Origin of the sequence: Mesorhizobium escarrei (assembly GCF_935825525.1) — a bacterium.
Taxonomy (GTDB): domain Bacteria; phylum Pseudomonadota; class Alphaproteobacteria; order Rhizobiales; family Rhizobiaceae; genus Mesorhizobium; species Mesorhizobium escarrei.
In genome coordinates, this window is record NZ_CAKXZT010000135.1 from 1,361 (window position 1) to 58,172 (window position 56,812).

At 63.1% G+C, this 56,812-nt stretch carries 52 protein-coding genes and 1 riboswitch (1 of these 53 only partly in view); of the genes, 23 read left to right on the forward strand and 29 right to left on the reverse strand.

All coding sequences use genetic code 11. The features are described from left to right. The first annotated feature begins 167 nt into the window (after positions 1–167). Positions 168–1,157 (forward strand): glycosyltransferase family 2 protein, encoded by a 990-nt coding sequence (locus NMG80_RS19925; protein WP_254019675.1) that lies wholly within the window; start codon positions 168–170, stop codon positions 1,155–1,157. Further along, positions 1,154–2,968 carry an ABC transporter ATP-binding protein gene (locus NMG80_RS19930; RefSeq protein WP_254019676.1) on the forward strand — a complete coding sequence of 605 codons (1,815 nt, stop codon included), beginning with the start codon at positions 1,154–1,156 and terminating at the stop codon, positions 2,966–2,968. The genes NMG80_RS19925 and NMG80_RS19930 overlap by 4 nt, the downstream gene beginning before the upstream one ends. A gap of 59 nt (positions 2,969–3,027) precedes the next feature. Here the strand turns inward: NMG80_RS19930 and galE are convergent, their stop codons facing one another. The 3 genes from galE to NMG80_RS19945 all read right to left on the reverse strand — a co-directional run bounded on the left by galE (position 3,028) and on the right by NMG80_RS19945 (position 6,548). Further along, a complete protein-coding gene (galE, locus tag NMG80_RS19935; protein WP_254019677.1) occupies positions 3,028–4,002 on the reverse strand; it encodes a UDP-glucose 4-epimerase GalE in 975 nt (324 codons plus the stop codon). Continuing rightward, positions 3,999–4,973, reverse strand: coding sequence for a UDP-glucuronic acid decarboxylase family protein (locus NMG80_RS19940; RefSeq protein ID WP_254019678.1), 975 nt, complete (start codon positions 4,971–4,973; stop codon positions 3,999–4,001). The genes galE and NMG80_RS19940 overlap by 4 nt, the downstream gene beginning before the upstream one ends. Positions 4,974–5,345: 372 nt before the next feature. Further along, the gene (locus tag NMG80_RS19945; protein WP_254019679.1) at positions 5,346–6,548 is read right to left on the reverse strand and encodes an MFS transporter; all 1,203 of its coding nucleotides are present in this window, start codon (positions 6,546–6,548) and stop codon (positions 5,346–5,348) included. Positions 6,549–6,761: 213 nt separating this feature from the next. Here NMG80_RS19945 and NMG80_RS19950 point away from each other — a divergent pair, with 213 nt between their 5' ends. Continuing rightward, positions 6,762–7,181 (forward strand): VOC family protein, encoded by a 420-nt coding sequence (locus tag NMG80_RS19950; protein WP_254019680.1) that lies wholly within the window; start codon positions 6,762–6,764, stop codon positions 7,179–7,181. A gap of 44 nt (positions 7,182–7,225) precedes the next feature. On the opposite strand, the gene NMG80_RS19955 is transcribed toward NMG80_RS19950, so the two are convergent. Next, positions 7,226–7,750 (reverse strand): substrate binding domain-containing protein, encoded by a 525-nt coding sequence (locus NMG80_RS19955; protein WP_254019681.1) that lies wholly within the window; start codon positions 7,748–7,750, stop codon positions 7,226–7,228. Beyond that, positions 7,692–8,120 carry a LysR family transcriptional regulator gene (locus tag NMG80_RS19960; RefSeq protein ID WP_254019682.1) on the reverse strand — a complete coding sequence of 143 codons (429 nt, stop codon included), beginning with the start codon at positions 8,118–8,120 and terminating at the stop codon, positions 7,692–7,694. Before NMG80_RS19960 ends, NMG80_RS19955 begins: the two co-directional genes overlap by 59 nt. A 97-nt stretch (positions 8,121–8,217) precedes the next feature. Here NMG80_RS19960 and NMG80_RS19965 point away from each other — a divergent pair, with 97 nt between their 5' ends. Next, positions 8,218–8,967, forward strand: a complete 750-nt coding sequence (locus NMG80_RS19965; RefSeq protein ID WP_254019683.1) for an SDR family NAD(P)-dependent oxidoreductase — start codon at positions 8,218–8,220, stop codon at positions 8,965–8,967. Between the two features lie 157 nt (positions 8,968–9,124). Beyond that, positions 9,125–9,508: a YybH family protein gene (locus tag NMG80_RS19970; protein WP_254019684.1), complete on the forward strand. Its 384-nt coding sequence runs from the start codon at positions 9,125–9,127 to the stop codon at positions 9,506–9,508. Positions 9,509–9,613: 105 nt separating this feature from the next. Here NMG80_RS19970 and NMG80_RS19975 read toward each other — a convergent pair whose 3' ends face one another. Next, the gene (locus NMG80_RS19975) at positions 9,614–10,075 is read right to left on the reverse strand and encodes an Lrp/AsnC family transcriptional regulator (RefSeq protein ID WP_254019685.1); all 462 of its coding nucleotides are present in this window, start codon (positions 10,073–10,075) and stop codon (positions 9,614–9,616) included. Between the two features lie 159 nt (positions 10,076–10,234). Here NMG80_RS19975 and NMG80_RS19980 point away from each other — a divergent pair, with 159 nt between their 5' ends. Continuing rightward, positions 10,235–11,242: an ornithine cyclodeaminase family protein gene (locus NMG80_RS19980; RefSeq protein WP_254019686.1), complete on the forward strand. Its 1,008-nt coding sequence runs from the start codon at positions 10,235–10,237 to the stop codon at positions 11,240–11,242. A gap of 69 nt (positions 11,243–11,311) precedes the next feature. On the opposite strand, the gene NMG80_RS19985 is transcribed toward NMG80_RS19980, so the two are convergent. Together NMG80_RS19985 and NMG80_RS19990 are read right to left on the reverse strand one after the other, a co-directional pair. Next, positions 11,312–12,244 (reverse strand): dimethylarginine dimethylaminohydrolase family protein, encoded by a 933-nt coding sequence (locus tag NMG80_RS19985; RefSeq protein WP_254019687.1) that lies wholly within the window; start codon positions 12,242–12,244, stop codon positions 11,312–11,314. Positions 12,245–12,266: 22 nt separating this feature from the next. Next, the gene (locus tag NMG80_RS19990; protein ID WP_254019782.1) at positions 12,267–13,862 is read right to left on the reverse strand and encodes a zinc-binding metallopeptidase family protein; all 1,596 of its coding nucleotides are present in this window, start codon (positions 13,860–13,862) and stop codon (positions 12,267–12,269) included. A gap of 75 nt (positions 13,863–13,937) precedes the next feature. Here NMG80_RS19990 and NMG80_RS19995 point away from each other — a divergent pair, with 75 nt between their 5' ends. The 5 genes from NMG80_RS19995 (at position 13,938) to NMG80_RS20015 (ending at position 18,985) form a co-directional block, all read left to right on the forward strand. Further along, complete coding sequence (locus NMG80_RS19995; RefSeq protein ID WP_254019688.1) at positions 13,938–14,834, forward strand: LysR substrate-binding domain-containing protein; 897 nt, start codon at positions 13,938–13,940, stop codon at positions 14,832–14,834. Positions 14,835–15,023: 189 nt separating this feature from the next. Continuing rightward, a complete protein-coding gene (locus tag NMG80_RS20000) occupies positions 15,024–16,118 on the forward strand; it encodes an ABC transporter ATP-binding protein (protein ID WP_254019689.1) in 1,095 nt (364 codons plus the stop codon). Between the two features lie 91 nt (positions 16,119–16,209). After that, positions 16,210–17,322 carry an ABC transporter substrate-binding protein gene (locus NMG80_RS20005; RefSeq protein WP_254019783.1) on the forward strand — a complete coding sequence of 371 codons (1,113 nt, stop codon included), beginning with the start codon at positions 16,210–16,212 and terminating at the stop codon, positions 17,320–17,322. Between the two features lie 23 nt (positions 17,323–17,345). Beyond that, a complete protein-coding gene (locus tag NMG80_RS20010) occupies positions 17,346–18,179 on the forward strand; it encodes an ABC transporter permease (RefSeq protein WP_254019690.1) in 834 nt (277 codons plus the stop codon). Then, a complete protein-coding gene (locus NMG80_RS20015) occupies positions 18,179–18,985 on the forward strand; it encodes an ABC transporter permease (RefSeq protein WP_254019691.1) in 807 nt (268 codons plus the stop codon). Before NMG80_RS20010 ends, NMG80_RS20015 begins: the two co-directional genes overlap by 1 nt. Before the next feature lie 180 nt (positions 18,986–19,165). Here NMG80_RS20015 and NMG80_RS20020 read toward each other — a convergent pair whose 3' ends face one another. The 3 genes from NMG80_RS20020 to NMG80_RS20030 form a co-directional block, all read right to left on the reverse strand. Then, positions 19,166–20,230 (reverse strand): glycosyltransferase family 2 protein, encoded by a 1,065-nt coding sequence (locus NMG80_RS20020; RefSeq protein WP_254019692.1) that lies wholly within the window; start codon positions 20,228–20,230, stop codon positions 19,166–19,168. Positions 20,231–20,382: 152 nt separating this feature from the next. Beyond that, positions 20,383–20,616 (reverse strand): hypothetical protein, encoded by a 234-nt coding sequence (locus NMG80_RS20025; RefSeq protein ID WP_436798641.1) that lies wholly within the window; start codon positions 20,614–20,616, stop codon positions 20,383–20,385. 146 nt (positions 20,617–20,762) lie between these two features. Then, complete coding sequence (locus NMG80_RS20030; protein ID WP_254019694.1) at positions 20,763–22,094, reverse strand: dicarboxylate/amino acid:cation symporter; 1,332 nt, start codon at positions 22,092–22,094, stop codon at positions 20,763–20,765. A gap of 224 nt (positions 22,095–22,318) precedes the next feature. Between NMG80_RS20030 and NMG80_RS20035 the strand changes: the two genes are divergently transcribed. The 4 genes from NMG80_RS20035 (at position 22,319) to NMG80_RS20050 (ending at position 29,101) form a co-directional block, all read left to right on the forward strand. Then, a complete protein-coding gene (locus tag NMG80_RS20035) occupies positions 22,319–24,193 on the forward strand; it encodes a sensor histidine kinase (RefSeq protein WP_254019695.1) in 1,875 nt (624 codons plus the stop codon). 13 nt (positions 24,194–24,206) lie between these two features. Further along, positions 24,207–25,562 carry a sigma-54-dependent transcriptional regulator gene (locus NMG80_RS20040; RefSeq protein WP_254019696.1) on the forward strand — a complete coding sequence of 452 codons (1,356 nt, stop codon included), beginning with the start codon at positions 24,207–24,209 and terminating at the stop codon, positions 25,560–25,562. A 91-nt stretch (positions 25,563–25,653) separates the two neighbouring features. Continuing rightward, a complete protein-coding gene (locus tag NMG80_RS20045) occupies positions 25,654–28,236 on the forward strand; it encodes a tetratricopeptide repeat protein (RefSeq protein ID WP_254019697.1) in 2,583 nt (860 codons plus the stop codon). A 139-nt stretch (positions 28,237–28,375) separates the two neighbouring features. After that, positions 28,376–29,101 (forward strand): 3-keto-5-aminohexanoate cleavage protein, encoded by a 726-nt coding sequence (locus NMG80_RS20050; RefSeq protein ID WP_254019698.1) that lies wholly within the window; start codon positions 28,376–28,378, stop codon positions 29,099–29,101. A 50-nt stretch (positions 29,102–29,151) separates the two neighbouring features. On the opposite strand, the gene NMG80_RS20055 is transcribed toward NMG80_RS20050, so the two are convergent. After that, positions 29,152–29,982, reverse strand: coding sequence for an NAD(P)H-dependent oxidoreductase (locus NMG80_RS20055; RefSeq protein WP_254019699.1), 831 nt, complete (start codon positions 29,980–29,982; stop codon positions 29,152–29,154). Positions 29,983–30,075: 93 nt separating this feature from the next. Between NMG80_RS20055 and NMG80_RS20060 the strand changes: the two genes are divergently transcribed. Further along, positions 30,076–30,999 carry a LysR family transcriptional regulator gene (locus tag NMG80_RS20060; RefSeq protein WP_254019700.1) on the forward strand — a complete coding sequence of 308 codons (924 nt, stop codon included), beginning with the start codon at positions 30,076–30,078 and terminating at the stop codon, positions 30,997–30,999. Positions 31,000–31,037: 38 nt separating this feature from the next. On the opposite strand, the gene NMG80_RS20065 is transcribed toward NMG80_RS20060, so the two are convergent. From NMG80_RS20065 to NMG80_RS20075, 3 genes are all read right to left on the reverse strand, one after another. Further along, entirely contained in the window at positions 31,038–32,096 is a 1,059-nt protein-coding gene (locus tag NMG80_RS20065; protein WP_254019701.1) for a Gfo/Idh/MocA family protein, read from the reverse strand. A 77-nt stretch (positions 32,097–32,173) separates the two neighbouring features. Next, positions 32,174–32,959 (reverse strand): ThuA domain-containing protein, encoded by a 786-nt coding sequence (locus NMG80_RS20070; RefSeq protein ID WP_254019702.1) that lies wholly within the window; start codon positions 32,957–32,959, stop codon positions 32,174–32,176. A 249-nt stretch (positions 32,960–33,208) separates the two neighbouring features. Beyond that, complete coding sequence (locus NMG80_RS20075; RefSeq protein ID WP_254019703.1) at positions 33,209–34,720, reverse strand: tlde1 domain-containing protein; 1,512 nt, start codon at positions 34,718–34,720, stop codon at positions 33,209–33,211. Positions 34,721–35,246: 526 nt separating this feature from the next. On the opposite strand from NMG80_RS20075, the gene NMG80_RS20080 reads away from it, so the two are divergent. Then, positions 35,247–35,528, forward strand: a complete 282-nt coding sequence (locus NMG80_RS20080; RefSeq protein ID WP_254019704.1) for a hypothetical protein — start codon at positions 35,247–35,249, stop codon at positions 35,526–35,528. Positions 35,529–36,019: 491 nt separating this feature from the next. Next, positions 36,020–36,319, forward strand: coding sequence for a hypothetical protein (locus tag NMG80_RS20085; RefSeq protein ID WP_254019705.1), 300 nt, complete (start codon positions 36,020–36,022; stop codon positions 36,317–36,319). Between the two features lie 56 nt (positions 36,320–36,375). Here NMG80_RS20085 and NMG80_RS20090 read toward each other — a convergent pair whose 3' ends face one another. Genes NMG80_RS20090 through NMG80_RS20100 form a run of 3 tightly spaced genes read right to left on the reverse strand, consistent with a single transcriptional unit; the run spans position 36,376 to position 39,460 of the window. After that, a complete protein-coding gene (locus NMG80_RS20090; protein ID WP_254019706.1) occupies positions 36,376–37,686 on the reverse strand; it encodes an NAD(P)/FAD-dependent oxidoreductase in 1,311 nt (436 codons plus the stop codon). Beyond that, positions 37,683–38,396, reverse strand: a complete 714-nt coding sequence (locus NMG80_RS20095) for a methyltransferase domain-containing protein (RefSeq protein ID WP_254019707.1) — start codon at positions 38,394–38,396, stop codon at positions 37,683–37,685. The genes NMG80_RS20090 and NMG80_RS20095 overlap by 4 nt, the downstream gene beginning before the upstream one ends. Continuing rightward, positions 38,393–39,460, reverse strand: a complete 1,068-nt coding sequence (locus tag NMG80_RS20100) for a type III polyketide synthase (RefSeq protein WP_254019708.1) — start codon at positions 39,458–39,460, stop codon at positions 38,393–38,395. The genes NMG80_RS20095 and NMG80_RS20100 overlap by 4 nt, the downstream gene beginning before the upstream one ends. 805 nt (positions 39,461–40,265) lie before the next feature. On the opposite strand from NMG80_RS20100, the gene NMG80_RS20105 reads away from it, so the two are divergent. Continuing rightward, positions 40,266–40,934 (forward strand): phytochelatin synthase family protein, encoded by a 669-nt coding sequence (locus NMG80_RS20105; protein ID WP_254019709.1) that lies wholly within the window; start codon positions 40,266–40,268, stop codon positions 40,932–40,934. A 32-nt stretch (positions 40,935–40,966) separates the two neighbouring features. Here the strand turns inward: NMG80_RS20105 and doeB are convergent, their stop codons facing one another. The 10 genes from doeB to ehuR all read right to left on the reverse strand — a co-directional run bounded on the left by doeB (position 40,967) and on the right by ehuR (position 51,039). Further along, a complete protein-coding gene (doeB, locus tag NMG80_RS20110) occupies positions 40,967–41,968 on the reverse strand; it encodes a N(2)-acetyl-L-2,4-diaminobutanoate deacetylase DoeB (RefSeq protein ID WP_254019710.1) in 1,002 nt (333 codons plus the stop codon). A gap of 5 nt (positions 41,969–41,973) precedes the next feature. Next, the gene (gene doeA / locus NMG80_RS20115; RefSeq protein WP_254019711.1) at positions 41,974–43,164 is read right to left on the reverse strand and encodes an ectoine hydrolase DoeA; all 1,191 of its coding nucleotides are present in this window, start codon (positions 43,162–43,164) and stop codon (positions 41,974–41,976) included. 38 nt (positions 43,165–43,202) lie between these two features. Beyond that, complete coding sequence (eutC, locus tag NMG80_RS20120; protein WP_254019712.1) at positions 43,203–44,195, reverse strand: ectoine utilization protein EutC; 993 nt, start codon at positions 44,193–44,195, stop codon at positions 43,203–43,205. Further along, positions 44,192–45,178, reverse strand: a complete 987-nt coding sequence (gene eutB, locus NMG80_RS20125) for a hydroxyectoine utilization dehydratase EutB (RefSeq protein ID WP_254019784.1) — start codon at positions 45,176–45,178, stop codon at positions 44,192–44,194. The genes eutC and eutB overlap by 4 nt, the downstream gene beginning before the upstream one ends. Before the next feature lie 219 nt (positions 45,179–45,397). Then, positions 45,398–46,174: an ectoine utilization protein EutA gene (eutA, locus tag NMG80_RS20130; protein ID WP_254019713.1), complete on the reverse strand. Its 777-nt coding sequence runs from the start codon at positions 46,172–46,174 to the stop codon at positions 45,398–45,400. A gap of 55 nt (positions 46,175–46,229) precedes the next feature. Continuing rightward, positions 46,230–46,889: an ectoine/hydroxyectoine ABC transporter permease subunit EhuD gene (ehuD, locus tag NMG80_RS20135; protein WP_027155679.1), complete on the reverse strand. Its 660-nt coding sequence runs from the start codon at positions 46,887–46,889 to the stop codon at positions 46,230–46,232. A gap of 16 nt (positions 46,890–46,905) precedes the next feature. Continuing rightward, positions 46,906–47,565 (reverse strand): ectoine/hydroxyectoine ABC transporter permease subunit EhuC, encoded by a 660-nt coding sequence (gene ehuC, locus NMG80_RS20140; RefSeq protein WP_254019714.1) that lies wholly within the window; start codon positions 47,563–47,565, stop codon positions 46,906–46,908. A gap of 236 nt (positions 47,566–47,801) precedes the next feature. After that, a complete protein-coding gene (gene ehuB / locus NMG80_RS20145) occupies positions 47,802–48,653 on the reverse strand; it encodes an ectoine/hydroxyectoine ABC transporter substrate-binding protein EhuB (protein ID WP_254019715.1) in 852 nt (283 codons plus the stop codon). A gap of 93 nt (positions 48,654–48,746) precedes the next feature. Beyond that, positions 48,747–49,532, reverse strand: a complete 786-nt coding sequence (gene ehuA, locus NMG80_RS20150) for an ectoine/hydroxyectoine ABC transporter ATP-binding protein EhuA (protein WP_287238644.1) — start codon at positions 49,530–49,532, stop codon at positions 48,747–48,749. 121 nt (positions 49,533–49,653) lie between these two features. Further along, the gene (gene ehuR, locus NMG80_RS20155; protein WP_254019716.1) at positions 49,654–51,039 is read right to left on the reverse strand and encodes a MocR-like ectoine utilization transcription factor EhuR; all 1,386 of its coding nucleotides are present in this window, start codon (positions 51,037–51,039) and stop codon (positions 49,654–49,656) included. A 92-nt stretch (positions 51,040–51,131) separates the two neighbouring features. Here ehuR and NMG80_RS20160 point away from each other — a divergent pair, with 92 nt between their 5' ends. The 4 genes from NMG80_RS20160 to NMG80_RS20175 all read left to right on the forward strand — a co-directional run bounded on the left by NMG80_RS20160 (position 51,132) and on the right by NMG80_RS20175 (position 55,982). After that, positions 51,132–51,614, forward strand: coding sequence for an Lrp/AsnC family transcriptional regulator (locus tag NMG80_RS20160; protein ID WP_254019786.1), 483 nt, complete (start codon positions 51,132–51,134; stop codon positions 51,612–51,614). A gap of 331 nt (positions 51,615–51,945) precedes the next feature. Further along, positions 51,946–53,439, forward strand: coding sequence for an NAD-dependent succinate-semialdehyde dehydrogenase (locus NMG80_RS20165; RefSeq protein ID WP_254019717.1), 1,494 nt, complete (start codon positions 51,946–51,948; stop codon positions 53,437–53,439). Positions 53,440–53,492: 53 nt separating this feature from the next. Then, positions 53,493–54,872: an aspartate aminotransferase family protein gene (locus tag NMG80_RS20170; RefSeq protein ID WP_254019718.1), complete on the forward strand. Its 1,380-nt coding sequence runs from the start codon at positions 53,493–53,495 to the stop codon at positions 54,870–54,872. A gap of 9 nt (positions 54,873–54,881) precedes the next feature. After that, the gene (locus NMG80_RS20175; RefSeq protein WP_254019719.1) at positions 54,882–55,982 is read left to right on the forward strand and encodes an alcohol dehydrogenase family protein; all 1,101 of its coding nucleotides are present in this window, start codon (positions 54,882–54,884) and stop codon (positions 55,980–55,982) included. A 153-nt stretch (positions 55,983–56,135) separates the two neighbouring features. Here the strand turns inward: NMG80_RS20175 and NMG80_RS20180 are convergent, their stop codons facing one another. Continuing rightward, positions 56,136–56,744: a Ykof family thiamine-binding protein gene (locus NMG80_RS20180; RefSeq protein WP_254019720.1), complete on the reverse strand. Its 609-nt coding sequence runs from the start codon at positions 56,742–56,744 to the stop codon at positions 56,136–56,138. Further along, positions 56,735–56,812, reverse strand: a riboswitch (TPP riboswitch); it runs 36 nt beyond the window's last position. Its footprint overlaps the gene before it by 10 nt.

A 56,812-nucleotide genomic window follows, 5' to 3' on the forward strand; every position in this document is an offset into this window, starting at 1 on the left:
GACCGACGGCTTGGCCGGCTGGCCAAGGAGTGCGGCTATCGGATCGGCTTCGGCGGCAGACACGGACCGGCGGACCTCGATTGCGATTCCATCGACCTTCCGCGCATCGAGGTTCGCGGGGATCGCTCACTCGATGACTTTGTTGCCGGTGTCGAGGCCGTGCTCGAATGAACGGTGAACTTGTCAGTGTCGTTATTCCCGCTCACAATGCGCAAGATACAATCGACGAGACGCTCCGCAGCGTGCGCTCACAGTCCTATCGTGCGCTCGAGATTATAGTTGTTGACGATGGCTCCCGCGACCAGACTGCCGCGATCGCCCGATGTCACGCGGAGATCGACACGCGGGTGCGGCTGATCGAGCAGGCAAACGCCGGTGTGGCCGCCGCCCGCAATACCGGCTGGCGAGCGGCGCGATCCAACCTGATCGCATTCGTCGATGCCGACGATCTCTGGGCGCCGACCAAGATCGAGCGTCAGCTGGCTGTGATCGATCGGACAGACGAGAAAGTAGGACTCGTCTACTGCTGGTATTTGGTGATCGATGCACAGAGCATGATAATTGATCGTCAGCACCGGCCAAACTGGCGGGGCGATGTGCTTGAGCGCCTCTTCCACGGTAATTTCGTCGGCAACGGCAGCGCCGCCCTGGTCCGCCGGCAGGCATTGATCGACGCCGATGGGTTCGAGAGTCGGCTGCGCGAGGCAGGCGCGCAGGGTTGCGAAGATATCCTGTTTTATTGTCGTGTCGCCGAAAGGTACCACTTCGAAGTCGTCGAGGAGCCGCTGATCGGGTATCGCCATTTGCCGGGAAACATGTCGAGCGACATGAGCCGCATGCTGCGATCCTGGATGCTTGTGGTGGACGAGATGCTCGGCCGCCACCCGGGTGCGGCACCGACGTTGTGTGAGGGCCTGCATTTCTATTCGGCGTGGCTCCTTGAGCGGACGTTGCACCAGAGGCAACCACGCTATGTCCTTCCGATCATGTCGCTGCTGCTTCGCCATCATCCCGCTATCGCCATGCGGATAATCGCCGTCGATTTGCCTCGGGTCGGCGCGCAGTGGGCCAAGCGCGTCGTTACGAGGCTGGTGCGTGGTCGCCGGCCGGCCCCCCCGCAGGTGACGGCGCGCTTTCCCGCGGGGGAGCTGAAATGAGCGAAGCCGGTGGCGTCATACGACGCGGTGCAGTCCGTGCTTCGTTGCGCGATCTGTCGCACCTGCTGCGCATCGTTGGCAAGCCGCGCTGGGCGACGCCAGCATTGCTCGCGCTCGGCTTTCTGTCGTCCGTGGCCGAAACCCTGGGCATCACGCTGATCCTGCTGTTTCTGTATCTGGTGTCCAACCGGGAAACAGGAGATGGCTTTCAGGGTCGAGCGCTGGGCGAGGCAATTGCCTCGTTGGGTAGCCCTACCCGGCTCGCGGTGGCGATCCTCCTGCTCATTCTCGCGCGTGGAGCACTGGCGCTGGTATACTCCTTGATAAGCTCCAGCATCGGCGAGCGGATCAGCGAGCGCACGCGCAATCTAGTCCACGAGCAATATCTCAGAGTCGCCTTCGGATTCGTCCAGCAGCGCGAGCAATCGCAGCTCATGGAAGTGCTCGGGACCGAATCATGGTTGGTTGCGCAAGCCTATGGGGCGGTCACCCGCCTTATCATAAACAGTTGCTCGATCTTCGTGTTCGCCGTCTTTCTGCTCACGATCTCGTGGAAGATCTTGCTGATCGCGGCTGTCGGCTCAATCGCAATTTCGGCAATCTTGCGCATATTTTCGCGGCCCGCTCGTGATCTGGGGCGTCAGGTGAAGAAGATCCATCAATCGCTAGGCGAGCACATGCTCATGACGCTCCAGGCATTGCGCACTATCCGCGCCTATGGACAGGAGGCGCTTCATCAGCGCCGTTTCGTGCAATCGTCGGCGGCCGCACGCAACGCCTCGTTGTCCCTTATCCGCCTTTCGTCATGGATCGGTCCGACCACCGAGATCGGCTATCTGGGAATGTTGGGCTCTATCGTCCTGGTTTCCGGGTGGTGGCACATCAGCTTCGAGGTGACGCTGGCCGCTGTCGCACTGCTGTATCGGTTACAGCCGCATACGCAGGAGTTCGAAAGCAACCTGCTGTTGCTGGCGCAGATGCAGCCGCAACTGCGCTCGGTCTTGGAGATGATCCAGTCCGAGGACAAGGAATATCCATCGCAGGGTATTGTCGCGCTCAGCAATCTGGACGCGAGCATCGTCTTTGAGCACGTAAGCTTTGGATATGATCCAGACGCGCTGGTGCTCAATGACCTGTCGTTTGAGATTCCAGCCGGAGTAACCACGGCGCTGATTGGCGCAAGTGGCGCAGGCAAGACTACGATCGTGAACCTCCTCCTGCGGCTATATGAGCCGACCTCCGGCGACATAAAGATTGACGGTACCCGGCTGGAAGACGTCAAGCGGGACGATTGGCTGTCCAGGATCGCCGTAACGGGTCAGGACGTCGATCTCGTCGAGGGCACGGTGACAAACAACATCCGAATGGCCAAAGCCGATGCGACCGAAGACGAGATCATTGCCGCCGCCCGCAGTGCCGGCGTCGCTGAATTCGTCGAGGGCCTCCCGGAGCGCTATGACACCTGGATCGGGCAGGAGGGGCTGCGATTTTCGGGCGGCCAGCGGCAGCGCATCGGCCTCGCACGAGCTGTTTTGCGCGATCCGGACTTCCTGATCTTGGATGAGGCGATGAACGCACTTGATACCGCGCTTGAGGACCAGGTGCGGCGTGCGATTGGTCGACAGCTTGGCAACCGGACAATTTTGTTGATCACGCACCGCATCGAAACGGCGCGTGATGCCGCAAATGTCATTTGGATCGAGAACGGCAGAGTGAGGAGGCAGGGGCCCGCCTCCCTCGTTGTTCCTCAATATCAACAGCACCAGCAAGAAATTGTATCTGCCACTGACGATCAGAGTAAGGGCCGGTAACCTCCTGCGGTTTCTTCAGTTGGCCGTTTCTTCAGTTGACGGGGGGCGGTGGCATGTCCTCACAACCGGCGGCGATACCAGGCCAGCGCCGTTTCGACGATCCGGTCGATTCCGGATTGCTCAGGCATCCAGCCGAGTTCCCGGGCCGCCTTGCCGGCCGCGGCCACAAGCGCAGGCGGGTCGCCTGCCCTGCGCGGACCGTAGGCCACGGGGAGGCGCGTTCCCGACGCCCGGCTCACCGCATCGACCAACTCGTTCACCGTCGTTCCGGTTCCGGTGCCGAGATTGTAAACATGGACTCCCGGATCGTGTAGAAGCTTCTCCCCTGCCAGAACGTGAGCGCGGGCGAGATCGGTGACGTGGACATAGTCCCGCACCGCGGTTCCGTCTCTTGTGTCGAAGTCGGTGCCATTGATGGTAAAAACCCGGCCCGACCTGATCGCCGCGTCGACAGCGAGCGGAATGACATGCGTTTCCGGTTCATGCCGCTCACCGACATCGCCGTCGGGATCACATCCGCCCGCGTTGAAATACCGCAGAACAACCGCGTTGAGGCCATGGGCATCGGAAAGATTGTCCACCATTCGTTCTATGATGAATTTCGACCACCCATAGGGATTGATGGGCGACTGCGGATGCGTTTCGTCGATCGGAGAACGAACGGGAACGCCGTAAGACGCGCAGGTGCTCGAAAAGATCAGCTTGTCGACGCCGGCCTTCAGCATTTCCTCGAGCAAGACCAGCGTCCCAAAACTGTTGTTTCGGTAGTAGAGTTCCGGGCGCTCGACGGACTCGCCGACATAGGCGTAGGCGGCGAAATGCGCGACCACATCCGGCCGATATTGGTGCAGCGCTGCTGCCACTGCTGCACCGTCGCCAACATCGCCCTCGACAAGCGGTCCCCATTTGACCGCGTCGCGCCAGCCGCGCGAGAGGTTGTCATACGCAATGACCGACCAACCGGCACCGGCGAACGCCTTGCAACAGTGTGAGCCGATATAGCCCGCCCCGCCAGTGACCAAGACTGTTTTCATTCGGCTGCAGCGGAGTGGGCATATCCCGATGAGACCAAGTCATCGAAATAGGCAATCGTCTTGGCGAGACCATCGCGCAATGCGATTCCTGGCTTCCAATTGAACTCGCGCAAGGCACACCCGATATCGGGCTGTCGCTGCCTTGGGTCATCGACGGGCAAAGGTAAAAACCTGATCTTGGATCGGCTTCCGGTAAGCTCGGTTATCAGTTTGGCGAGTTCGAGCATCGTGAATTCGACAGGGTTGCCGAGATTGATTGGGCCGGTCACATCGTCGGCCGTGTTCATCAGGCGAACCAGACCGTCGATGAGGTCGTCGACGTAGCAGAATGAGCGTGTCTGCTCGCCGGTGCCGTACACAGTTATCGGCTTGTTTTGCAGTGCCTGCACGATGAAGTTGGAAATGACGCGGCCGTCGTCCGGACGCATCCTCGGACCGTAAGTGTTGAAGATGCGCGCTACCTTGATTCGCAGCCTGTGTTGCCGCCAATAGTCGAAAAACAGGGTTTCGGCACACCGCTTGCCTTCGTCGTAGCAGGAACGGGGCCCTACCGGGTTTACCCTGCCCCAATAGTCCTCGGTCTGCGGGTGAACCTCGGGATCGCCATAGACTTCAGACGTGGACGCCTGAAGGATCTTTGCGCGAACCCGCTTGGCGAGCCCCAGCATATTGATCGCTCCATGGACATTGGTCTTTGTCGTCTGGACCGGATCGAACTGGTAGTGAACGGGGCTTGCTGGGCAAGCAAGGTTGTATATTTCGTCAACTTCTATGTAGAGCGGAAATGTCACGTCGTGGCGAATGATCTCAAAGGATCTGTGGTCAAGCAAATGCGAGACGTTTTTCCGACTTCCTGTGAAGAAATTGTCGACGCATACGATCTCGTGGCCTTCAGCAAGCAATCGCTCGCATAAGAATGATCCCAGAAAACCTGCGCCCCCGGTCACCAAGACTCGCTTTGCCCGCTGCATTTTGGGACCCTCACGCCAGTTGTTCATGCTATCGAATGCCCAATGCCCCAAGGCGAGGATAGGAAAGAAATGCTGCGTCGCAACACAATATGTCAACGCGCTTGAAATAGTCGCGTGAGGCGTGGCGCAAAATAGCGAAACCGGCTGAATTTGTGGATTTTCGGCAATTTTGCTTTCGAACCTCAGCCTGACGGCAATCGGCGTTGAACGCGAATGCGCTGCAATGCAGCATGATTGATTGCCAATCAGGGGGGAACTTGGGTCCCTGCGACGTGCTCCATAAGGCTCCTATCGTTGCCGATGAACGCACCTGGGGTCGAACGCTGACATGGCTGATGTCCACTTTCGACCCCTTGCGTTCTTCGCCAACCCCTAAGCCGGTTGCAATTCCCTGCGCGGCAGCCGCGGAAAGGCGATCGCCACCGCCACCGCGCCGAGCCCGACAAGGGCCGAGCCGATGAACAGCCAGGAATAGCTGGCATAGGCGTCGAACACCATGCCGCCGGCGAGCGGGCCGAAAGCCATGCCGATGCTGGACAGCATGGTAACAGCACCAAACACGGTGCCGAGGATGCGCTGGCCGAAATATTCGCGCGCCAGCACCGCATAGAGCGGCATCACGCCGCCATAGGTGGCGCCGAAGATGACGGCGAGCGTGTAGAATTGACCAAGCTCGCTGACGGCAAGATAGGCTGCAATGACCACCGACTGTATCGCCAGACCGGTAATTAGCACCGGCTTGACCCCCAGCCGGTCGGCAAGCACGCCGTATAAAAGCCTGCCGCCCAGCCCCGCCAGGCCCTCGATGCTGTAAATGCTGACCGCCGCCATCGGCGCTATGCCGCACAGCATCGCATAGCTCACCATGTGGAAGATAGGCCCGGAATGCGCCGCGCAGCAGGCAAAGAAGGTCAATGCCAGAACGATGAATTGCGGCGAGCGCAGCGCCTGTGGAACCGACATGCCGGTATCGTCGGCGGCAAGATCGGAGGCGGCGTCGTCCGCGGCAGGCTTGGGCGGCTGTCGCACCAGCAATGCGGCCGGCACCAGCAGCGCCCAGGCCGCGATACCGATGACGAACATGGCGGTGCGCCAGTCATAGGCCGAGATCAGCCAGCGCGCGAAGGGCGAGATCGTCATTGGTGCCACGCCCATCCCGGCCGAAACCAGCGAAACCGCCAGGCTGCGGTTCTTGTCGAACCACGCCGTGGTCAGCGCGATCATTGGGGCGAAAAAGGCGCTTGCCGCGAGGCCAACGAGAACGCCATAGGTGATCTGGAAGACAAGCAGCGAGCCGGTGCGGCTGGCCAGCACCAGCGCCACCCCGAGCAGCACCGCGCCTGTCATCACCACGATCCGGGCGCCGTAGCGATCGTAAATGGCGCCCCAGGCGAAACCGCCGAGGCCCATCACAATGAAGTTCAGCGTCATCGCGCTCGATATGCCGGCGCGCGACCAATCTGTGTCGAGCGCCATCGGTTCGAGGAAGATCGCCAGCGAGAACATCGCCCCAAGGGCGACACAGGTCATCAGGGCGCCAGCCGCGACGATGACCCAACGATAGGAAAGGCTCATGCTTTTTCTCCCGAGATCGTTTGGACACGGCGCGACTTCTTTCGAGATTTGTCACACCGCTTGCGTCCGAAGGACGATGGCGACATTTCGAATCCTACAATCCGGTTGCATTTTTTAGCCAGTCGGGAAATCGCGCCACTCGATTGCCCCATTGCATTGACCGTGCGCCGTCCTGGGCTAGATTTCCAACCTGGCGATCAGGAGCTATCAGGCATGGAACTTCATCGCGGCCGTCTCATCGACCACGTCCAGTTGGTGGTCAGCGACCTTGCGGCAAGCCGACGCTTCTACGAGGCGGTTTTCAAGGTGCTCGATGTTCCCATCGGCGGCAGCGCCGAGGATTATTTTTGGGCCGACGAGTTGTTCGTCTCCAGCATCGACAGCCGGGCGGCCAGCGGGCAACTGACGGGCCGCCACCACCTTGCCTTCCAGGCCAAGGACCGCGCCATGGTCGACGCCTTCTACAAGGCCGGCCTCGACGGCGGCGGCGTGGACAACGGCGCGCCGGGCGAGCGGCCCTACCATCCCGGCTACTATGCCGCCTTCCTGCTCGATCCCGACGGCAACAACATCGAGGCCGTCTTTCACGGGCCGGCCAACCGAAGCGCCGCTTCGGTGAAGATTACGTTCTGATGACCGGGTGATGGATCGGCGCCGGAGGCCATCCCGACCCTATCCTATTGCGTCAGCGTCGCCATTTGGCCCACCGGGAAGTCGACGAACAGCCGGGCGCGGACCGGTAGCTGTCGCCCATACGCATGGACGATGTGCACCGGCATGGTCGGCATCGCCACCTCGGGCAGGATGCGGACCAGGCGGCCGGTGTCGAGATCGTCCTGCACGGCAAACTGCATCAGATGCGCGATGCCGGCTCCGGCAAGCGCCGCTTGCCGGATGGCGCCGCCGTCGTCCGTATCGAACCGCCCGTTCGGCACGATTGTTGTGCCGTCGGCCAATATGACCGGATAGGGACGGCCGGCCATCTGGTAGCGGACGAAGTCGTGGCTCTGCAACGCCATGATCGAGGCCGGCCGGCCACGCTGTTCGACATAGGCCGGCGAGGCCACCAGCACAATCGGCAGATTGGCGATCTTGCGCGCGATGAGCCCGGTGTCCGACAGCGCCCCCATGCGCACCGCGACGTCATAGCCTTCGCGGATCAGGTCGGCGTGGCGGTCGGTAACGTTGAGTTCCAGTTTCACCTCGCTGTGCTGAGCCAGGAACGCTTGCGCCCAAGTGGCGATCAGGCCGCGCCCGAGCATCCACGGATGCCGTGACGCGCAGCAGGCCGCGCGCTGTATCGGCCATCTGGACGATGTCCTCGGCATCATCGAGCGCTCTGAGCAAAGGCGCGATCCGCTCGTAATAGGCGAGGCCTTCGCTGGTCAGGCCCAGCCGGCGGGTCGAGCGCTGGATCAGCCTGACGCCTAGCCGGCGCTCGAGCCGCGCCACGCTCTTCGACACCGCCGACGGGCTGGAGCCGACCAGCCGGCTGGCGGCATGGAACGAGCCCGCATCGACCGTGCGCACGAAGGCGACGAGACCGGCGGTCTTTTCGAGAATTGTGGTCATTCAAGAATTCCAGGCTCGAAAGAACCGATCGAGGTGATCCTAATACGCCATCCGATCACTATTAAATTCCGCCCATCATCGACAAAGGAGAAATTTGATGAGCAAGCTGAACGGCAAGGTCGCAATCGTCACCGGCGCCTCCAAGGGTATCGGCGCCGGCATAGCCAAGGGTCTTGCAGCGGCCGGTGCCGCCGTCGCCGTCAACTACGCCTCATCGCGGGAAGGCGCGAACCGCGTCGTTGCCGAGATCAAGGACGCAGGCGGCCGAGCCATCGCCGTCCACGGAGATGTGTCGCAAGCGGCCGATGTGCGCCGCCTGTTCGAGGCGGCCAAATCTTCGTTCGGCGCGGTCGACATACTGGTCAACAATGCCGGCGTGTTCGCGTTCGAGCCGCTGGAAGCGGTGACCGAGACCGAGTTCCACCGCGAATTCGACACCAATGTGCTGGGCACCATCTTGACCATCCGGGAGGCGGTGAACCATTTCGGTACCAAAGGCGGCAGCGTCATCAACATCAGCTCGGTCGCCAGCCTCAACCCGCAGCCGAACTCGCTCGTCTACGCCGCCACCAAGGGCGCGGTGGATTCGATCACGCTGTCCATGTCGAGAGAACTGGGCGACCGCAACATCCGCGTCAACGCCATTGCCCCGGGCGGCGTCGACACCGAAGGCCTGCAGCGGATCGGCATGGTCGGCAGCGAGTTCGAAAAGCAGATCATCGCCATGACCCCGCTCGGGCGCTTCGGCCAGCCCGACGACATTGCCCGGATCGCGGTGTTCCTCGCCTCCGACGAGGCATCGTGGCTGACCGGCGAGCGCATCACCGCCTCGGGCGGTTGGCGGTAGGCATAGAGGGGCGCGGACCGGTCGTTCACGGACCCTGCCCCACGCAGCGCGACGTCGATAAACTGCAATCGATGACGGTAGCGATCTAAGCCCTATATTGCGGCGAGGAGGAGCGCCGTTCGGTACCGATGACGGCGAGAAGCCAGGAAGATAACGGATGACGGACGACGAAAGAGCAATCCGAAAGCTGGTCGAGACGTGGATGGATGCAAGCAAGCGTGGAGACACCGCGACCGTCCTCAGCTTGATGACGGACGACGCGATCTTCATGGTTCCCGGCCGGGAGCCCTTCGACAAGGAGATCTTCGCGGCGGCCGCGCAGGAGATGGCCGGCGTTCATGTCGACGGCACGAACGAGATCGTTGAACTGCAGCTTCTCGGCGACTGGGCCTTCATGCGCGGTCGTATCGATATGACCGCGACGCCGCCAAATGGGGAGCCGGTGCGTCAATCAGGATATACGCTGACGCTCCTGCACAAGGAGGCTGATGGTGAGTGGCGGCTCGCGCGCGATGCAAACCTGCTGACCCAGCAAAGCTAGAGCCGGTCTCCGGCATCTCTGCACCGGAAGGCGCGCAGGGGGAGCGATAAGACGGCGAAGATGCGATGCAGGTCGCCCTGAACAGCGTTCCCCTCCTGCACCTGATCACACCGGCAACAGCGCGTTCGGCTTGACATCGGCGATGGAGGCGAAAGTGTGCGTTTCGCGCACGCCGGGCAGTGGCAGGATGACCCGCTGCAGGAAATCCTGGAACACCGCCATATCGGCGATCCGCGCCTTGACTAGATAATCGAAGCCGCCAACCACCATATGGCACTCCAGAACCTCCGGAGCTTTCGCCACGGCTTCGGCGAAGCGGTCGAAGATATGCGGCGCCGTGTGGTCAAGCCGGACCTCGATGAACACCAGCGTTCCCCGGCCGACCTTGCGCGGGTCGAGCACGGCCCTGACAGCGGTGATGAACCCGTCGCGGAACAGGCGCTTCACCCGTTGGCTGGTTCCGGTCGGCGACAACCCGACACGCCCGGCAAGATCAAGCGTCGTCCGACGCCCGTCCTCCTGCAGCAGCCGGAGCAGGCTGCGGTCTATCTGGTCGAGATCGCCCATTTCACAATCCACGCTATCCCAGAGATTTGTGTGCTGATTTCACGCAGAGTGGTCAAAATCAACGTATTTCATCACATGAAACCTCGCAATAGCCTGCGCTTGCCTCACCCGCTCAAAGCAAATGTGGTGAGCCGATTTCGACGAACACAGGAGTGCAGGATGACCAAGCAAGCGTTCAGCCCAGCCGGCAAGAGTGCGGCGGAAATCAGCAAGGGAGTGACCGAGATCCTGGTGCTGAGCGAAGCCGACGTGACGACGTGCATCGACCTCAGCCAGCTTCTCGATGTTCTGGAAGACGGCTTCAAGGCGCTGTCACAAGGCAAGGTCGTCAATCCACCCCGACCACAACTTGACATCCCCGGGGCCGGCTACAGCCTCGCCATGCCGGCCTGGATGGAGGGCATGAACCTGACCGTCAAGATCGTCAACGTATTCGAAGGCAACCTGGCAATCGGCCTGCCCAGCCACCTGGCCACCATCAGCTTGTTCGATCCGCTGTCCGGCTTGCCGGTCTGCATCATGGACGGCACCTTCATAACCGCGGTGCGAACCTCCGGCTCCGCCGTGCTTTCGGTGCGCGCGCTTGCGCGCCGGGATGCCAGGATAGCGACGGTGGTCGGCGCCGGCGTGCAGGCCAACCAGCACCTGCATCTGTTGCCGCTTGTGCGCGACTTTGCCGAAATCCGCGTCACCTCGAAGAGTTTCGACGATGCGGCAGCGCTTGCCCGGCTTCATCCGTCGGTGGTGGCGGTCGCCGATCTCGAGGCGGCAGTGCGCAGTTCCGATGTGGTGTGCCTGGCGACCCACTCCTATCAGCCGGTTATCGACGCAGGCTGGGTTCGGCCGGGCACGCATGTTTCGTCGGTCGGGGTGGCGCCGCCCGGCGGTGAAATGCCGATCGAGCTCATCGGCAAATCCAGTCTTTTTGTCGAGACCAAGGATGCATTCAAACCGACCCCGATCGGTTCTTGCGAGCTTGCCGACATCGACCCGGATTTCGGCACCGAGCTTGGCGCCATGCTGCTCGACCGCGCGCCGGGCCGCGTTTCGGATCAACAGATTACCACCTACAAGGCGATGGGCATTGCGATGGAAGACATGGTCGCCGCCGACCTCGCCTATCGTTGCGCCAGGCGTCTGCGCAAGGGAAAGCTCATCGTGCTGTAGGCGCGTGCCGCGAGCCAGGCGGGATCGACGTTGCTGACATTGGCGCTTTCGCGGAAGCGGCCAGGCCCCTCAGGCCGGCTCGCGCTTTAGCGCCTGCGCCATGCAGTGGATGCCGCCGCCGGTCTTCGAGATCTCGCTCATGTCGACCGCCGCCACTTCGAAGCCGCGCGCCTTGAGCTGACCGATCAGCGTCTGGCTGGATGTCGGCGCGATCACCCTGTCCTTGCCCAGCGACATGAAGTTGCAGCCGAGCGCCATCGTGTCCTGGAACGGCACGTCGATGATCTCGTGGCCCTTGCCCCTCAGCCAGTCGACGATGCCCGGCTCGGTGCAGGCGAGGCAGACGGCGGTCAGTTTCTCGGCGATCGGCACCACCATAAGATCGATATGGACATAATATTCGTCGATGAAGGCGATACGGGTTTCCCAGCCCTCCTTGTCGAACCAGGCCTGGACTTGGCGCGCGCCCTCCTCCTGGGTGCGGGCGCCGCCACAGCCGATCAGCACCACGCCGTCCTCGATGACGTTGAAGTCACCGCCCTCAAAAGTGCCCGCGGTGACCATGTCGTAGATCGGGATGCCGAGCTTCTCATAGGTGCGGATCGCCGCATAGTTCTCGCCGCGCCGCCACCATTGGGACATCGCGGTGATGATGGCGCCATACGGCGTCATGACGCTGGAATCGCGCGAATAGACCTGCATCGGCAGCTCCGGCGTCGGCTCGTGCCAGTGGATGTTGACGTCGAAATGCTCGTAAGCGGCGACCAGGTCCTTGTGCTGCGCCTGCGCGATCTGGACGTTGCACGGCGCCTCGCGCAGATGCTTGCGCGACAGCGAACTGGTCGAGAGGTGGCGCAGGAAATTCGGCGAGCCGAGCAGCACGTCGGTCAGGACGTCGGTCTCGTTGGCAAAGCCCCAGGCGGTCAATGGCTTGGTGCCGCCGGCCGGATTGCGGCGCTGCAATGAAAACGGTTCTGCTACGATGCGGTCATGGACGGTCATGGGGTTCTCCTGGCTTGAATGATCACGCGGCTTGCGGATTGTTTGGTATCCACCAGTCCCGTCCGCGCGGGGTGGTGACATATTCCGGCCAGCGGAAGTGGATCGGCGGCTCATAGTCGCAGAGCGGCGCCAGCCAATTGCTGCCGCCGATGCCGCCACCGGTGCGGGCGACGAATTCGTCCATCGCCGCATCGCGGGCGGCCTTGTCTTCCAGCAGGCGAAGGGCTGCCAACGCAATCGTCTTCGACGCGCAGGCAACCATCGGATCGATGGTGGCGGAAATGCCGCCCAGCGCGTTCATCGCCCAGGACGGGTAGGCGTGGCCACTCTCGCAACGCAGCGCCGGCCGGGCGACGTAGAACCGCGCCGTCGGCGTCTGCCACGACATGTCGGTGTAATCGTCGGAGGTGGAATTCAGCTGCGCCGGCGGCAAGTCGCGGCGCAGCAACGCCTCCGCCTCCTCAGGCGCAATCAGCCGCTCCAACTCGGCGATGAACGGCTCGTCGGTCGCCGCGCCGCCGGCATTGACCTGGATTTTGCGAGCAATCGCCTTGGCCGTCTCGTCCCAGCGCGGCGGCCCGATCATCGACAGCGCATCGTAGGCAATGTCAGCCATGGCATGATTGGCGAGCCCCGGCCGCGACTTCGACACCCAGTGCCGCTCATGGCGGCAGCCGCTCATCTTCGCGGCGGCCTCCGCGTTGCGGTCGAGCACGGCGACAACCTGCTCGGCCATCGCAAGCGTCGGCACGCGGATCATGTACTGGATCTCCGCCAGTCCGCCCGGCAGATTGTCGGCGGTCGCCTGCCCCGCCGTCAGGATCGCCTCGCTGATCGACCAGCCGCCCTGATGCGGCAGCATGGAATCGCGCAGCGCCTTGGACGCCATGTACATCATGACAAGCGCGTCGTTGGCGCCGGGCGCCCGCACCGCCGAATGCGCCTGCGGGATCGGGGCGCCATCGCATGCGCGAACCCAATTTTCGGGTTGGTCGCACACAAAACGATAGATCATCGCGTAGGCCGCGCCGCAATGCGTGTCCCAGCGTGCCGTGTTGCAGAGCGGCAGCATGTAGAAGGGATGGAAGGAGATCATGCCAGCAAGGCCGTCATAGTAGCCTTTTGCGGCATGGATCGGCTTCGACCCCCGTACCTTCTCCGCCGGCTCGCCGGTAAAGCGCAGCGTGCCCGATATGCCGTGGCGCTGCATCGCCGCCTTGGTCGCCAAAAGCCCGCCCAAGCTGGCAATGCCGAGGCCGGAATGCGGATCGGTGTGGCCGCCGGCCTCAGCGCCTAGACCCGGACGCGGTCGCTTGACGGTCGCCGCGTCCTGGCAATTGCCCGGCACCGCATCAAACTCGGCATACAGGCCGATGGTCGGCCCGGCGCCATTGGTCCAATGGGCGCAGAAAGCGGTGGGCATGCCGCCGGAGCCTTCCTCGACGGAAAAACCTTCATGCTTCAACTGCTCGACATACCAGGCGGCCGACTGGTATTCCCGCCAGGCGGTCTCGCCGAAGTCGAAGATCGTCCGCGTCCACGCCGACAGCGACGGCTGGATATCATCGAGGCAGGCAAGCGCGGTTGTTTGGGCCGAAGTGGTCACCGGTTCCTCCATGCGTGAAAGAAAGCAGTGAAGCGCCTCGCCAAAAAGTGATATGTTTTCCCGGCTCATGCAAATTCGGTTCACCTCTTGAGAATTCCATCGACGCAGGCGCTGCGCGCCCTCGACAGTTTTGCCCGCCATGGCAGCGTCTGGCGCGCCGCCGACGAACTGCATCTGACCCGCAGCGCGGTCAGCCATCAATTGCGGCTACTCGAACGCGATCTCGGCTTCGACCTGCTCGAGCGCATCGGCAAGGGCGTCGCGCTGACGCCGCGCGGCCAGCGTTACGCCAGCGACGTGCGCAAAGCGCTGACGGTGCTCGGCGATGCGGTGACGCGCCATGCCGGCACCGGCGTCGGCGGCTCGTTCAGCGTCAGCTGCACGCCGGGCTTCGCCTCGCTGTTCCTGTGCACGCACATCGGCGAATTCCGGCAGATGTACCCCGATGTCGCGCTGCGCATCCTGACGCCGCGGCGGCTGGACGACGTCAGCAACGCCGACGCCGACGCCTTCATCGCCTTCGGCGTCGGCAACTGGCCGAACCGGGCGGTCGAGCTGTTGTGCGAGATCTCGTTCACGCCGCTGTGCAGCCCGACGCTGCTCAACAAGATCGGCGGGTTCTCCAAGCCGGCCGACGTGCTGCGCGCCAATCTCCTGCATCTCGGCGACACCGAGGACTGGGCGCGCTGGCTGGCGCTGTCGAAGGTCGAGAATCCCGACATTGAGGGCGGCATTTTCTTTTCCGACATGAACCTGGTTTTTTCGGCCGCCATTGCCGGCCAGGGCATCGCCATGGGCGACGAGCTGACCAGCCGCCGGGCGCTGAGCGAAGGCCGGCTGGTGCGCCCCTTCGACATCGCGATCAGTTCCCCGCGGTCGTATTTCCTCGTTTCCGAGCATGCGAAGGCGGCGCATCCCGTGCTCGACGCGTTTGGGGGGTGGCTAAGGTCGAAGCTGTCGGAGAACCGGGTGCATCCGTATTGAGCTATGTGCCGAAACCGCCAATCTCCCCCCACGTGCCCCACGTGGGGGGATTGGCAGCTGGAGCGTCCCGCTCGCCTCTCCCACGTCGACAACAGATGAATCAAATTTGCCGGTCAGGCGAAAACTATTCGGTTGCGGTGAGCCGCCGCCCTGCCTACGATTTCAATCAGCATTGAGGACAAAGGCAGGATGCAGCAACCCGGCCGTGCCGCAGAGATCAAGGCAATCGGGATCGGCAAGAGCTTCGGCTCGTTCCGTGCATTGGACGATCTGACGCTCGATATCGGCCGCGGTGAGTTCCTGACCCTGCTCGGACCGTCGGGTTCGGGCAAGACCACCTTCCTGATGATCCTTGCCGGTTTCGTGCAGCCGACCGACGGCCGCCTTTACAGCGACGGCGTCGATATCACCGAGCGGCCGGCCGAGCAGCGCGCCGCCGGCATGGTGTTCCAAGGCTATGCCCTGTTCCCGCATATGAGCGTCGAGGCCAACATCGCCTTCCCGCTCAAGGTTCGCAAGAAATCGGCGGCCGAGATCAAGCGACGCATCGGCGAGATGATCGAGCGCGTTGGGCTGAAGGGCCACGAGAAAAAACTGCCGTCGCAATTGTCCGGCGGCCAGCAGCAGCGCGTGGCGCTGGCCCGTGCACTGGTGTTCGAGCCGGGCGTGCTTTTGCTCGACGAGCCGTTCTCGGCGCTCGACAAGGGCTTGCGCGGCCAGATGCAGGCCGAGATGAAGCGGCTGCACCAGGAAACCGGAACCACTTTCGTCTTCGTTACCCATGACCAGAGCGAGGCACTGGCGCTGTCGTCGCGCGTCGCAATCTTCAACCACGGCAAGTTGCTGCAGGTCGGCGCGCCGGACGAGGTCTACGACCGGCCGGCCAACCGCTTCGTCGCCGAGTTCCTCGGCGAGATCAACATGCTGCCGCTGAAGGGCGTGCGCAACGCCGACAACGGCGCCACCGGCCTGTGCGAAGACCGCACCATCACCCTGCGCGGCAATGCAAGCGCTGTCGGCAGCAACGCCATCCTGGCGATCCGGCCCGAATACATGTCGATCGCGCCCGAAGCGACAGCCGGCGAGAACGGCATCGCCGCGACTGCGGTCGCCTCGACCTATCTGGGTGCAGCGACGCGGCTCGATCTCACCACGCGCCAGGGCGCCAAGGTGACGGTCTCGGTGCCGAACGAGGTCGCCGCTTCGGCACTCAGCAAGGGCAATTCCGTGTGGCTGACATGGCCTGCGGAAAAAGGTTTCCTCCTTCCGGACGGAGGACAATGACGATCGGCGTGGCGAAGCTGAAATCGCCAGGCTGGCTTTCGGGAAATATCAACGACAAAAAAGGGGAACTGACATGACAAACAATTCAGAGATGAGCGAAACCAGGAAACACTCCATCGAGACGCTGTCCGCAAGAGCGGTGCGCGGCGAGATCTCGCGCCGGCAGTTCACGCAGCTGGCTGCGCTCGTGCTGGCCGGCACGCCGATGCTGCTGCGCTCGACCGGCGCCTTCGCGCAAGCCAAGGAACTGGTGCTGGTCAATTGGGGCGGCGACGCCATCACCGCTTATGACGCGGCTTATGGCCAGGCGTTCACCAAGGAGACCGGCATCACCGTCAAGATGGACGGCTCCGGTCCGACCGAGGGCGCGATCGCCGCGCAGTTCAAGAGCGGCGCCCCGACCTGGGACCTGGTCGACGTCGATCCGTTCTCGGCGATCACGCTCGGCGCGCAGGGCATGCTGGAGCCGATCGACTATTCGATCGTCGACAAGAAGAAGATGCGCGAGGGCTTCGGCTGGGAGCACGCCGCCTCGACCTATTTCTTCTCCTATGTCATCGCCTATGATTCCGAGAAATTCGGCAGCCAGGCACCGACCGGCATGGCCGACTTCTTCGACGTGACGAAATTCCCCGGCAAGCGCTCGCTCTACAAATGGGGCGTGTCGAGCTGGGAAGCGGCACTGCTCGCCGACGGCATCGCGCCGGCCTCGCTCTACCCGCTCGACCTCAAGCGCGCGCACGACAAGATCGCCGCCTTCAAGGAAAACGTCGTGGCCTACTGGGGCGGCGGCGCCGAGAGCCAGAGCGTGCTGCTCGACGGCGAGGCTTCGATGGCGATCGTCTGGTCGACCCGAGCCTCGCTGATCGAGCAGGATTCCGGCGGCAAGATCAAGTTCATCTGGGACCAGGGCCTGATCTCGCCCGGCGCGCTCGCCGTGCTCAAGGGCAATCCCGGCGGCAAGGACGCGGCGATGAAGTTCATCGCCAGCGCCCAGGATCCGCAAAAGCAGCTGATCATGTTCGACAAGCTCGGCCAGGGCCCGGCCAATCCGGCCACCGACGCGCTGATCCCCGCCGACAAGAAGCGCATCAACCCGGTCGACCCCGAAAACATGAAGAAGCAGATCCCGCTCGACATGGAGTGGTACGCCAAGAACTACGGGGCCGCACTCGACGAATACACGAAGATCATCTCCGCCTGATAGGCCGGGATAACCGGGGCGAGATGAAAGCATATCTCTCCGACAGGATGGGCGCGGCGCTGCTGATGGCGCCGCTGCTCCTGTTCCTTGGCGCCGCCTACGCCTGGCCATTCTTCGGCGTTGTCAACTGGAGCTTCACCCTGCCCGAGCCGGGGCTCGGGCAATATGGTACGTTGCTTAGCGACCCGCTGGTGCAGTCGGTGTTTGTCCGCACGCTGCGCATCGCCGCAATCGTCACGATCGTTTCGGTTGCCGCCGCCTACGCCATCACCGTGGTGTGGGTGCGCGGCACGCCGGCGCAGCGGGTGATCGCCGAGTTCTGCATCCTGGTGCCGTTCTGGATCTCGGTGCTGACGCGCGCCTTCGGCTGGGTGGCGCTGCTTTCCAATCGCGGCCTGTTCAACACCTGGCTGCAGGCGATCGGCTTCATCTCGGAACCGCTGACGCTGGTGCGCAACGAATTCGGCGTCATCGTCGGCATGACGCATTTCCTCATCCCCTTCGCCGTGTTTCCGCTGGCGGCTTCGATGCGCAGCCTCGACGACCGCGTGCTGCTGGCGGCGCGCGGGCTCGGCTCCAGCCGCATGCGCACCTTCTGGTCGGTGTTCGTTCCGATGACCCGCTCCGGCATCATCGGCTCGGCGCTCATCGTCTTCGTCTTTTCGCTTGGCTTCTTCGTGACGCCGGCGATCCTCGGCGGCGGCCGCAGCGTGATGGTCGCCGAGCTGATCTATCTTCGCATCTTCCAGAGCCCGGATTGGGGGCTGGGGGCGGCGATCAGCGTCGTGCTGGTGCTGTTCGTCGGCGCGCTGATGGCGCTGCTGTTCCGCTATGTCAGACCGAAGCAGCTGATCTGATGCCGACCTACCGCCCGGGCCCCGTCTCGCTGATCCTCGCCGCACTGGTGGCGCTGGTCCTGCTGTTGCCGCTGCTCGCCGTCATCCCGGTGTCGCTGACGCCGACCCGCATGCTGGCGATGCCGTCCGGCGAATTGTCGCTGCGTCACTACCGGGCGCTGATCGAAGATCCGCGCTGGATCAATTCGATCCTGCTCTCGATCAGGATCGGCGTCGTCAGCAGCGCCTTTTCCACCGTGCTGGCGCTGTGCTTCAGCCTCGGTGTGTGGATGTTCCAGCCGCGCTTCACCGCCGCGCTGGTCGGCTTCGTGCTGCTGCCGATGGTGGTGCCGCCGGTGGTCTCGGCGATCACGCTCTACTTCCTGCTGACCTCGATCTCCGGCGTCAGCTCGTTCTTCGGCTACGACACCTGGCTCGGTGTCGCCATGGCGCATGCGGTGATGACAGTGCCCTTCGCCACGGTGCTGATCCTGGTGTCGCTCAGCCAGCTCGACCGGCGCATCGACCTTGCCGCGCGCGGCCTTGGCGCCACGGTGTGGGAGCGCGCCACGCGCATCATCATGCCCAACATCAAGTTCGGCATCGTCACCGCCGCCCTGCTGTCCTTCGTGCTGTCCTGGGAAGAGATCGGCGTCACCCTGTTCATCACCTCGGTCAACGCCATCACGCTGCCCAGGCTGATGTGGATGGGCCTGCGCGACAATATCGACCCGGCGATCGCAGCCCTCTCGGTGATCCTGATCATCGTCACGGTGCTGGTGCTGGCGGCGCGCAGTGCCGTGGTCAGGCTACGCGGGGGGCAGTGAGGCGCGAAGCGGAGCGCAGAGCTCTCGATACGCTGGCGGGACAGCGCCCCCCTCTGGCCTGCCCTCTTTGCCATCACTTGGCATCTCCCCCACTTGGGGGGAGATCGGCAGCTTCGGCGGGGCGCGAAGGATTGCCAACCTTTGACTTGACCTGTTTTCCAAGCTTCGGACGACGGACTTCTACCCCATGGCGTGGCGGATCGTCTTGGACAGACGGCTAAGGAACGCCGGTCTAGACGATGCGTCGAGCTTCCACGACAGCACCGCAGTCGCCATTTTCCGCGGCAACACCCCGACCGACAGGAACCAGGCGGCAAGGACGGCGCGCCGGCGCAGCGACGCGGTCATTTCGAGGCTGGCGACGGCGCCCGCCGCCCCGAGCGCCAGCCGGGAATCATTGGCCACGGGGTGCCGGCGCCTGTCCGCGCACAGCGACGCCAGCCGCTCTTCCAGGTGGACCGGATCGTGGCGGACAGCCTCTGACGGCACGATGGTGAGGCCGATCCCGGAGGCTTGATCCGACAGCGCCTGCATGCGGCGGAAATCGTGGGTTACCCGCCAGCGTGCCCGCTCAGCGAGCTTTTCACCGAACACTGAATGGTTGGCGCCGTGGATCCGGTAGGCGCCGACGCATTCGTCGATGGATTGAACGTGTCCGAACATGGGCGCCAGCGTTGCAAGGTAGCCATCGGCGCCCTGACGGAACTCCGGCTCGGGAATCGGCATGATCGATTCGAGGGTTGTTCGGTCAAAGGCCAGCCCGCTGGTCACGGTCGTCTGATAGCGGCCCTTGTGCAGAAGTTTCGGCATGACATCACCGCTGTCGAAGGGCAGTTCGGGCGGCGGAAAGACGTCCTTGATGCGTAGTCGTTCGTCGACGATATGCAGCCTGGACTGCACCTGGGCCGTTGCCGCATCCCAGGTGTCGACGATCGTCGAGACGGCAGTTGGATAAAGATAGTCGTCGGCGTCGAGGAACAGGACGATCTTGCCCGAGCTTGCCGCAAACCCGGTGTTGAACGCCGCGGCATGCCCGCCATTTTGCGCGCGCGGGCAGGTGCGAATCCTGTCCCCATATGATTCCATGATTGTCGTGGAATTGTCCTGCGATGCATCGTCGACGACGATGACTTCGACATCCGCGTAGTCCTGCTCGAGGGCGCTATCGATGCTGCGTTTGAGGAAACGCGCGTAATTGTAGTTCGGAATGATAATGGATACCGGAACCCTCGGGACAGACTGCATCGCGTTTGACCTCGCATCTTGCTTTGGTTTCGGCAGAAGCCCGCTTACGGGCCCTGCCCCCGCTTCAAGCGCCCCCTCTTCAAGTGTCCCCCCTCTTCAAGTGCCCGACGAGTTCCTGAGAGGAAAGCCTGCGCCTTCCATCAGGAGACGGGTCACGTCTCGCTTTGCGACTTCATATTGAGGCCGCCATTGCCTTCGAGGCTGCCGCCTTGGTCAAGGTTGTGGTCGGCGGCAGCAAAAAGCTCCGAAGGCTTCGGTCGGTCGCAACCGAGCCCGGCGGAAATGTCCCGCCTTCGGGTCGCGATCAGGTCGGGATCGAAGCGGGCGGGCACCTTGAAGGCATGGCGGATACTGACCGTCAAATACGGCTGGAACAAGCCCCGCACCAAGAACAAGGCTCACAAGTCTGTTACATCTGGGGCAGCGCGCAGCGGCGTTGCCTGTGGATAATCGCAGATGTTTGAGATTGGCCGCGGCTATCCCGAAGCCGGCGGCCGCCGGCTTCGGACTATGGCCATGCAGCCTGAACGGTTCAGGCGGCCTGCAGCCCCGGCAGCGACAGATCGGCTTCCTCAGGCAAGTCGCCGGCCATCGCGGCAGCGAACCTGGTCTGGTCGAGTTCCCCTTCCCAGCGCGCCACGACCACGGTCGCCACCGCATTGCCGACGAAGTTGGTCAGTGCCCGGCACTCCGACATGAAGCGGTCGACGCCGAGCATCAGCGCCATGCCGGCGACAGGCACGGTGGGAACTACCGAAAGCGTCGCAGCGAGCGTGATGAAGCCGGCGCCGGTGATGCCGGCGGCGCCCTTGGAACTCAGCATGGCGACGGCGAGCAGCAGGATCTGGTCGCCCAAGGTGAGCGGCGTGTCTGTCGCCTGGGCGATGAACAGCGCGGCCAGCGTCATGTAGATGTTGGTGCCGTCAAGGTTGAAGGAATAGCCGGTTGGAACGACCAGCCCGACCACCGATCGATTGCAGCCGGCGCGCTCCATCTTGGCCATCAGGCCCGGCAGTGCCGCTTCCGAGGACGAGGTGCCGAGCACCAGCAGCAGTTCTTCCTTGACATAGCGGATCAGCGCCAGGATCGAGAAGCCGTTGTAGCGGGCGACCGCGCCCAGCACCACCAGCACGAACAGCAGCGAGGTCAGGTAGAAGGTGCCGATCAGCATGGCGAGGTTGGCGATCGAGCCGATGCCGTATTTGCCGATGGTGAAGGCCATGGCGCCGAAAGCGCCGATCGGCGCCGCCTTCATCAGGATGGCGACGAGGCGGAAGATCGGCGTGGTCAATGCCTGCAGGAAATCGACGACCGGGCGGCCGCGATCGCCGACCGCCGCAAGAGCGAGCCCGAACAGCACCGAAAAGAACAGCACCTGCAGGATGTCGCCTTTTGCGAACGCGCCGGTGATCGTGTCGGGGATGATGTTCATCAGGAAACCGACGATGCTGGTGTCGTGCGCTTTTTCGGCGTAGGTCGCCACCTTTGTGGCGTCGAGCGTGGCTGGATCGATATGCATGCCGGCGCCCGGCTGGACGACGTTCGAGACGACAAGGCCGACGACAAGCGCCAGCGTCGAGAATGCCAGGAAGTAGATCATCGCCTTGCCGGCGACGCGGCCCACCTTCTGCAGGTCGGAAACGCCGGCGATACCGGTCGCCACCGTCAGGAAGATCACCGGCGCGATCACCATCTTCACCAGCTTGATGAAGGCGTCGCCGAACGGCTTCATCGCCTCACCGGTTTCGGGATAGAAGTGGCCGAGAAGGACGCCGGCGGCGATCGCCGCCAGCACCTGCACATAGAGATGCCGGTAGAACGGAAGTTTGCCGCGCGGCTCGGCGGCAGCGAATGCTGTCTGCATGACGTCCTCCATTGTGCTCCGATCGAAAGCTCGACCTCCCGGAGCGTTTGCATTTGACCCCCAGCAGCCTCGCGACCGCTGAAGTCATGTTTGCAACTGCCGTGCCAGACTGCGGGTAGAGAATTTCGCTTTGATTTTATTGATGATTCTCGAACTGACGGTTCGTATCGCACACACGGAAAGTGCGGAAACTCGCATAGCCGAATTGTGCTTTGTGCGAAATCATGCACAAATGGGCGATGCTGCAACGCCCCGCCGCTGTCTTGCCGTCGACGCCCGAGCAACTCGGCAGGCGAGCGCGCCGTGCCTGGTTGCTGTTTGCGGCCATCGCCCTGGCGACGGCCACGGCCGCACTTTACGGCGCCGGTCTCTATGGCCGCACCACTGAGCTCGCCACGCTGGCGGCGCAAGGCCGCACCGACGCCAATCTGAAAGTCGCATTGCTGCGCGCCGTTCTGGAAAGCCCGCGCGCCCTGCCCCTGCTTTTATCGGAAGACCAGCAGGTGCGCGACGCGCTGGCGCAGAAAAGTGCTGCTGCAATCGATGTGCTGAATCGCAAGCTTGAAGGGCTGGTCTCCGGCACCAAGGCCTCGGTGCTCTATGTCATCGCCACCGACGGGCTGGCGATCGCCTCCAGCAACTGGCGCGAGCCGATCAGCTTTGTCGGCAACGACTACCGGTTCCGCGACTATTTCTCCGCGGCGATACAATCCGGAACCGCCGAATATTTCGCGCTCGGCAATGTCAGCAAACGCCCAGGCCTCTACATCTCGCGCCGCGTCGGCGATGCTGCCGCACCGCTGGGCGTCGTCGTCGTCAAGGCGGAGTTCGATCAGCTCGAGGCCGACTGGCACGAGGTGAACCGCCCGGCCTATGTCAGCGACGAGCGTGGTATCGTCCTGATCACCAGCGTGCGGTCCTGGCGCTTCATGACGACGGCGCCGCTTGCCGCGTCTGGTCTTGCCGCCATCCAGAACAGCCAGCAGTTCGGCGATGCACCGCTGATGCCGTTGCCGATCACGCGCCCGCAGGCGCTCAGCCCGGACACATCCATCGTCCACGCGGTGACGCCCGGCGGCAGCGACGCGGAATATCTCCGGCTTTCAGCCCCGGTTCCTTCGACCCCCTGGCGGCTCGACCATCTCGTCCCGGCCGAGGCGCCGATCGCCGCCGCGGCCCGTGAAATGCGGCTCCTTGCGCTCGGCGTCTTGGTCCCGTTGCTCGGCCTTGCTGCGTATCTGTTGTGGCGCCGGCAGTCGGGACAAATGCGGATCGCCGCCGAACAGGCGGCGCGCACCGAACTCGAGCGCCGCGTCGTCGAACGAACCGAGGATCTGAGCCGTGCCCGCGACCGGCTGCAGGCCGAGATATCAGACCATCGCAGCACGGAAGCCAAGCTGCAGGTGGTGCAGCAGGATCTGGTCCAGGCCAACCGCCTCGCCATTCTTGGCCAGGTCGCCGCCGGCGTCGCCCATGAGATCAACCAGCCGGTTGCCACCATACGCGCCTATGCCGACAACGCCCGCGTCTTCCTCGACAGGAAGCAGACCGCGCCCGCCGAGGAAAACCTCGGCGCCATCGCAGCACTGACCGAGCGCATCGGCACCATCACCGAAGAATTGAAGGCCTTTGCCCGCAAGGGCCGCACCGCCGCCGAGCCTGTCGAATTGCGCGGTGTCATCGAGGGCGCCGTCGTGCTGTTGAGAAGCCGCTTTGCCGGCCGGCTCGACGCACTGGCGATCGAGCTGCCGCCACCGAGCCTCAGGGTCATGGGCAACCGGGTCCGGCTCGAACAGGTGCTGATCAACCTCTTCCAGAACGCGCTTGAAGCGCTGGATGGCCGCAACGACGCTCATGTGCGGGTTTCGGTCGAGGAGAGCGCGGACGGCGTGACGGTCGGCGTGTCCGATAACGGACCTGGCATTCCGCCAGGGATTCTCAAATCGCTGTTCACGCCGTTCAACACATCCAAGGAAAAAGGCCTCGGTCTTGGCCTTGTCATCTCGAAGGATATCGTCGCCGACTACGGCGGACGCATCGAGGTTTCGAGCGACGGCAGCGGCACCCATTTCACCATCTATCTCTTGAAAGCAGCATAGTGGCCAAGGCAGCATGACGAACGACGACGCAGCGCCGGTCATCTTGGTCGATGACGACAGCGATCTCCTCAAGGCCACTGCGCAGACGCTGGAGCTTGCCGGCTTTTCGGTCTCGGCTTTTTCGGTAGCGGCCGAGGCGCTGGCCAGGCTCGACACCGGTTTTGCCGGCGTCGTTGTGTCGGATATCCGCATGCCTCAGATTGACGGCTTGCAGCTTTTCGACCGAATCCTGCGGCTGGACGCGGACATTCCGGTCATCCTCGTCACCGGGCATGGCGACATCGCGGTTGCCGTCAAGGCGATCAAGGACGGCGCCTACGACTTCATCACAAAACCCTTCGCCGCCGACCGGCTGGTGCAGAGCGTGCGTCGCGCCGCGGAAAAGCGCCGCCTGGTGATGGAGAACCGCGCCTTGCGCGAGGCGGCCGGAGAGGCGCAGGACGGCCTGCCGCTGATCGGCCAGACGCCGGCGATGGAAAGGCTGCGCCGCACGCTGCGCCAGATCGCCGACACCGATGTCGACGTGCTGGTGACTGGCGAAACCGGTTCCGGCAAGGAAGTGGTGGCCAGCCTTTTGCATCGCTGGAGCCGCCGCGCCAAGGGCAATTTCGTAGCGCTGAATTGCGGCACGCTGCCGGAGACGGTCATCGAGAGCGAATTGTTCGGCCACGAGGCCGGCGCCTTCACCGGCGCGCAGAAGAAGCGGATCGGCCGTATCGAGCACGCCAGCGGCGGCACGCTGTTCCTCGACGAGATCGAGAGCATGCCGGTCTCGACACAGGTGCAGATGCTGCGCGTGCTGGAAATGCGCGAGGTCACCCCGCTCGGCACCAACGAAATGCGGCCAGTCGACCTGCGAGTCGTTGCGGCCGCCAAAGTCGATCTCGGCGATCCGCGCCAGCGCGGCGCTTTCCGCGAGGATCTTTATTACCGGCTCAACGTGGTGACAATTTCCATTCCGCCGCTGCGCGAGCGCCGCGACGACGTCGCCCTGCTGTTCTTCTACTTCGCCGAGCGCGCCGCCGCCCGCTTCCGGCGTCCGCTGCCCGCGGTGCCGGCCGCGGTGCACCGCCATCTGAGCGACCATGACTGGCCGGGCAATGTGCGCGAGCTCGCGCATTTCGCCGAGCGGTTTGTGCTTGGATTGGAAGAAGATGCTGGAGCGCCGTCCCCTGCCCCAGCCCAGCCGGATGCCGCCATGAAGCTGCCGGAGCGGCTGGAGCGCTACGAGGCCGACATCATCCGCGAGACGCTTGGCCGCAACAGGGGCGATGTCAGGCGCACCATCGAAGCGCTGGGGATTCCGCGCAAGACCTTTTATGACAAGCTGCAGCGCCACGGCATCGTGCGCAGCGAGTTTTCCAGATAAAGGGCCGACAGCCTCGGTCTTCTTGCGATAAGTAAATATCCATTTGCCATTTCCATGAGATGATGACCCATAGGCTGGCGGGGGTGGGCGCATGTTTCGAGGACGGCACAGTTTTTTCTGGCGGGCGCTGACGGGCGTTATCGTCTTGCTGGCAATGGCATCTTGTGCCCCGGTTGACCAAAATTTTGCGAACTGCGTTGGTCAAGCCGTCGGGACCATCCGGCAAATCGAGGCCTGCACGCAGATCATCGAGAGCGGGAGTGGACCCGCCGACAAGTTTAGCACCGCCTATTTCCTGTGCGGCAATAGCTGGGGCGTAAAGGCGGACTATGACCGTGCCATCGTCGATTTCGACAAGGCGCTCGACCTCAATCCGAACAATGCCGAATACTACTTTTACCGGGGTGTCACCTGGTCGAACAAGCACGATTTCAGCCACGCCATCGCGGATTACAACCGGGCAATCGGCCTCGCTCCCAGCGTCAGCAACTATTATAACAGCCGTGGCTTGAACTGGGCATACAAGGGGGATGATATTCGTGCCATCGCTGACTTCGATCAGGCGATCCGCCTCGAGCCCAAAAACGCCCAAGCCTATGCCAATCGGGGTCTCGCCGCGACACGCAAAAACGATTTTGATCGTGCCATCGCCGATTTCGACCAGGCGATCAGCCTCGATGCGAAACAGGGCGACGCCTACAATGGTCGAGGGGTGGCCTGGACACACAAAGGCGATTACGACCGCGCCATCGCCGACTATAGCCAAGCGATCAGCCTCAATCCCAAAACCGAATATGCCTATATGAATCGAGGCGCTGCTAGGGCCCACAAGGGCGACTATCAACAGGCAATCGCCGACTATGACGAAGCGATCAGCAATGATCCGAAGCAGGCCGAAGCCTATTATGGGCGAGGCGTAGCCCGAGCCAGCGTAAATGACAGTGACGGCGCCTTCGCCGACTATGAACAGGCAATCACGCTCGATCCGAAATTCGTAAACGCCTACAACAACCGAGGACTGCAGTTAATTGAGAAGGGCGAGTACGACCGCGCCATTACAGACTACAACCAGGCGATCAGCCTCGATCCGAAAAATGCCATCTTCTATTCCAACCGAGGTCTGGCGTGGGCCAATAAGGGCGACAATGGCCGTGCCATCGCCGACTATAACGAAGCGATCAGGCTCGATCCGAAATTTGGCGATGCCTACTACAACAGAGGCAACACCTGGACAGCAACGGGCGACAACGACCGCGCCGTTGCCGACTACAGCCAAGCAATTCGGCTCGATCCGACTAATGCCAAGATCTACAGCAACCGCGGCTTGGCCTTGTACAACAAGGAGCAATACGACCTCGCCATTGCCGATTTTGATCGGACGATCAGCATCAATCCGACGGAGCCAATCTTCTACAACAACCGAGGTATGTCCTGGTCACACAAGGGCGACGGCGACCGAGCGATCGCTGATTTTTCTCAAGCGATCGGCCTCGACCCGAAATACGCATACGCTTACCGGAATCGAGGCCTGATACGGGCCGCGAAGGGCGACTATGACCGCGCGATCGCCGACTACGATCACGCGATCAGCGCCGATGCGAAATACGCGGACGCCTACAGCAGCCGGGGCGCTGCCTTGCTAAGCAAAGGCTACTATGACGGCGCAATCACCGATCTCGATCAGGCCATCCGCATCGACCCGAAGCAGATCGACGCCCATGTGAATCGAGGCTTGGCCCGTATGCACAAGCGCGATTTCGACCAGGCCCTGGTCGATTACGACAAGGCGATCAGTCTCGATCCGAAACATGCTGGAGCCCACAACGGTCGAGGCCTCGTCTGGTTCAGCAAGGGCGAAACTGAGCGCGCTATCGCCGAATACGACAAGGCAATCGACCTCGATCCGAAACAGGCCGACGCTTACAGCAATCGAGGACTGGCCTGGAGACGCATGGGTCACGTCGACCGCGCAATGGCCGACTTCGATCAGGCTATCAGCCTCGATTCGAAAAACGCCCATGCTCATTACAATCGAGGCATGGCGTGGTCCGCCAAGGGCGACGACGATCGCGCCATGATCGATTACAACCAGGCGATCAGTCTAGATCCCAAAAACATCGATGCGTACAAGAATCGAGGACTGATTTGGGCTGCCAAGGGTGACAATGCCCGGGCCATTGCGGAATACAGCACGGTGATCCGCCTTAATCCCAAATATGTCTACGGCTACTTGGGTCGAGGTATTCTCAATTTCTATTCCGGCGGGCTTGCCAAGGCACAAGCCGATTTCGAGCAGGCAGCAAAGCTCGAGCCCGATGATATCTATGTTGCGATCTGGCTTGATGTGGCCAAACGGCGCAATGCCATGGCGGGCTATTTGCGGGAAGCGGCAAGCAAGCTCGACATGACGAAATGGCCAGCGCCGGTGGTTCACATGCTGCTTGGGGAACAGACACCAGCCGCGGTGCTGGCGGCTGCCGATGACTTGGATGTGACCACGAAAACTGGACAAGTATGTGAGGCCAATTTCTATACTGCCGAACTCAATCGGCTTCAGGGACACGACGATGAGGCCTTGCGGCTTTACAAGATCGCGGTCGGCAATTGCCCTAGGAATTTCGACGAATACCGTGCTGCCAGGCTTGCCCTGCGCGAACTCGGCATGCGGCCTTAGAGCCGAACCCTGCCAAACTAATTCAGGCCGGGACCGCGCCCATCTGCAAGGCCATCTGTAAGGAATGCATCCCGGAGGAGTTTCCGATATTCGGGGCCTGCGCTAGATTGGTTGCAACCGCAATCAGGCCGCCTCTCGCATGATTGTCCAGACCTGCATCAACGGCGCGCGCAGCGCCGATTTCCACCCGCAACTGCCGCTCGATCCTGAAGCCATGGCGCGTGACGGCGCCGCCTGCGTGGCCGCCGGTGCAGCCGAGTTGCATGTCCATGCGCGCGGGCTCGATGGCCGCGAAAGCCTTGTCCCGACGGCCATGAACCCGACCATGCTGGCGCTGCGCCGCGCCTGCCCGGGAACACTGATCGGCGTGTCGACCGGCGCCAGGATCGAGAACGACGACGAGGGCACGCTTGCCGCGATCGCCGGCTGGAGCGAATTGCCCGACTATGCCTCGGTCAATCTGAGCGAGGAAGCCGCGCCCGAGATCATGCAAACGCTGCGGCAGCGCGGCATCGGCATCGAGGCCGGGCTCGCCTCCGTCGCCGATGCCGAGCGCCTGGTCCACCTCGACCATGGCAGCCAGGTGCTGCGCATCCTGATCGAGATTTCCGAGCAGGAGTTGGACGTGGCGCTGGAAGTCGGCGACGGTGTCGCCGCCGTGCTCGACCGCGCCGGGCTGCGTCGCGCCATCCTGCTGCATGGTTCCGACGCCACGGTGTGGCCGTTCGTGCGCAGGGCGGCGGAGCGCAACTGGTCGACGCGCGTCGGGCTGGAAGACGGCAGGCAGCTTCCGGACGGCACTACGGCATCGGGTAACGCCGCGTTGACGGCTGCTGCCGTCGCGATTTTCCGGGCCGGTCGCTGATTCATCCCATAGGCTTCGGGCGCCTGGCCCAATCTTTTCGGGATACTGCGTCAGGCCACGTCCCGCAAAGTCGAACGCGGCGTCGCCGATTTCGCGGTTGCGCGATCCTCGTGAAGCGCGAAGCCCGTCGCGCCCGGATCGCCCAGTTCGGGGCGGAGTTGCATGCTCGGGATGTGGTAGTCGCCGCCATTCTGCTGCCGATACGGAATGGGCCGGGTTGTCTCGAGCGTCCGCATCCTTTCGCGCAGCCGCTCCGCGACAGGCTCGAAATCGGCCTCGCCGAAACGATCCACTCTGTAGACGACGAATGGCGGCAGCACGTCGTAGCCCGGATAGTAAAGGATCCCGTGATTGATCGGGAACAGCAGGTCGTCGATCGGGCCATTGACGCCGCGGGCGGAATAGTGCTCCTCCCAGCCGCCGGCGGTCACGATCAGCATCGCACGCTTGCCGGCGAGCGTTCCCTCGCCAAAGCGATCACCCCACCGCTTGTCGCTGTGTTCGCCAACACCATAGGCGAAGCCGTAAGCGAACACCCGGTCGACCCAGCCCTTGAGGATCGCCGGCATAGCGTACCACCACAGCGGGAACTGGAGGATCAGCGTGTCGGCCCACAGCAGCTTGTCGATTTCCGCTTTAACGTCACCGGTCAGAGTGTTGGTCGCAAAAGCTTTTTTGGATGCCCCAGCCGGCAGGAAGCGTACTTCGGGCGGCCACGACGGAAAGTCGGCACGGTCCACCTCGGATTTCCAGCCATCGGCATAGAGGTCTGATATCAGCACCTCGTGGCCCTCGGCCTCGAGTTCCCTGATGGCGACGTCACGCAATGCGCCATTGAGCGAACGCAGTTCAGGATGAGCAAAAACAAGCAGGACTTTCATGGGTCAACTCCTAAGAAGGACAATGAACGCTGAAGGTAGCCAGCCCCGGGGTGATCCGCTATGCCTAGGCAATGCATATGATTATGCCGAATAATGGATAGATCTGACGTCACCCTCGAGCGCATGCGCAGCTTCGTTCGCGTCGCCGAGCGCGGCAGCCTATCGGCGGTGGCGCGCGAGTTCGGAGTCGGGCAGTCGACGGTCACACGGCATCTGCGCGAACTCGAAGACGCCGTCGGCGTGCCCTTGCTCAGCAGGACCACCCGGCGTGTCACGATGACCGATGAAGGCAGCCGTTACTATGCCGACAGCGTCCAGATCCTGCGCCTCGTTGAGCAGGCCGGCGACGAGGCGCGGGGCACGCGCGGCGCGTCGGCCGGCACGATCCGGATATCCTGCACGGCAGCGCTCGGGGTCTTGCACGTCAGCCGGCTGATCTTCGCCTTTCAGGACCGCTATCCTGACATCGGGATCGATCTCAGCCTCGCCGACGAGCGCATCAACCTCGTGCGGGAGGGCGTCGACATCGCGCTTCGCCTCGGTCCGCTCACCGACAGCTCGATGAAACTGCGAGCGCTCGGCCAGTCCCGGCGTCTGCTGGTGGCGGCGCCCGCCTATCTGGCGGCGCGGGGCAGGCCGGCTGTCCCACAGGATCTGCCTGGCCATGAAGGCATCCGGATGTCGAACATCGCGGGAAGCGACACGCTCGCCCTGCAGGGGCCGGGCGGCGAACGCCATGCGGTGCCCTTTGGCGGTCGATTTCGGGTCGACCATGGGCTTGCCGCACGCGAAGCCCTCGTCGCCGGGCGCGGTATCGCCCCTGCCCATCACTGGCTTGTCGACGATCTCCTCGCCGCCGGCCGGCTGGAAGTGATCCTGCCGGGCTACGCCCCGCCTCCCATTCCGCTCAGCATGCTGATCGTCCCGGAGCGCGCGGGCATTGCCAGGGTCCGGCTGCTGGTCGATTTTCTCGCCGAGCGGATCGGCGGCATTCCGGGGATCGAGAAGCCGCGTTAGCCGGCATGCCCTCGGTCAACTGCGGCACCGGCAACGCCTCATCGCGTATCCGCATGGGCTCTCAGTTCCGCCCTCTTCTGGTCCGACACAACGGCGAGGTCGAGCACCTTCTGCAATTCGGCCGCGTGGCGGAACGACGGCTCGGCCTGGACCCCGTTGCGCACCGCATCGACGAAGCGCTGGTAGTTGGTCGGCACCGTTCCGGCATCGAGAACCTGCCATTTTGCGTTCTCGATGTCCTCGCCCATGCACGCTTTCAGTTCCGAGTTGGTCAGATTGTGCACGACCTCGATACCACCCTTGTCGCCATAGATGCGCAGCCGCAATTCGTTGAGATGACCGGTTGCCCAGCGGCTGGCATGGACGACGCCGAAGGCGCCGTTGCTGAAATCCAGCGCCATGGTGAAACTGTCATTGGCGTCGAGCTCGTACTCGCCGATCCGGTTGCCGGGCGCCTTGTCGAAGGACCTGAGGCGACAGAATACGTGCTCGATGTCGAGCGCCGCGCCATAGCTGGCGAAATCGAGGATATGGATACCGACATCGCCCAGCACGCCGTTGGAGCCATGGCCGCGCGACAGCCGCCACAGCCATTTCGGATCGCTGCGCCAGTCGCCCCAGAATTTGGAAACCAGCCAGCTCTGCAGATAGGATGCCTCGACATGCCTGACCGTGCCGATCTCGCCGGCCAGCACCATGGCGCGCGCCCTCTGCAGCGGGGCGACGTTGCGATAGGTCAGGTTGACCATGTTGATTATGCCGGCCTGCTCGGCGGCATCGGCCATTTCACTGGCCCGCTGGTAATTTTCGGCCAGCGGTTTTTCGCACAGCACCGGCTTGCCCGCCGCGATCAGCATCATGGTCGTCGGATGGTGGATGCGGTCTGGCGTCACATTCGCCACCGCGTCGAACTTGTCCCATGCGAGCGCGTCTTCCAGCGACGCGAACCGGTTGGGAATTCCGTAGCTGTCCGAAAACTTGTCGACACGCGCGCGGTCGAGATCGACGGCGCCGATCAGTTCGACGCCCTCGATCTTGCTGAACTGCCTGGCGTGCTCTTCCGCCATCCAGCCGGTGCCGAGTATCAAAAGGCGCATGATTCTTATCCTTAGGATGATGCCTTATCTTCTTGTTCTATCGTGGATTTCCCGAACCGAAGGTTCGCGACAGCGGTCTAGCGAAACCCGGCCTCGCCTTCGGCATGGAGTTTTCCGCCGCGCTCGACGACCGGCTCGAGCGCCTTTTCCACCGGCACGTTCGGCGCGTCGAGGATTGCTGGATGCGAGCCCTGCGGGTTTTGCGCCCATTTCACCGCATTGCGCAGCACCTTTTGGACATTCGCGTCGTGATAGGTCGGGTAGGTTTCGTGACCTGGCCTGAAATAGAAGATGTTGCCGGCGCCGCGGCGATAGGTCAGCCCCGACCGGAACACTTCGCCGCCCTGGAACCAGGAGATGAACACCGTTTCCAGCGGTTCCGGCACGGCGAACTGCTCGCCATACATCTCCTCGTTCTCGAGTTCGAAATACTCGCCGATCCCGGCAGCAATCGGGTGGTTAGGGCTCGTCACCCAGAGCCGCTCGCGCTCGCCGGCCTCGCGCCATTTCAGCGTGCAGGGCGTGCCCATCAGCTGCTTGAAGATCTTCGAGAAATGGGCGGAATGAAGCACGATCAGCCCCATGCCTTGCCAGACGCGGCGCGCCACGCGCTCGACGACTTCGTCGGCGACGGCGCCATGATCCTTGTGTCCCCACCACACGAGCACATCGGTTTGCGCCAAACGGTCGGCCGGCAGGCCATGCTCCGGCTGCTCCAGCGTCGCCCACGATACGGAGATTTCGGGGTCGCGCCTCAGCGCATTGGCGATCGTTGCGTGCATGCCCTCGGGGTAGATCCCCGCCACCACCTCATTGGTCCGCTCATGGATATTCTCGCCCCAAACGACAGCGCGTATAGTCATGACATCCTCTTGATTGGTTGAACCGCCGCCCGGTTGAAACAGTCATAGTATCCTCGGCCGGGAATGAAAACGGTTTCGAGGTCGGCTGCTGACAATTGGGTGGAATTCCGGCGATGTCGGCGGGACAGCGCCCCCCTCTGTCCTGCCGGACAGAGGAGGGCGCGAAGGATCGCTACAGAACGGCTTATTTCTACGCTGCAGATGGTCAGGCGTCGCGCCGTTCCGACGCGACCTGCATCAGCGACTTGGCTAGCCGCGCACGACGAGGCGTTTGATCTTGCCCTTCTTGTAGGCGGCGAGGAAGCGGGCGTAGTCCTTGAAGACGACGCAGCCATTCGACTCCGCGCGGCCGCCGCGCAGCAGATAGGTGTGCGCAAGAAAGCCGTCGCGGCCATATTTATTTTTGCCATCGACGGGATTGAGACGCAGCGCCTCGACCCCATGGAAGCGCGATTCGCGCAGGCTCAAATCATAAGTGTGCGGCGGCGTCGGGCCGCCATTCCTCCGGTTGGCGTAGCGCGGCTGGTCGACCATCGAACCCAGTCCCGAGTGCGCCTCGAGCCGCGAGCCGTCCGGCATGTAGACGGTTTTCGCTGAGATGTCGTAGACGGCGACGCCGCTGCCGGGCCTGGTGAACAGGTTGCGGAAGGCCCCGCCGCCGCCCGCCGGGCTGTCGGGTTTGGCATAGGCCAGCATGTCCTGGACCTTCGACCGCTTGGCCGGCTTGCCCGGGCTGCCCTGCATGCCCGGGCTGCCCTGCATGCCCTGGTTGGCTTGCATGCTTGGTATCGCCGCCGGTGATGAACTCCTCGGTGACAAGGCTGGCGCCCGGGGCGTATCGACCTGCGGAGCGTCGGCGGTCTGCACCTTGCTGGCTTTGGATGGCTGAGACCCGGCCTTGGCGGCCTTCGATGCCTGGACCTTGGGCGCTTTGGCGTTGGGTGCCTTGACCTCGGGCGCCTCGTCTGACTGATTGATTTCCGCCTGCGGACGCCATGTCGGCAAGGGAACGCTGTCGTGCATCTCGTCCTGCGGCGGCAGCGACGCCATCTGCACCTCGCCCTGTTGCGGGGCAGCAGGATCGGCCGTCGTCGCCTGCGGCAGCACGTCGATCATCCCTTCCGGCAATGCATTGGCCAGCGCCAGCGCCAGACGGGAGGATCGTTCGATCTCAGCGATCTCCGGCCCGAAGCGCACCGGGGCTGGGCCGTTCTGATCGGGCAGGCGCGCCGGCTCCGCAAAGCGCTGGCCCGTCGGCACGATGACGAGCGCAAACGGCGCGGCCCCGCCGGAGGCGCGGGCAAGGGCAGCAGCAAGCTTTTGCGGCGATAGCGCCGCTTTCGCCACCACGCTGTCGAAGCGCGCTTGCGGCGAGATTTCTGCGACAACCGGCACGGTTTTAGACTTAACTGACGGCTTGAGACGCGCCAGCTTGCCTTCATGCACGAAGCTCGCGGCGGCGTGGGCGCAGCCGGCATCACATCGGCTGAGCAGTGACGCCTGACGCTGCCGGCCGGCCGCCGGCGGCGCCGGTGAATTGGCCCGTGAATTGGGAAGTGAATTGGCCTGTGAATTGGCAAGTGTGTGTCGGGGATCGGCGAGCGCCATGGAGCGCGGCGCGAGCAGGTTTTGTGGAAGACTGTTGGAGGCGGCGGTAAGCGAAGTTCCCACCGAATGGAGGCCGGCCACGGTCGCCACCGACCACAGCGCGATCGCAGCGCCAACAACGGGAATCTTGACCCAGCGCAGGCCGGGCCTCATCGAAGTCAATCCACTATCAGGATTGTCACCCCGGTTTTTCAAACGCACAAACGCCATGCAACAAACCTCAATCGGCCTTGCGGCATGCGGGGCTCGCAGCCGTCACAATCACAGTCGCCCGTGCCCCCTGCACGCTTCACGTCTGTTGCCGGTTGATTCAAAAGATGGACAAACTTGGTTAACCAATCCCTCTACCGATCGCCGATTAGGCGAACGTCTATGTCAAAAAAGGCTCCCTCCAAAACTATGAAAATAGCGGAAATGCCCTCCATGCCAGGCTTTGCTGCCCGTTTTTGCAGGCCAAGTCAACAAAGCGATAGGATTAGACCTTGCCTGGGCGGGGTCAGCTAAAGGCTGATACCTGCCAGCGCATGACCCCGAAACGAGGCCCGCGTCCTCCGTCGGAGGCGCGGGCCAGAAAGCCCCGCCGGCAGGCCGACCGGAGATGAGGGTCGACGAAGGACGATCTCGCCGGTTCGATCGAGGAACTCCGCAGCGGTCGCGGAGTTAGGCATATGAGCAACCAGTGCATAGGAGAGCTCTGATAGCACCGCGCAGAAAACTAGACGTTTCGTCCGAAGGCCCGACCATCGAACAGCAGGATTGGGACGCGATCAAAGGCGGCAAAATTCTACCGGACAGCGTGCCGGGAAACGCCGACATCCGCTACGACCTCGAGAAGGAGGCTGAACTGCCCGAGGAAGACGACGACAATCCGTACCAGGAGAGCGACGAGGCGCTGCCGGACGACGAAGAGGAACGCGCCCTCTCGCGCAACCCCTCGAAGCAAGATATCGACGAGCCGTGAACGGGGCCGATCTGCAGCGACAGAGCGTCACGACGGCGCAGAAGCTTTGAGGGCAGAGGGAGGCGCGAAGGATCACTACAGATCAGCATTTATGCTGAGCGGCTGCATTCTTCGGCTGACGTTACGGAATGGATCCCAGGGTCTGCGCCGCGCCGCTTCGCTCTTTGCTCCACCTAGGATGACAAAGGCGTCGTGGGCCAGCGACAGAAAAGGCCCCGAGGGAGGAAGCGCGGCCTTTTGTCCGAATGCCGTGCGAACGGCTTAGGTAGTCGCTGGAGTAGAACGACTGCGCTTCCAACCGTAGGCGGCGGATGTTGTTCCATCGAAACCGAAAAAGATGGCGCTCGTTCGCTGTTTCGCCGGCATTGCTGCTTGGATTGCCATCGGCCCGACCCGTCGATCACGATTTCTGTCTGACGGAACAACTCCAAAAAAGGCTCGTTGGATAATTATCATCGCACCCAGCGATGCAACTCCAATGGAGAGCCACCATGATGAAGAAAATTCTTTCTGCAACCGTACTCAGCATGGCCCTTGCCACTTCGGCGATGGCGCAATCAAGCGGTACTGGATCCGGCACCAACGATCCGGGAGCGGGCACCGGGACAGGCACTGGCACCATGGCTCCCGGCACCGATAATGCGACTCCTGCCGATCCGAACGTAACCGGTTCAACAACCGACGGCGGCGACGGCATGGGTGATCGGTGCAAGGAAACCGCAGGCGCCGATGCGAATACAAACTCCGCCAGTGGCACTGCAACTTCGGACATGGAGAATTGCCCGAAGTGACGGAGCTAGCGTTTGTTGTAGTGCCTTCGTTTAGGCATGATGCGCCCCACCACTTGTTAGACAAAGCCGGGAACCGGCTTTGTCTTGCCGCTTAATTGCGCGCCCAATGTCAGTGCCTGCGGAAAATTCCGGATAATTGCCGCCATCAAGGTGGCGTTACCTGGGGAAAGGGCGATTCTGGCAATCACTGCAGCGGCGTAGACCCGAGTTGAAAAGAGACTTTTCCAGGCCGCCTCGTAGCGTCTGCCGGCCGTCTTGCGCCCTGCGCGGCCGCCCGACGCGCAAGAGAGTTCGCAAGCCAGCAGCCAGCCGGACTGAAGCGCCATCGAGATGCCCTCGGCGATGACAGGATGAGATTCGCCGGCTGCATTGCCGACGCGAAAAATGTCGCGTTCGTAGCAGGAGCGAATTCCCGGCCGGATCGGACCTGCGGCAAGCCACGGCCCGTCGGCGTCAACTGACTCCAGCGCATCCCTCACTCCCCGACATGATTCCATCAGATGACGGGAGACCGCCTCGGCAGCCGACAAATGGCTCTGGTGTCTGGGGCCAGCTTGTTTGCGCAACCGTGCCAGCATATCGCGCCGAATGCAGCACGAGATCGACAGCCGGCCATGATCCGCCGAAACCATGCCGCCATAACCGCCAGGAAACACCAGCAGCGGCATCAAATCAGGCGCCAGCGACGACCCGGTGAAATGCGCCTTGAAGCCGAACAGGTCCGAAGGGCGGTTGGTCTTTCCGAGTTGGCTGGGCAGCGGTCCTGGCTCCCAGGAGCCGTGTGCGGCGACAATCACCGGCGCGCGCAACATCGTCACTTCGTTTCCGGCTTGAATTCGCACCAATTGCGCCTCGCCATCTGGGTCGATGGCGACGGCGCGGCAAGGCTGAAAGATTTCGACGCCCGCCGATCGCGCCGCCTGCAAAAGCAAAGAGTCGAAAATATCCCGGCCGAGCGCCCGGCCGAAGCCATCTTTTGCACCAAGTTCATCGTTTGTGGAGCGCCCGTCGTTTACGAGAGGCCCGTCGTTTGCGAGAGGCCCATCTTTTGCGAGAAGCCCGTCCTTTGCGGGAGGCCCATCTTTCGCAGGAGGCATCGGCGCCTCGACGCAGGTCTCGCCGGAAAAGAAGCCGACACGGCGGATTTCGGGGCCGGCATTGGCACGCCACGCTTCGCCGATCTCCAACTGGTCCAGAAGCGCACGATTGCTTGCCGATATGTATTCGCCGCAGACCTTGCGGCGCGGAAACGCGCTCTTTTCCACAATAGCCACGGCCCATCCGCGCCGAGCCAGCGTCAGCGCGACGGACGTGCCCGCCGGGCCGGCGCCCACGACGATCGCGTCATGGGTCGACAATCGCGTCATAGGTCATGACCGGCGCTGGCGCCGACGAAAATGTGGGAAAAAAGGCCGGCGCGTCGTTCCTCGACCGGTTTGCCGTCTGCCGCAAGCCAGAGACCGGAAAGCTCGCTGCCGCGAAAGCCGGCACGCACGCTTTGAGCCGCGTCGTTGAGTGTGACGTCACTGGCGCCGATTGCCGGGAGAAGACGGGTCGCGGCCAGCGCCAGTTTGGTTCGCAACGGCTCTGTCGCCAGCAGCAGCGGGGCCTTCGGCGCCATCAGCGAAAACAGACGCACGAGCTCGGCATCGTCGAAATGATGCAGAAACAGATTGACGGTGATCGCGTCGAACCGCGTGCCCTCATTCTTTCTCGCCCAGTCGAAGACATCGGCGGTGACGCCTTCGACCGTCCATCCCAGCCTGTCAAAATCACTGACCAATTGCGCGGTGATGAGGTCGACGCGGTCGAGCATTACCAGTTCGACCCCAGGCCAATGCCCGGCCATGCGCCGCGCCAACGCCAGCATGAAGGAGCCATCACCGGCGCCGATCTCCAAAATCCGGCGCGGCGGCCCTGGCACAAATTTCTGGAGCAGCGACGCCATGATCCTGGCCTGAAACATCAGCGCGTTGATGCGACGGAGGTCGCGCCGCGCCGCAAGCGCCCGCGGATCGTCGGCCGCAAGTCCGTCGAGGATTTCCGGCGCAAGCTGGCGGTGCTCCAGGCTGCTCATGACACCGTTCGGAAAAGCATGGTTTCGGCCGCCAGCCCGGGTCCGAACGACATGCCGCAGCCAAGCATGCCTGGTGGCGCCTTCAACATCTCTTTCATCACGAACATGACGGTCGCCGACGACATGTTTCCATATCGGCGCAACACCTCGCGCGATGGCTCCAGCGCGGTGGGCGCGAGATTCAGGGCCCGTTCGACGGCGTCGAGCACCGAACGTCCCCCCGGGTGCACGGCCCAGAGGTCGATCGCCTCGGTCGGCCGATCGCCGAGGATGGCGTCGTGATTGCTCCGCAGCGCTTCATGGATTGCTGCCGGGACCTGGCCGGAAAGAACCATTTCGAAGCCGTGGTCACTAATGCTCCAGCTCATCAGATCCCGCCGCTCATCCGCCACGATGCCGTAGAAGCTTTCGAGCTCGATGCCGTGCGGCTCGGCGGTGACGAGCGCAGCCGCACAGCCATCGCCCCAGAGGCAGAACGATAGCAGCTTTTCCAGTTCGCTGGTTTCCCGCAGATGCATCGTGCAGAGTTCGATATTGACCAGCAGGACCCTGGCCTGCGGGTCGGAGCGGACGATGTGGCGGGCAAGCTTGAGGCCGTTGATCGCCGCGTAGCAGCCCATGAAACCGATCATCGTGCGTTCGACCCTGTCCGGCAGGCCGCATCGCGCAACCAGCTCCAGGTCGATGCCTGGCGCTGAAAAACCGGTGCAGGTGGTAACGATGAGATGGGTGATGCGGGAAGCGCCGCCACCAAGCTTCAATCCGTCGACGCCTTTTTGCGCGAGAACAGGTGCGGCATGACAGAACATTGCCATTCTCTCGGCGGTTCCAGGAAAGGCGCCCCGGATGAACTTCCCGGCCAGATCTGCTGATGGTCCTTCGGGGTCGCCGGCAGGTGCAAAGCAGGAATAGCGGTGCTCGATGCCGGCGACGTCAACCATTCGTTTGAAAATTCTTCGGCGATCGGCCGCAAGCATGGAGGCCGCGAAACGCAGATAGAATTGATGAACTTCGTGCTCCGGCACCGCTGTCGCGATCCGGTTAATATACGCTTTGGCCGGCATATTCGGTCTCCTCGGCGTCGCGCACGGTATTTTTTAGGACCAGCGCCGGAGATTGTTTGGTCATCGGCACCAGGTGTTGGACAGCAGGCATTGAGTGTTGTTCGATGAACGTTTCTGAGAACTGATTTCATCCCACCTGTGCTGTTGCCGGGCGATGCTGCGGTTCGCTGGCACTAGGAACATAGGCTCCATTACCGAGGCGTCCACCAAAAGCCCGCTTTCGGGCCGAGGCGCCATTGCGTCCCGCCCTCACCGGGCACGGTCTTTTTGCTGATCGATGGAACATTAGCGCATACTCACAGTTGTAGGATGACAGCGAATATCTCCCGGATATTGGCTGCTGGATCGGGGCCCGGCCCGCGCTCCTCCAGAGGCGCGGGCTTTCCCGATCCTAAGAACAATTGCCGGCTTGAAGCCCAACTTTGGGAACAATGGCCAGCTGCCATAAGGCTCGCGGTAAAGACAAGGAGAGCTGTCATGAACAATATCATCTGGCTGGTCGGGGCCGTCGTTATCGTAATAGCGATACTCAGCTTCCTTGGCCTTCGTTAGGATTCGCCTTTAGCGAAAATCCGACGCGTGAGTAGGCAGTTACGTGGGTCGGCTCTGGAACCCACATGGGGTCCGCAGGCCTAGCAGCTATCCGCGCTAACGACCCCGCTCCTTCACCGGGCGAAGTTCCCTGCCCGACCCATACCCCTCCAAGACCCAGCGCTCTCATTGGACGCCGCGTCTCCTGTGCGGCGCCGATTGACGTAGCGGTGCCTTTTCATCATTGTCCTGTTGCTGCCTCCGAGGTTCAGCAATGAAGCGCAGTCTCGCTTTCGGTGTGATTGTCATCGCCGTCGTCGGCCTGCTGGGCGGCGGCGCACTTTTGATTGCCGGCCAGTCCAGAGTTTCGCAAGACGCGATCCAGTCGTCGGTTACCCGCACCCCTGAATTGATCGACAGCGCCTGGAAGCTGCCCGTGGCTGCCACGTTCAATGCCGACGTCACATGGCAATCAAACGGATCAAGGTGCGGCCCGGCAAGTGTCGCAAACACATTCCGCTCCATCGGCGAGGGGGAGACAACCGAAGCCGAGGTCCTCGCGGGAACGGGAATGTGCTGGACAGGCTTTTGCATCATTGGCCTCACACTGGACGAGCTTGCCGAGGTCGCTCGAACGAACACCAAGCGGAAAGTCTCCGTGCTTCGAAATCTGAGCGCCGATGCATTTCGCGAGCACATGAAGCGCGCCAACGATCCCGGCCGCCGTTACATCGTCAACTTTACCCGTGAGAAGATTTTCGGCGCCGGCGCTGGCCATTTTTCCCCGGTGGGAGGATATCTGGAGGCCGAGGACATGGTTTTCGTCCTCGATGTAAACGAGGACTACAAGCCTTGGCTGGTCGAGCGTGAGCGCCTGTTCTCAGCCATGGACACAATCGATAGCGATGGCGACAAGAAACGCGGCCTGCTGCTGATCGAGTAGCATTGTCGCAAGCAGTTTCGATCGCCTTGTCTTCAATCGACCAGCACGGCGACCACGGCGGTGCAGTCGCCCGCCTTGACCAGTCCGGGGAAATGTCGGGCAGCCAATAGACCCGACATCCTTGCCCTGATCTCCTGAGGTGCGGCACCCGTGCGGCCAATGGAGTGGATGCGCGCCAGGACCTGGCCCTCTTCGACAGGCTCGCCGAGATCGATCATCGTTTCGATCATCCCGTCGTCCTCGGCAAACGAAAAGCAATCGCCCGACGGCATGTCCAGCCAGCGGGTCGGCTGCATCTCGACCGCACCGGCGACGATGCCGGCATGGCGCAGCACATTCAGCACGCCGCGACGCGCGATCCGCACCGTTTCCGCGCGCGAAGTCCCACCACCGCCAAGTTCAGTGGTGATGAACAGCTTGCCCATCTCTTCGGCGGCAGTGTCGAACATGCCGACCGCATCGATCTCCAGCATCTTCATCGACCACGGCGCCGAGAACGCTTCGACCGCGGCGAAACCCTTCGCCTCCAGCTCCTTGTCGGGGCGGGTATGGGCGGCGCAGAACGGCACGAAGTCGAGCGTCTTGCCGCCGGAGTGGAAGTCGAGCGCGATGTCGGTGCGCGGCAAAAGTTCACGCTGGAAGTAATCGGCGATCTTCTCGGTCACCGTGCCGTCGGACCGGCCGGGAAAGCTGCGGTTCAGATTGCCCTTGTCGATCGGCGAGGTGCGGGTGCCGGCGCGGAACGCCGGATAGTTCATTGCCGGCACGATGATGACCGTGCCGCTGACTTGCTTGGGATCAAGCGTGCGGGCGAGATCGTAGAGCGCCAGCGGCCCCTCATATTCGTCGCCATGATTGCCGCCGGTGAGCAATGCGCTCGGCCCGCTGCCGTTGCGGATCACGCAGATCGGGATCATCACCGATCCCCAGGCCGAATCGTCACGGCTGTACGGCAGGCGCAGGAACCCGTGCTGCACGCCGTCGCGTTCGAAATCGACGGTCGACGTGATCGGTGATGGGCGAAGGTGGGACATCGGGCTCAATCCTTCACTACCAGCTTGCGCGGCACATTGGCCAGGCACTCGACCCCTGTCTCGGTGATCAGGATGGATTCGGTGATCTCGAGCCCCATCGTCTCCAGCCACAGGCCGGTCATGAAATGGAAGGTCATGCCGGGCTTCAGCTCGGTGCGGTCGCCGGGGCGCAGGCTCATAGTGCGCTCGCCCCAGTCCGGCGGATAGGAAAGCCCGATCGGATAACCGGTGCGGTTGTCCTTGACGATGCCGTATTTCTTCAGCACCGCGAAGAAGGCGTTGGCGATGTCTTCGCAGCTGTTGCCGGGCTTCGCCGCGGCCAACCCCGCCTCCATGCCTTCCAGCGTCGCCTTTTCGGCATCGAGGAATTCCTGCGTCGGTTTACCAAGGAACACAGTCCGCGAAAGCGGACAATGGTAGCGGTTGTAGCAGCCGGCAATCTCGAAGAAGGTGCCCTCGCCCGATTTCATCGGCCGGTCGTCCCAGGTCAGATGCGGCGCCGACGCATCGGCGCCCGACGGCAGCAGCGGCACGATCGCCGGGTAGTCGCCGCCAATCTTTCCCTCTGGCCCGTCGACGCCGCGCGTGCCGGCATCATAGATCTCGGCGACCAGATCGCATTTGCGCATGCCGACTTCGATCTTGTCGACGATGCGCCGGTGCATCGCTTCGACGATGCGGGCAGCCTTGCGCATATAGTCGATTTCGGTCGGGCTCTTCACCGCGCGCTGCCAGTTGACGAGTGCTGTGGCGTCGACGAAGCGGGCATTGGGCAGGTGTTTCTGCAGCGATGCGAAGGCGGCGGCCGAGAACCAATAATTGTCCATCTCGACGCCGATGCTGAGCTTGCCCCAGCCGCGATCGGCCAACACCTGCGAGAGAAAATCCATCGGGTGGCGTTCGGTCGACTGCACATAATGGTCGGCATAGCCAACGATGTTGTCGTGCGCGAGATAGGCGGTGCGCTTGGCGCCGTTGGCGTCCTGGCCGCGCCCGTACCACACCGGTTCGCCCGACGGCGGCACGATGACGGCCTGGTGCACATAGAATGACCAGCCATCATAGCCGGTCAGCCAGGCCATATTGGACGGGTCGCTGACAACAAGCAGTTCGACGCCCTTGGCCTCCATGGCCTTGCGTGTCTTGGCGAGGCGATCCGCATATTCGCCGCGCGAGAATTTCAAATTGGGCTGCATTGTTCTTGGTCCTCGTTTGTTGGGCCTTGCGGCCGGTATCAGCTTTCGAAAATCGTCCCGGCATTCCCCGCCCGCGCACGGTCGCGGGCGAGCGTGGCGATCGCCGTGTCCTGCACGCCGGTGCCGGTGAGGTCGGCGATGGTGATGTCGCTGTCCGAACGGCGGCCATGTCTATCGCCGGCGATGATCTGGCCGAGCTCGGTAATCTCGGCATCGGCCGCCATCACCCCCGTCGCGATGGCATGATGCAATTCGCCCAGCACCCGCGTCTGCTTCGCGCTGTCGGCGACGTAGAGATCGGCCATGCGCAGGATCGCCGGCGCGATCTCGTTCTTGTGCTCGGCGTCCGAGCCCATCGCGGTGATGTGCTGGCCGGCGGAGACGAAGCCGGCCTTGATCAGCGGCTCGGTCGAGGGGGTCGTGGTGACGATGATGTCGGCGCCGGCCGCCGCCTTTGCCGCGTCGGGCTCAGCATGCACGACAATGCCCAGCCGCTCGCGCAATGTGGCTGCCGCGGCTTCGGCCTTGGCGGCGTCCCTGGCCCAGATCCGGCCCTCGGCGATCGGCCGCACCAGCATAAGCGCCTCGAGCTGCAGTCCGGCCTGGACGCCGGCGCCGAAGATCGCAGCGATCGAAGTGTCGGCTCGCGAAAGATGTTTCGCCGCGACCGCTCCGGCCGCCGCCGTGCGGATGTCGGTCAAATAGCCATTGTCGAGCAGCAGCGCCTCGACCAGTCCGGTTTTTGACGACAGCAGCACCATCATGCCATTGACGCTGGGCAGGCCGAGCTTCGGATTGTCGAAGAAGCCGGGACTGATCTTGATCGCAAAACCGTCGATCCCAGGCACGTAGGCGGTCTTGACGTCGACCTCGCCGCGATGTTCGGGAATGTCGAGCCGCAGGATCGGCGGCATCGCCACCGGCACGGTGGCAAGCGCTCGGAACGCATTTTCGACGCAGGCGACGGCAGCGAGATCGAGCTTCACGATCGCGCGCAGTTCGGCTTCGGTGAGTATCGTCATGCGGCTCATGCGGCGCTCTCCTCAAATGATTCGCCACAAACGACTTTCCTGTGCAGCGTCATGTCGATGTTGCGGCCCGACAGAATGAGCACTGTGGGGCCGCTCGCCCTGACCTTGCCGGCAAGCACGGCGGCGATGCAAACCGCGCCGGCGCCTTCGACGATCTCGCGCTCCTGTTCATAGGCATGGCGGATGCCGGCGGCGATCTCGTCCTCGCTGAGCAGGATTACGTCGTTGAGCAGGTCGCGGCACATCGAGAAGGTCAGCCGGTTGTCGAGGCCGACGCCGCCTCCGAGCGAATCCGCCAGCGTTGGCAGTTCCTCGACCAAGACCGGATGTCCGGCGTCGAGGCTTGCCTTCATCGCCGCACCCCGCGCCATCGAAACGCCGATGACCTTCGTGCCGGGGCTGACGCCCTTCACAGCAGCGGCGACACCCGCCGCCAGCCCGCCGCCGGACAGCGGCACCAGCACCAGGGCGGCGCCCGCAATCTGCTCGATGATTTCTAGCCCAAGCGTACCTTGCCCGGCGATGATATCGGGATGGTCGAAGGGCGGCAGCATGACCAGACCGTCTTCCGCGACCAGCCGGTCGACTTCTTGCTGCGCATCGTCCTGGCTGTTGCCGACGATGCGGATCTCGGCACCGAGCCAGCGGATTTCGTCGAGCTTGTTCTGCGGCACCAGTCGCGACATGCAGATCGTCGCGCGCATGCCTTCGAGCTTCGCCGCATGAGCCAGCGCCCGGCCATGATTGCCGGTCGAGGCGGCGACCACGCCGCGCGCCTTCTCCTCGGCGTTCAGGGATGCGATGGCGTTCGAGGCACCACGCAGCTTGAAGCTGCCGGTGATCTGCCGATGTTCGAGCTTGAGATAAACAGGCGCGCCCAAGTGCGGGGAAAGACTCGGGGAAGGCACGGTCGGCGTGCGCTCGACCTTGCCGGCGATGCGCTCGCGGGCTGACTGGATATCCCGAAGGGTTACAGAGGGCATCATAATGGAACGGCCCGTTGCCAAGCACCCCCCTCTGGCCTGCCGGCCATCTCCCCCTCAAGGGGGGAGATCGGCAGTTCATGCACCGCCGCTCTTCCTGCAACGTCGACAAACGGCGAAAGCGTGGCAGCAGCTAATCTCCCCCCTTGAGGGGGAGATGCCAAGTGGTGGCAAAGAGGGCAGGCCAGAGGGGGGTGCTCGCTCATGCCGGACATCGCCTCATTGTCCCAACGGCAGCGTCATCAGACGGCCGAATTCGGCGCGCGGCTCGTCGTCGCCGCAGAGCCGCAGGCAGTTCCAGGCCGTTGCCTGATTGCTGGTCACCACCGGACGGCCGATCGCCTCTTTCATGCCCACGACGGCAAGTGCTGCCCGCAGCGCCGTGCAGGAGACGAACAGTGCGTCCGCTTGCGCATCGGTCGCCTCGCGCGCCAGATCGACCAGCGTGGCCGGCGCAATCCGCGCCATCTCGCGGTCGTCGTCGAAGCCGAGACAGCTGAAGCTGGCGATCTTGAAACCGTGCGCCGCGAAATAGCCGGCCATCGGTCGGCTGGTCTCGACCGTGTAGGGAGTAAGAATACTGATCGTCCTGGCGCCCAGCGCCTTCAAGCCGCGCACCCCTGCCATCGGCGGCGTAACCACCGGTACGCCGGGCTTGGCCGCCTGCACCGCCGCCTCGATCTCGGCATCGCCGATGACCACCGAGGCCGAGGTGCAGGAATAGCAGATCGCATCGAGCGGCTCGTCGGGCAGGATGAGCGCCGCGCCCGCCGTCAGCGACGGCTGCATCTTGCGCAAATTCTCCGGCGTCGTCGGATTGGCGTAGGGGATGCGCGCGACATAGACGCCGATGCGGTCGCTCGCCACCATGCGGCGAAAATCCGGTTCGGTCGTATGGTCGGTGGCAAGGATGATCAGGCCGACGCGCTTTTCCAGCGGACGCGCGTCGAGCGCCGGCCGTGTCGAGTGCAAGCGGATGTCGACTGGAGCGGTCACCACGCGCTCCTTGCCAACGGTTTGCCATAAAGCGAAAGCATCGCAGGAACCACTGTCATTTCTCAATCCGCCCGTAGCGGCGTTCCAGCCAGCGCAGCAGCACGACCGAGAAAAGGCTGATGACGAGGAAGAAGGCGCCGACCAGGGTCATCGGCTCGACATAGCGGTAATAGGTGTTGGCGACGCTCTTGGCCTGGTTCATCAGTTCCAGCACGGTGATCGCCGACAGCAGCGGCGTCTCCTTGAACATCGCGATGAAGTAGTTGGCAAGCGCCGGGATCATCGGCGGAATCGCCTGCGGCATGATGATGTGGGTCCAGGTCTGCCTGGCGTTGAGATTGCAGGCCTTGGCGGCTTCCCATTGGCCGCGCGGCACATTGTCGATGCCGGCGCGATAGACCTCGGCCGTGTAGGTGCCGTAGTGCAGCCCGAGGCCGATGACGCCCGCCACCAGTGGCGGCAGCAGGATGCCGATATCCGGCAGCACATAGAAGATGAAATAGAGCTGCACCAAGAGCGGCGTGCCGCGAATGAACTCGGCGAGGAAGCCTACGCTGCGCGACAAGCCCTTGTTCGGCGAGCGCCGCGCCAGCGCGATAGCCAGGCCGACCATCGCTGCCAGAACCGAACCGAGCAGCGTCGCCAGGATGGTGATCTTCACGCCCTCGATCAGGGTCGGCATGATCTCCCAGACGAAATTCCAATCCCACTCCATTATGAGGCCCGATCCATCAGACGCGCACCCCATCGAGGCCGCGCGCCATGCGGCGTTCCAGCGAACGCACGCCCCAGGAAATGATCAGCGCAAGGGCGAAATAGATGACGAGAATGGTGGTGAACGGCACCAGCGTGTTGCCGGTCTGCGAGCGCACCACCTGGGCTTGGAAGGTCAGGTCGGTGAGCGAGATCAGCGAAACCACTGCGGTGGCCTTGAGCAATTCGATGGCATTGTTGCCGAAGGTCGGCAGCATGACCAGCAGCGCCTGCGGCAGGATGACATGGCGCATGGCTTGCCAGCGGCCGAGATTGAGCGCGGTGCAGGCCTCGTACTGTTCGCGGCCGATCGACTGGATGGCGCCGCGCACCACCTCCGCGCCATAGGCGCCGACATTGAGGCCAAGCGCCAGCACGCCGGCCTGCAGCGGCGTCAGCGAAATGCCGACGAACGGCAGCACGAAATAGGCCCAGAACAGCTGAACGAAGATCGAGGTGCCGCGGAAGAATTCGATATAGGCGGTGGCCAGCGCCCGAATGGCGAAAAAACGCGACAGCCGCCCCAGCCCGGCGAGAAAGGCCATGATCAGGGCAAGCACCGACCCCATCAGCGTCAGCTCGATGGTAACAAGCGCTCCCTGCAATATCAGGCCGAAATAGCCGGACCATTGGGTCATGAAATCAAGAGTTTCCAACATTTACAGTTGTGCGAGGCGGTAGTCCTGGCCCCTTCTCCCCGTTCACGGGGAGAAGGTGCCGGTAGGCAGATGAGGGGCAGTGCCAGCTTCGCAGAACTTTGTGCTGCCCCTCATCCAGTCTTGTTTATGCATGCCGCCCAAAACCGCTGCGCACTTTTGGGCGGCATGCATTCGGGCCACCTTCTCCCCGTGAACGGGGAGAAGGAAAGAGGTGGCTACTTTGCCGAGCAGAGCTTATCGCGCGTCGTCGACATCGCTGCCGCTGCCGAGAAGCCGTAGGGCTCGATGATCTTGGCGAATTCGCCGGACTCCTTCAGCTTGGCCAGTTCGACGTCATAGGCGTCGCGCAGAGCCTCATCGCCCTTCTTGAACGCCGCGCCGTCGCAATAGACCGGCGCGCCGACCACCGGGGCGACGACTTCGAGGTTCGGATCATTGGCCTTCTTGACCAGATCGTTGATCGACAGCACCGGCAGCGAATAGGCATCGATGCGGCCGTCCTGCAGCATCTTCAGGCCGCTCTGGCCGTCCGGCACGACGATGACGCGGTCACGCGGCACGCCGGCAGTGAGCGCCAGCTTCTCCTCGGTGCCGCCGCCCGGCGCCCCGATCGTTGCGGTGGCATCCTTGGCGACATCCTCATAGCTCTTGAAGCCCTTCGGGTTGCCCTTCTTCACCAGCATGGCCTCGGCGTCGCACAGCACCGGCTCCGAATAAGCGACCGCCGCGCAGCGCTCCGGTTTCATGAACAGGCCGGCGGTGACGACATCGAAACGGCCGGCCTGCAGGCCGGGGATCATCGCGCCATATTCCGAGATCGAGGCGACGATGTCGTTGACACCAAGACGCTTGAAGATTTCACGGGCCACGTCGGGCGCCGCACCCGAAACCTTGCCGTCAGCCGCAACCGCCGTATAGGGCGGTTCATTGGCGATGGCGACACGGGCGAAGCCCTGTGCCTTGAGCTCTTCGAGCTTGCTGTCATCGGCCGATCCCGCGGTCGAAGCGGCCAGAATTGCGGTAAGTGCAACACCGGCCATGCCGGCCAGAATGCCAAGTTTCTTCATTGTTCCCAACTCCTTGCTTCTCTTCTTGGTTCGCTTTGGTCGAGACGGCTTCGCCGCCCCTTGAGGACGGCGTTGCCGCCTCTGACATGGCGGTCAGACGCGATGTCCGGCCGCGATGATCTTCTTCAGGAAGCCTTGCGTGCGCTCCTGCTTGGGATTGCGGAAAATCTCGTCGGGCTTGCCTTCTTCGACAATCTTGCCGCGGTCGAAGAACAAAACCCGGTCGGCGAAATCATGGGCAAAACCCATTTCGTGGGTGACCAGCAGCATGGTCATGTCGGTCTCGGAGCAGAGCCGCCACAAAACATTCAGCACCTCCTCGACCAGTTCCGGATCGAGCGCCGATGTCACCTCGTCAAACAGCATGATCCTGGGCTGCAGCGCCAAGGCGCGAGCGATGGCAACGCGCTGCTTCTGCCCGCCGGAAAGCTGCGCCGGCATCGCTTTCGCCTTGTCGGCCATGCCGACCATGTCGAGCAGTTCCATCGCCCGTTTTTCGGCGGCGGCGCGGGGCATGCCCTTGGTCAAGATCGGCGCCAGTGTGACGTTGTCGATGACGCTCTTGTGGGGAAACAGGTTGAACAGCTGGAAGACCATGCCGATCTTCTGGCGCATTCTTGCCAGATGCCGCTCGTCGGCGGGCAGCAACTGGCCGTTGCGCTCCATGTGGTAAAGCTGCTCGCCGTCGATCTGGATGTGGCCGCTGTCGATCCGCTCCAGCGTCATCAGGATGCGCAGGATCGTCGTCTTGCCCGATCCGGATGGGCCGATCAGCGCCAGCTTCTCGCGCGGCATGACCTGCATCGACAGGCCGTCCAGCACCTTGAAGGTACCGAAGCTTTTCGAAATGGCGTCGATCTTGATGATGGGCGCGGACAATGAATTCCCCGTGCTGAGAAGCTGATAGCTTCAACGATGCGGAACGCGCCAAATCATGTCAATCAGGAAAATAAACTCATGACAATGTTTCTGGCTCCGAGAATTTCGCGGCAATGTCTGCCTAGATCGCCAGCAGGAGATGCTCCGGATCGCCGAGCAGAAGTTTGGTGACAACGCTGAGGCCGGCGCGCAGTTCCCCCTCGGTTGTCGAGCCCAGCGAGATGCGCACTGCCGGTTGCCAGGGCGCCGCCGAGATGCGGAACGATGTGCCTGGTGCGATCGCCACGCCCTGCAGGCGGGCCTGTGAGACGAAGCCCTCCTCGGCGCGGTCGCCGGGCAGCTGCAGCCACAGATGCAGTCCGTCGCGATGGACGCGGTAGTCGACCCCGTCAAGCACCTGGGCGGCAATCTCCTGCCGCCGCCGCAGCGCCGACCGTTGCCAGCTTACGAGTTCCATTGCCGTGCCGTCGGTCACCCATTTTGTCGCAATCTCAGCCACCATCGGCGTCGCCATCCAGTTGGAGACGAGATGCCGATTGGCGACGGCAGCGACATAGCGGTCGGGCGCCGCGAGATAACCGATGCGCAGGCCTGGCACCACGATCTTGGTGAAGGAGGTGACGTAGAGCGTGCGCTCGGACGCGAAGGCGGCGACCGGCGGCGGCCGGTCTTCGACCAGCGGCCCGAGCACATCGTTCTCGATGATGGCGATGTCGTGCCTGCGCGCCACCGCAGCGATCTGCTCGCGCCGCGCGGTATTCATCAATGTTGCAGTCGGGTTGATCACCGAGGGCTGCACGAACACGGCGCGGATGTCGGAAAGCCGACACGCCTCGTCGAGCGCCTCCGGGATCAGGCCGTTGTCATCGATCGGCAGGCCCTCGAGGTTGAAGCCGAGATAGCGCGCCAGCGGGATCAGCGTGTGATGGCCGATCGCCTCGGTGGCGACGGTCGAACCGGGAGGCGCCACGCTCATCAGCGCCACCGTCATCCCGGCGGTGGCGCCGTTGGTCAGGCTGACATTCTGCGCGGAAACATCGAGACCGCACAGCCGCAGCCATTCGACCGCCACCGCACGGTGGCGCGGGAACACCATGTTCGGCCGGAACGACAGCGCCGAGGTCGACGGCAGGTTCTCGGCGAGCCAGCCCAGCGCCTGCTTCAGCCGCTCCAGATGCATCGGCTCGCAGACCGGCTTCAGGATCGACAGGTCGATGACCTCGCCAAGGCGTTCCGGCAGATAGGGCGGCTCCGGCTCGCGGCGCTGCGTCTGCACGAAGCTGCCGCGGCCGATCTCGCCGGAGACCAGGCCCCGGCGGATCAGTTCCTCATAGGCGCGGCTGACTGTCTGTACCGAAAGCTTCAAATCGTCGGCCAGCCGGCGATGCGTCGGCAGCCGCGCGCCGATTGCCAGCCGCCCATCATGAATGGCGCGCGCGAACTGGTCGGCGAGCGATTGATAGGCCGGCCGCCGGATGAGCGCGGGATCTGGACGCCACAATGTCATGACATATTAGAGATCGAAATCAGTGCAATTGACAATCGAAATAATGCGCCGTCATGGTGTCGGGGACGAAAAAGTGGACGCTCATGGCCGCATTGAAACTGGATCAGATAGACCTGAAAATCCTCGACGCGGTCCAGCGCGACGGCCGCATCACCAAGCTGGCGCTCGCCGACAAGGTCGGCCTGTCGCCGACGCCGTGCTGGATGCGGTTGCGCAAGCTGGAAAAGGCCGGCATCGTCTCCGGCTATCACGCCAGGGTTGCAATGCGCGCCGTTGCGCCGGTCGCCACCGTACTGATGGAGGTGACGCTGGCCAGCCACCGCCAGGCCGATTTCGACCGTTTCGAGCGCGTCATCCGCGACGTCCCTGAAATCGTCGCCTGCTGGTCGGTGGGCGGCGGCGTCGACTATTTGCTGAAAGTGATGGCACGCGACATCGACGCCTACCAGCGGTTGGTCGACGCCCTGCTCGAACGCGAGATCGGCATCGACCGCTATTTCACCTACATCGTCACCAAGACGGTGAAGGAGGAGGTCGCCTTGCCGGTGGCGGATCTGTTGCCGGTGTCAACGTGAGGCCTGAGCAAATCGCAAAGAGCCCCCTCATCCGGCCGCTTCGCGGCCACCTTCTCCCCGGCGGGGAGAAGAGACTGGCGCCGGCGCTGGCAATCTCCTCTCCCCTCGGGGAGAGGTCGGATTGCCCCGAATTGCCCTTTGCAATTCTGTTGGCAATCCGGGTGAGGGGGGGCACTTCCTCGATGCGATAGCCTAGCTTAAAGCTGGACAGATTGTCTGCCCGAGCAGCCCAATAGAGACAATCTCTCTACGCGTGGGCGCCGAAACAGCCTCTCTGTCCAGGCCGCGCGCATAGTCTCTCCGTATCACTGCGAACCGGGAGACCTCAAAAATGTCCGCGCATTTTGCCCGCCCACACCGCCACGAAGCGCTTGACCGGCTCGCCGACCGCCGGCTGCTGCGCGAACTCGCCTATGTCGACGGCCACTGGACGGCGAGTGAGGCGGCCGAGAGTTTTGAAGTGACCGACCCTGGCACGGGCGCCACTGTTGCCTGGGTTGCCGGGCTCGACAGCAGGCAGACCAGCAAGGCGATCGACGCTGCGTCGCGTGCCTTTCCCGCCTGGCGCGCGGCTCTCCCACAAGAACGCGCAAGAATCCTGCGAAAATGGTTCGATCTGATCATCGCCGCCAAAGATGATCTGGCGCTGCTGATGACGCTCGAACAGGGCAAGCCCCTTAGGGAAGCGCTTGGCGAGATCGACTACGCCGCCTCCTTCGTCGAGTGGTATGCCGAGGAGGCAAAACGCCTCAACGCCGAAAGCGTCACCAGCCACTTGCCAAACGCCGAGATGATGGTGCGGCGCGAACCGCTCGGCGTCGTCGGCGTTGTCACCCCGTGGAATTTTCCCGCGGCCATGCTGACCCGCAAGGCGGCGGCCGCCCTTGCCGCCGGCTGCACGATCGTGGCGCACCCTTCGTCGGAAACGCCGCTGTCGGCACTGGCGCTGGCCGAGCTTGGCGAACGCGCCGGCCTGCCGGCAGGCGTCTTCAACGTTCTCACCGGCAAGGCTTCGACCATCGTTGGGCGAATGTGCGAAGACGCTCGCGTCCGGGCCATGAGCTTCACCGGCTCGACCGAGATCGGCAGGCTGATCGCTGCGCAAAGTGCGCCGACGATGAAGTGGCTGGTCATGGAGCTTGGCGGTCATGCGCCGCTGATCGTCTTTGCCGACGCCGATCTCGACAAGGCTGTGACCATCGCCATCGATGCCAAATTCGCCACGTCCGGCCAGGATTGCCTTGCCGCCAACCGCATCTATGTCCAGCGTCCGATCTACGATCGTTTCTGCGCCGCCTTCGCCAGGCGAATCGAGGGGTTGCGGACAGGCAATGGCCTGGCCGATGACACCGACATCGGGCCGTTGATGCACGAGCGCGGCGTCAAGAAGGTCGAGGAGCAGGTTGCCGATGCGCTAGCCCGTGGCGCGCGCTGCCTAACCGGCGGCGGCAGACATCCGGCCGGGCCGCTGTTCTACCGGCCGACCCTGCTGGCCGATGTCACCGACGACGCGCTGATCATGCGCGAGGAAACTTTTGGTCCGGTCGCCGCGGTGACGCCCTTCGACAGCGAAGACGAGGTCATCGCCCGCGCCAACGCCACCGAATACGGCCTCGTCGCCTATGTCGTCACCGAGAACGGCGGCCGCCAATTGCGCATGGGCCGTACGCTCGATTACGGTATGGTCGCCATCAACCGCGTCAAGATCACCGGCGCGCCGATCCCGTTCGGCGGCGTCAAACAGTCCGGCATCGGCCGCGAGGGCTCGCGCCACGGGCTCGAAGCCTTTACCGATCTTAGATATCTCTGCCTGGATGTGGCCTAGGTAGTAGTGACGCCCGAGAACCGCGCCCGATACTTTTCCTCAGGAGTAAAAAAATGCTCGACCAGTCCAACGAACTCGCCGCCTGGGACCGCGACCACTTCTTCCATCCCTCGACCCATATGGGCACGCATGCACGGGGTGAATCGCCAACCCGCATCATCGCCGGCGGCGAAGGCGTCACCATCTGGGACAATAGCGGCCGCAAGAGCATCGATGCCTTTGCCGGCCTTTATTGCGTCAATGTCGGCTATGGCCGCCAGAAGATATCAGACGCCATCGCCGCCCAGGCCAGGAACCTCGCCTATTATCATGCCTATGTCGGCCACGGCACCGAGGCGTCGATCACGCTTTCCAAGATGATCATCGATCGCGCCCCGCAAGGCATGTCGAGGGTCTATTTCGGCCTCTCTGGTTCCGACGCCAACGAAACCAACATCAAGCTGATCTGGTACTACAACAACGTGCTCGGCCGTCCCGAGAAGAAGAAGATCATCTCGCGCTGGCGCGGCTATCACGGCTCCGGCGTCATGACCGGCTCGTTGACCGGGCTCGACCTGTTCCACAACGCCTTCGACCTGCCGCGTGCGCCGATCCTGCACACCGAGGCGCCCTACTATTTCCGCCGCGCCGACCGCTCGATGAGCGAGGAACAGTTTTCCCAACACTGCGCCGATAAGCTCGAAGAAATGATCCTGGCTGAGGGCCCGGACACGGTCGCCGCCTTCATCGGCGAGCCGATCCTCGGCACCGGCGGCATCGTGCCGCCGCCCGCTCTCTACTGGGAAAAGATCCAGACGGTTCTGAAGAAATACGATGTGCTGCTGGTCGCCGACGAAGTGGTCACCGGCTTCGGCCGGCTGGGCACCATGTTCGGCTCCGACCATTACGGCATCAAGCCCGACCTGATCACCATCGCCAAGGGCCTGACCTCGGCCTATGCGCCGCTGTCGGGTGTCATCGTCTCGGACAAGGTCTGGCAGGTGCTGGTCCAGGGTTCCGACAAACTCGGCAGCATAGGCCATGGCTGGACCTATTCGGCGCATCCGATCTGCGTCGCCGCCGGTGTCGCCAACCTGGAACTGATCGACGAGATGGACCTGGTGACCAACGCCGGCGAGACCGGCGCCTATTTCCGCGCCGAACTGGCGAAAGCCGTCGGCGGCCACAAAAATGTCGGCGAGGTGCGCGGCGACGGCATGCTGGCCGCAATCGAGTTCGTCGCCGACCGGAACGACCGCGTGTTCTTCGATGCCTCGCAAAAAATCGGGCCGCAGGTCGCGACCGCCCTTGCCGAGTGCGGCGTCATCGGCCGCGCCATGCCGCAGGGCGACATCCTAGGCTTCGCGCCACCGCTCTGCCTGACGCGCGAAGAGGCTGATATCGTCGTGTCGAAGACGGCCGATGCGGTGAACAGCGTGTTTGCCAATCTCTGAAGAACCGAAATGAAAGCCATAACCAAACCCCTCCCCGCCACCATGGCCGCCGTGCAGCTGATCGGCCACGGCGGACCAGAAAAACTTGTCTATCGCACCGATGCGAAAGTGCCCTCGCCCGCCACGGGCGAGGTTCTGGTGAAGGTCACGGCGTGCGGCATGAACAACACCGATGTCTGGGTGCGCCAGGGCGCCTATGGCACCGAAGAAGATGCTGCCGCGGTATCGACCTGGCGGCGTCAGGGCAATACGCTGACCTTCCCGCGTATCCAAGGCACCGACACGGTCGGCAACATCGTTGCCGTCGGCGAGGGTGTTTCTTCGGCCCGCATCGGCGAGCGGGTGATGGTCGACTTCTCCATCTACAACCGCGACGATGATTCACTCGCAGACATCGACTATATGGGCCACGGCCGCGACGGCGGCTATGCCGAGTACCAGGCCGTCCCGGCCGAGAATGCCCATGTCGTCGCCACCGACCTGACCGACGTCGAACTCGCCACGTTTTGCTGCGCCTATCTCACCGGCGAACAGATGCTGGAACGTGCTGGCCTGAAGGCCGGCGAGCGCGTGCTGGTCACCGGCGCCTCGGGCGGCGTCGGCTCCGGCATCGTGCAGTTGGCGCGGGCGCGCGGCGCCATTCCCTATGCCGTCGTTGGCAAGGGCAAGGAACAGGCGGTGCTCGACGTCGGCGCCGAGGCGGTGATCACCCGTGGCGTCGCCGATCTGCCCGCCGCCGTCAACGACGCGACCGGCGGCCAGCCGATCGACGTGGTTGCCGACCTCGTCGGCGGTGCGATCTTCAACGACCTGTTGCGCATCCTTCGGCCCGAAGGCCGCTACACCACCGCCGGCGCGATTGCCGGTCCGGTCGTGCAGCTCGATCTGCGCACCATGTACCTCAAGCAATTGCAGTTGCACGGCTCCAGCCAGGGCACGCGACACGATTTCCGCCGTATCGTCCGCTACATCGAGGACAAGAAGATCCGGCCGCTGGTCGGCGGGGTCTACAAGCTGTCCGATTTCCATCGCGCCCAGGCGGATTTCATCGCCAAGGACTTTGTCGGCAAGCTGGTGGTCGTTCCGGACGCCGTTTCGGATTTCCAATAAGATGAAGGAACCTAGGCGTGTTGAGATTCAGGTCAGGCCGAGCCGAGAATGGCGGGCTCCGAGAACCGGAACGGAGCGTACTTTTGGTACGTGAGTACCGGAAGCGCAGGAGACCGCGGTTCGCAGGCCGGCATCACCTGAATATCGACATGCCTAACAAGGGCTCGGGCTGTTTGCGGACACGGTAAAATCGAGCGCGACATGGCCTTGCGGCGCGCCGAAGCGAAGGAAGGCTTCAGACAGCGTCGCAAACACCGGTCCGCTGTCGCCTCTCAGCTTGGTGCAGAAATTCTTCGACCTGTCGAAGACGCCGGAAGTCTTGAGAAAGTCGATGCAGCCGTAGATCTCGTCCATGTGATGGCCCTCGCCGAGCGGATAGAGCGAGAACTGCGCGGCGACCTCTTGTCCGAGCTTTTTCGCACTGTCGACATGCGCCCGCGCCACGCCGATGCGCTGGGCAAGGGACAGGTCGTGGCTGCTGCCGGAAATCGGTGTGCAGATCGGATCGTCGGGCTCGCCGGGGCAGCCGCGCGACACCGTCGCCGACAGAACGCAATGCACGCCACTTGCCGCCGCAGAGGCGAACAGATCGCGCATCGCCGGGAAAAGCTGTTCCGGCGGGCCGACGATCAGCGTCGAAATGTCGTCGGTTTCGATGCGGAAATTGGGACGATAGGGGTCAATCGCCGAAAGCGCCCTAAGGATGACGCCGACGAAATCGTCGCACATCGCATACAGGGAAATCTGTGCACCTGAAAACATACTCGCCTCGCTCCGCTGGCATTACCCAGATCAGCTTGAGGGACCGAAGGCTTGGCACCTTCCATCTC

Coding starts and splice junctions, on each gene's coding strand:
- NMG80_RS19925 (WP_254019675.1), top strand. CDS start 168: ATGAACGGTGAACTTGTCAGTGTCGTTATTCCCGCTCACAATGCGCAA.
- NMG80_RS19930 (WP_254019676.1), top strand. CDS start 1,154: ATGAGCGAAGCCGGTGGCGTCATACGACGCGGTGCAGTCCGTGCTTCG.
- galE (WP_254019677.1), bottom strand. CDS start 4,002: ATGAAAACAGTCTTGGTCACTGGCGGGGCGGGCTATATCGGCTCACAC.
- NMG80_RS19940 (WP_254019678.1), bottom strand. CDS start 4,973: ATGCAGCGGGCAAAGCGAGTCTTGGTGACCGGGGGCGCAGGTTTTCTG.
- NMG80_RS19945 (WP_254019679.1), bottom strand. CDS start 6,548: ATGAGCCTTTCCTATCGTTGGGTCATCGTCGCGGCTGGCGCCCTGATG.
- NMG80_RS19950 (WP_254019680.1), top strand. CDS start 6,762: ATGGAACTTCATCGCGGCCGTCTCATCGACCACGTCCAGTTGGTGGTC.
- NMG80_RS19960 (WP_254019682.1), bottom strand. CDS start 8,120: ATGACCACAATTCTCGAAAAGACCGCCGGTCTCGTCGCCTTCGTGCGC.
- NMG80_RS19965 (WP_254019683.1), top strand. CDS start 8,218: ATGAGCAAGCTGAACGGCAAGGTCGCAATCGTCACCGGCGCCTCCAAG.
- NMG80_RS19970 (WP_254019684.1), top strand. CDS start 9,125: ATGACGGACGACGAAAGAGCAATCCGAAAGCTGGTCGAGACGTGGATG.
- NMG80_RS19975 (WP_254019685.1), bottom strand. CDS start 10,075: ATGGGCGATCTCGACCAGATAGACCGCAGCCTGCTCCGGCTGCTGCAG.
- NMG80_RS19980 (WP_254019686.1), top strand. CDS start 10,235: ATGACCAAGCAAGCGTTCAGCCCAGCCGGCAAGAGTGCGGCGGAAATC.
- NMG80_RS19985 (WP_254019687.1), bottom strand. CDS start 12,244: ATGACCGTCCATGACCGCATCGTAGCAGAACCGTTTTCATTGCAGCGC.
- NMG80_RS19990 (WP_254019782.1), bottom strand. CDS start 13,862: ATGGAGGAACCGGTGACCACTTCGGCCCAAACAACCGCGCTTGCCTGC.
- NMG80_RS20000 (WP_254019689.1), top strand. CDS start 15,024: ATGCAGCAACCCGGCCGTGCCGCAGAGATCAAGGCAATCGGGATCGGC.
- NMG80_RS20005 (WP_254019783.1), top strand. CDS start 16,210: ATGAGCGAAACCAGGAAACACTCCATCGAGACGCTGTCCGCAAGAGCG.
- NMG80_RS20010 (WP_254019690.1), top strand. CDS start 17,346: ATGAAAGCATATCTCTCCGACAGGATGGGCGCGGCGCTGCTGATGGCG.
- NMG80_RS20015 (WP_254019691.1), top strand. CDS start 18,179: ATGCCGACCTACCGCCCGGGCCCCGTCTCGCTGATCCTCGCCGCACTG.
- NMG80_RS20020 (WP_254019692.1), bottom strand. CDS start 20,230: ATGCAGTCTGTCCCGAGGGTTCCGGTATCCATTATCATTCCGAACTAC.
- NMG80_RS20030 (WP_254019694.1), bottom strand. CDS start 22,094: ATGCAGACAGCATTCGCTGCCGCCGAGCCGCGCGGCAAACTTCCGTTC.
- NMG80_RS20035 (WP_254019695.1), top strand. CDS start 22,319: ATGCACAAATGGGCGATGCTGCAACGCCCCGCCGCTGTCTTGCCGTCG.
- NMG80_RS20040 (WP_254019696.1), top strand. CDS start 24,207: ATGACGAACGACGACGCAGCGCCGGTCATCTTGGTCGATGACGACAGC.
- NMG80_RS20045 (WP_254019697.1), top strand. CDS start 25,654: ATGTTTCGAGGACGGCACAGTTTTTTCTGGCGGGCGCTGACGGGCGTT.
- NMG80_RS20050 (WP_254019698.1), top strand. CDS start 28,376: ATGATTGTCCAGACCTGCATCAACGGCGCGCGCAGCGCCGATTTCCAC.
- NMG80_RS20055 (WP_254019699.1), bottom strand. CDS start 29,982: ATGAAAGTCCTGCTTGTTTTTGCTCATCCTGAACTGCGTTCGCTCAAT.
- NMG80_RS20060 (WP_254019700.1), top strand. CDS start 30,076: ATGGATAGATCTGACGTCACCCTCGAGCGCATGCGCAGCTTCGTTCGC.
- NMG80_RS20065 (WP_254019701.1), bottom strand. CDS start 32,096: ATGCGCCTTTTGATACTCGGCACCGGCTGGATGGCGGAAGAGCACGCC.
- NMG80_RS20070 (WP_254019702.1), bottom strand. CDS start 32,959: ATGACTATACGCGCTGTCGTTTGGGGCGAGAATATCCATGAGCGGACC.
- NMG80_RS20075 (WP_254019703.1), bottom strand. CDS start 34,720: ATGAGGCCCGGCCTGCGCTGGGTCAAGATTCCCGTTGTTGGCGCTGCG.
- NMG80_RS20085 (WP_254019705.1), top strand. CDS start 36,020: ATGATGAAGAAAATTCTTTCTGCAACCGTACTCAGCATGGCCCTTGCC.
- NMG80_RS20090 (WP_254019706.1), bottom strand. CDS start 37,686: ATGACGCGATTGTCGACCCATGACGCGATCGTCGTGGGCGCCGGCCCG.
- NMG80_RS20095 (WP_254019707.1), bottom strand. CDS start 38,396: ATGAGCAGCCTGGAGCACCGCCAGCTTGCGCCGGAAATCCTCGACGGA.
- NMG80_RS20100 (WP_254019708.1), bottom strand. CDS start 39,460: ATGCCGGCCAAAGCGTATATTAACCGGATCGCGACAGCGGTGCCGGAG.
- NMG80_RS20105 (WP_254019709.1), top strand. CDS start 40,266: ATGAAGCGCAGTCTCGCTTTCGGTGTGATTGTCATCGCCGTCGTCGGC.
- doeB (WP_254019710.1), bottom strand. CDS start 41,968: ATGTCCCACCTTCGCCCATCACCGATCACGTCGACCGTCGATTTCGAA.
- doeA (WP_254019711.1), bottom strand. CDS start 43,164: ATGCAGCCCAATTTGAAATTCTCGCGCGGCGAATATGCGGATCGCCTC.
- eutC (WP_254019712.1), bottom strand. CDS start 44,195: ATGAGCCGCATGACGATACTCACCGAAGCCGAACTGCGCGCGATCGTG.
- eutB (WP_254019784.1), bottom strand. CDS start 45,178: ATGCCCTCTGTAACCCTTCGGGATATCCAGTCAGCCCGCGAGCGCATC.
- ehuD (WP_027155679.1), bottom strand. CDS start 46,889: ATGGAGTGGGATTGGAATTTCGTCTGGGAGATCATGCCGACCCTGATC.
- ehuC (WP_254019714.1), bottom strand. CDS start 47,565: ATGACCCAATGGTCCGGCTATTTCGGCCTGATATTGCAGGGAGCGCTT.
- ehuB (WP_254019715.1), bottom strand. CDS start 48,653: ATGAAGAAACTTGGCATTCTGGCCGGCATGGCCGGTGTTGCACTTACC.
- ehuR (WP_254019716.1), bottom strand. CDS start 51,039: ATGACATTGTGGCGTCCAGATCCCGCGCTCATCCGGCGGCCGGCCTAT.
- NMG80_RS20165 (WP_254019717.1), top strand. CDS start 51,946: ATGTCCGCGCATTTTGCCCGCCCACACCGCCACGAAGCGCTTGACCGG.
- NMG80_RS20170 (WP_254019718.1), top strand. CDS start 53,493: ATGCTCGACCAGTCCAACGAACTCGCCGCCTGGGACCGCGACCACTTC.
- NMG80_RS20175 (WP_254019719.1), top strand. CDS start 54,882: ATGAAAGCCATAACCAAACCCCTCCCCGCCACCATGGCCGCCGTGCAG.
- NMG80_RS20180 (WP_254019720.1), bottom strand. CDS start 56,744: ATGTTTTCAGGTGCACAGATTTCCCTGTATGCGATGTGCGACGATTTC.